This is a genomic window from Gammaproteobacteria bacterium, from assembly GCA_036381015.1.
In the GTDB taxonomy this organism is placed as follows: Bacteria; Pseudomonadota; Gammaproteobacteria; order Steroidobacterales; family Rariloculaceae; genus ZC4RG20.
Map to the genome: position 1 here is coordinate 115,344 of DASVDR010000015.1, position 57,325 is coordinate 172,668.

A 57,325-nucleotide genomic window follows, 5' to 3' on the forward strand; every position below is an offset into this window, starting at 1 on the left:
GCGACGAAGGCGTTTCTGCGCCCGGTCCTGCATCGGCCGAATCTGCACGTCCTGACGCACACGCTCGTCGAGCGGGTGAACGTCGAGACGGTCGACGGGGCGCGGCGCGCCGTCGGCGTCTCCGTGATCGCGCACCGCGCGGCCCGCGCGCGCCGAGGCCGCGACGGCACGGCCGCGGGCGGAACGGGGCAGGGCGAGCGGCGCACGATCCGCGCGCGCCGCGAAGTGATCCTCGCCGCGGGCGCGATCGGCTCGCCGCAGATCCTTCAGCTCTCCGGCATCGGGCCCGGCGAGCAGCTGGCGCGGCACGGCATCGAGGTGGTGCACGATCTGCCCGGCGTCGGCGAGAACCTGCACGACCACCTGCAGATCCGGATGATCTACAAGGTGCACGGCGCGGTCACGCTGAACCGGCGCGCGCGCTCCTGGGCGGGCAAGGCCGCGATGGCGCTCGAGTACGCGCTCTTCAAGACCGGTCCGCTGACGATGCCTCCTTCGCAGCTCGGCGCGTTCGCGAAGAGCGACGCGAGCCGTCCGGCGCCGAATCTCGAGTGGCACGTTCAGCCGTTGTCGCTCGACAAGTTCGGCGATCCGCTGCACCCGTTCGACGCGATCACCCCCGCGGTCTGCAATCTCCAGCCGACGAGCCGCGGCCACGTGCGGATCCGCAGCCCCGATCCGGAGGCCGCGCCTTCGATCACGCTGAACTACCTCTCGACCGACGACGACCGCGCCGTCGCCGCGGCCGGCATGCGCTTCACGCGCCGGATCATGGCGGCGAACGCGCTCGCGGCCTTCCGTCCGGAGGAGTGGGTCCCCGGCCCCGGGGTGGAGAGCGACGAGGCGCTGATTCGCGCGGCCGGGGATCTCGGCACGACGATCTTTCACCCCGTCGGCACCTGCAAGATGGGGCACGACGCGCTCGCGGTCGTGGACGATCGGCTCGCGGTGCATGGCGTCGCGGGCCTGCGCGTGATCGATGCGTCGATCATGCCGCGGATCACGTCCGGGAATACGAACGCACCGACGGTGATGATCGCGGAAAAAGGCGCCGAGCACGTGCTCGCCGCGTGGCGCTGAGCGCCTTCGGGGGCGGCCGTATTGGCGCGGGCCCCGGCAGGTCTATACTCCGCCTATGCGCTTCGGAGCTCTGCCTGTCGTTGCCGCCGCGCTCCTCTGCGCTGCGGGCTGCGCGTCGTTCTATCCGGTGGAGACGACGCCCGAGGCCATTACCGGCACGATTCAGCCCGGCGACACCGTGCGGGTGCGCACGCGCGATCGCGAAGAGCTGGTGTTGCTCGTCACCGCGATCAACGACTATCGGCTCCGGGGGCGGGTCGACGGCAATCCGCAGGACGTGCGGTCGCTCGGCTTCGACGGCATCGAGCGCCTCGAGATCGAGCGGCTGAACATGCGCCGTGCGCTGCTCACGGTCGTGCTGCCGGTCGTCGCCGGCGCGATCATCGCCTGCAACAACGGCGATTGCCGCACGGACAGCGTTCTCGACGCGCGCTTCTGATTGTTCCGGGTTACTCCGCTCGGCTTCGCAGCCAGTCGAGCGTCTGCCGAATTCCGTCCTCGTACGGCGTCACGGGCTGAGGGCCGAGAAGGTTCGTGATCTTGAGCGTCTCGTAGCGGATCGGCTTCACGTACTCCGGAATGATCTGCATCATGCCGCGGAGCGGCGCGTTGAACCAGCCGAGCACGCGCAGAGACGTTTTCCCAAGGCCGCGCACCTTGATCTTCGAGACCAGAATCTCGTTCACGATCTCCGCCGCGCGCCGGCCGTTCAACGGCCCGGCCGTCGGGATCAGCCAATGCTCGCCGTAGGCTTCGTCTCTTTCGGCGAGGCTCACGATCGTCCGCGCGGCATCGGGCACGAACGCGTATTCCCGCTCGACGTCCAGCGCGCCGATCCAATGCATCGTCTTCCCTTGCGCGGCTTCCGCGAGCGGCTGCTGGAGCGTGCTCGTGTGCACGTGCGGCCCGTAGAAGTCCGGCAGATTCACGATCGCGGCGCCGGCTTCCCGCAGAATGTCCTCGGCGGCACGGCGATGGCGGACCCACGGCGGGCCGCCTTGCCGAGGGTGGTCCTCGTTCAGCGGATTGCCGACCAGCGGCAGAAACGCCCAGTAGCTCGAGACGTGCACGCAGCGCGGCGGCCGGTTTCCGGCGAGCGCCGCGGCGAGGTTCTCGGCCGCCGTTCGATGATGCTGCATCGCGTCGCCGCCGAAGCCGACGCAATGGAACACGACGTCGCAGCCGTCGACGGCGCGCTTCGTGTCGTCGGGCTTCAAAAGATCCGCGGCGACCCGCTCGGCCGAGAGGCCCGGGAAGAGCGCTTCGAGGTGACCCATGTTGCGCGAGACCGCTCGCACCGCCACGCCGCGCTTGCGTAGCTCGTCGGCGATGTCGATCCCGACGGGGCCGGTGGCCCCGAGAATGACCGCTTTGGCGAATGGCATGGTCGTTCTCCGATGCGCCGGGGAGACACGCCGAGCCGCGTGAGGCGCCTCGCGCGGCAGTCGAGATCGCGAGCGGGGCAGCCTGCCGGGCTATTCCTTCCAGCCTTCCGGCGGCTCGGTGCCGCCCTGGATGCTCCGGGTCTTGTAGCGCCACTGTCCGTCCACCTTGACGAACGTGGCGTATTCCCGGCCTTGCGCGATGACGCGCGGCGCGTCGCCCTGCTTCTCGATCAGGTACTCGGTGAATATGAGCTTCGCGCTCGCCGTATCGCCGTGCACGACGATGAGCGGGTTGCCTATCGTCACGTTGAAGGAATAGGCGTTTTGGATCGGGCTGTCCTCGCCGGCACTTCGGTACGCCTGTGCGATGCCGTCCCTACCCTTGTAGTGCGTGGTGCCCAGGATCAGCTCCGCGTCATCGGCATAGAAATCCGGAAAGCTTTCCGGATTCTCGTTGCCGAAGTTGTAGTAGTAGCGCGTGATCAGGTCCTGAATCTGCGCGCGGTCGACGAGAGTCTGTGCAGTGACGTCTTGCGCCCGGGCGGCCGGGCCGAATGCCAGCGCGAGGCAAAAGGTGACGCCCAATGCGCGGAGCCACGGCGTGATCGGATTATTCGTTCGAGTTTTCATGCTTATCTCCCCACGTCCGGTTCTCGAGGCAGCCTAGGGTAATCCAGGACGCGCGGCAACATGGGTGGCAGTGCGGCACGTGAAGCGAGCCGGCGCCGAAGGGCCCGGGGGGCTGGAGACGGAGTCGGAGCGCTCGCCCGTGCAGCGGCCGTTTCCCTTTGCAGAGCGCGCGGTACTTGGGATCGTCAGGCTCGTTCCGGCAGAACGCGGCGGCCGGGACGTCGCTTCCTGCCGCGAGAATGCTCGCCGACCAGGAGAATGACGACTCCGCCCAAGATCGCCATGTCGGCCACGTTGAAAATGCCCGTTCGGATCGGACCGATGCCGACGTTCAGAAAGTCGACCACTCGGCCGTCCGAAAGGCGATCCACCCAATTCGAAGCGCCGCCCGCGGCGACCATGGCGAGACCCAGAAGGCTCGCATCGGACCAACGAGTGCGAAGCGCATACACGATGAGGAGGGCGAGCAACACGCCCGGGCCGAAGCCGAACAGCACGAACCGAACGGGCTCGGGCAGCTCCGCGCCCAAGCTCAAGAAGGAGCCCGGATGCCTCGATCGCTTACTCGACCTTCGAAGGAACCGAACAGAGTCAGATACTGCTTGCGATACTTCTCGAGATGCGCCTTATCCCTAGAAGCAATTTCCAGTTCATTTGCCAGTGTCAGCTCGCATAGCGATGACAGCAAGGAGTGATCGAGTGCGAACGTTCGACCAGTAAATCTATCCCGGTACTGCGGCCCGGACTCGCGAATGATCTGACGATAGGTAAAGGAGCGGTCACAGGCGCCGTAGATGTAGACAAGCCTCTCTGCCATCTCACCGATGAGCTCGCGGACTTGCTCGCGGCTCTCGAGGCCAATCAGCATATGCGGGAAGTCGTCCGTTCCATAGACGGCATGATACAACCCGGCAAGACATATCGGTTCAGAGTTTCCCCACAATCGCAGCAGCTGATACGTACCTTCTAAGTGGGCCGCAAGATCGCCCACTATATGGTCGACCTTGGCCGCACCAAGCTCACTCAGTTTCGAGATCCCCTGCTCGAGGCTTCTCGTGCTCACGTGCGGTTTTCCCGAGCTGCCTCCGAGTGTATCTCAAGGATTACCGCCTCCTTCGCGCGGTTGTATATCTCGGCATTCTCAGGGGCGACCTGGTGCGCCCGATCTTTTTCGCGTGCTCGTACTTTCGCCTGCGGTCAGGACGCCGACTGAGGATTTCGATGAAAGCGAGCGAACCCACGTGCACAGGATCGCCGTGGTGGCAGATGTGAATATTGACGTTGTAGGTTACGTCGTCGCGGCGGACGGAACCGCAAACGTAAGGCTTGTCATCGCGGTCAACCCACACGTCTCGCCTGTGGAAACCGAGCGTTTCGAACGCTTTCTGCTCTTCCCTCAGATCGTCCAGCTTCGAGACTGCCAGCATGTCGAGCATGGGTTTCCCGGATAGGTCCGGGATAGCCGTGCTGCCGATGTGGATCAACGCAGCAGCTGAAATATTCGCCTCCACGTAGTTGCGAGTCTGGAAAAACAGATGCCTGTAGACCGGGCTATGCGGCAGTATCCTCCGGTGAGAAAGGTCTTCGTCAAAAGGATCAATCTCTTATGACCATCGGCTTAGCGTCGAAAGCGGGCGAGCACCCCATCTTCACCCAGGTCCCTATCAGAGCGTCATAGACCTTAATCTTGTTGTCAATTGTTCGTTGCTTAAAGCTGACCTTCATGCTCACCGCATGAACGGCGAATCCACCGAGAGCCCCGAGAAGCACCAACAAGATCTGGTTCATCGTCTATGCCGAACAGTTGAATGGCCGCTCGCGCGATAGGCGGAGAAGCTTTTTTGCGTTCTTCTGACGATTCCCGCTATTTCGATAACTTGTGCAGGCGCCAGTCTGCTGGCATTCATAATGCATAACGGGAATTTCTGGCGTTAGGGAACAGATTTCGCCATGAGGCTAATGCGCGGGAAACAAAAGCTGCCTCGGATATCGTCAAGGCGTTGAATTCGTGCGCCTGTGCCCGAGAATTAAGGTGGCGCTTCCGGCCCTAGAGATTCGCGCCGCATGCCCACGCAGGCCGAATATTCAGACACTCCCCTATCGCCGCGAATCTGGACTACCGCCGCGCAACGTCCCCGGCTCGAGCACCACCACACCGCAGCCGGTCACCGCCGGCAATGTGTAGAAGCTGTACACGTGCCTCGCGCGCTCTCCGAGCGCGGCCCGCATCGCGTACCACATCGTGAGCTCGGCGGCCTCCGAGCCGGCCACGCGCATGATCTTCTCCGGCGGGATCGCGACGAGCGCGTCCAAGTCGTTCACGATCGCCTCAAGGAAATAGCGGTCCCAGCGCTCGTTCGCGAGGCCAAAGCGCGTGCCGTGAATCTGGTGCGACATTCCGCCGGTCGCGAGCACGACGACGCGCTCGTCGCGGCCGTCCTCCAGGATCGCGCGCCGCAGCGCTTCGCCAAGCTGCCGCAACCGCCGCGGCGTCGGCACGGGCTGCATCAGCATGTTGACCGCAATGGGCAGCATTTCAGCGGCCACGGCGCGTCGAACAGGTAGGGCAGCCAGGAGTAGATGCCGTGGTCGAGCTCGAGCTCCTGGCAGAACGTGAGATCGAAGCCGATCTCGATCAGCTTGCGCGCGACCGGCCAGGCGAAGTCTGGATCTCCGTCGACTCCGGGGAACGGGCGCTTCCCGTACCCTTCGTCGGCTTGAGGGAAGTGCGCGGACATGCCGATCGCGAAGGTCGGATAGGTCGAGAGATCGAAGTAATTCATGTGGTCGTTGTAGACGACCACTAAATGCGTCGCGGCGGCCTCTTCGAGCCACGCCTTGACGGGCCGCGTGCCGTCGTACCAGGGACGCCACTTCGGATCGAAGGCGCGAGCCATGCCCGCGTCGTACTCGCGGCCCATCGACGGCGTGTGCGCGATCCCGATTCCGCCGACGATCGTGGACATCAGCGCGCTTCCGGCGCCTCGCTCAGGCGAGATCCTCGGGCATCAGATCGATCCGCCGCGGCAGCGTCTCCTTCATGACCTCCCAGTCCGTGCCGCGCATGTGCGCGCCGACGTGCAAATGGGTCTCCCCGACGGCGGCCGCGATCTTGATGACGTTGAAGTGGTGACCGCCGTGGGCGACGAGGCCGGTCCAGTCGCGCGCGCGGACGAGCGCCTTCTCCGCCTCGGTCAGCCCGTACTCGCTCATCAGCGCGTCGGGCTCGCGAGCAAAGCGCTCCCTGACGACGGGATCCTTGAAATCGAACGCGAAGCGATTGAGCCGGTACGAGCGCGTGCAGACCTCTCCGGTGAACAGGAACGTGCTCGGCGGCTCGAGGCTCAAGTCGACGCCCGCGATGCGGCGGTCGACTCGTGCGCTCCGGCGGTCGGCGCCTGCCGGCGTGGACTCGCGCGCTCCCGGATCCTCGGCCGCCATGCTTTCGCGCGCCGCGCGATCCTCCGCCGCCATGCCGACGGGCCCGCCTGCCGAGGGATCCTCGAAGATGCGCTCGATCCTGCGGGACTCGAAGAGCCAGCGGCCGTCGTCGCCGCGGACGTAGACGTCGTGAAAGTCGGCGACGAGGATCGGCACGGCGGGCGAAAGCGGCGGAAGCCCCGCCTGCGCGAAGGTCATGCAGACGCTCGTGCCGGCGGCGCGCGTGCGGCTCTCGATCTCGAGCGTCAGGCCCGAGTAGAGATGTCGCGACGTGCGCGGCCCGGCGGCGGTGCGCGCGCGGAACAGCGCCTCGATGGCCTTGCGGCCTTTCGAGCGACGCGCGCCGTGCGTGTAGAGCGCGTCCTCGGTGAAAAGACCGACCAGCGCGTCGATGTCGCCGTGATCGAGGCAGCGGGTGAAGGCGGAGTTCAGGTCCTCGAGAGCGAGCCGGATCTCGATCTTCTCCAGCGCGCCGAGCGGCGGGTCAGCGGCCATGCCGGTCGAGCCGCCAGTTGCCGAGCGGCCGCTCCTCGACGACGACGGGGTTCGACAACCGGCCGAGCCCTTCGATGCTGATCTCGATCGGGCCCGAGACGCGCTGCAAATTCGCGTGATGGATCGATTTGCGCTGCGCACCGGGCTTGAACGCGGTGCCCATCGAGATCACGTCGCCCGGCTCGAGCGTCAGGTATTGGCTGATGAAGCTCACGACCTCCGCGACCTTGTAGTTGTAATACCGCGTGCTGTCCTCGGCGACGGTCTCGCCCCCGACCTTGCATTCGACGGCGAGCTCGTCGGGATCGGGAATCTCGTCGCGGGTCACGAGCCACGGGCCCATCGCGCCGAAGGTGTCGCTGCCCTTGTAGCGCCCCGCGTACGAGAGATGCTGCTCGACGCGCTCGGTCCGCTCCGGGTCCTGTTCGCTCGCGTAGACGGCATAGTAGTGGAAGCGGTCCTCGGCGCGCATGCCGTTGCTCGTGATATCGTCGAAGATCGTGTAGCCGAACACGGCGTCGAGCGCCTGGGCCGCGTCCAGGTCGCGGGCGCGAGCGCCGATCACGACGGCGAGCTCGGGCTCCGGATGGACGCTCCCGTAATAGCGGCGGATGCGAATCGGCGCGAAGTGCCCGACGAGACACGACGACGGCTTCAGAAAGAACGCGGGATGGTCCGGCGCGCTGATCTTGCGCTCGTTGCTCGCGGAGTTGTTCATCGCGACGGCGCAGATCTTGCCCGGCCGCGGCACCGGGGGCCGCCATTCGACGTCGCCGGCCGGGATGCGGGGCGCTGCGCCGCCGTCGGCGCGGGCCCGCTCGAGCGCGGCGCCGAGCGCCGCGAGCCGCGCGGGCGGCAGCGCGACGACGTCGAGGATGTCGCGAAGCGGCTCGTCCGCGGCGAAGGCGCCGGGCGGCTCCGTGAGCGCCCGCAGCGCATCGAGATCGACCAAGGTCGTCGCGTCGAGCTCCGCGGCGACGAGCTCACGCCCTTCGTGGCGGATGCTCGCGAGCTTCATCGCGGCGTCTCTCGAGGAGCGGGCATGGACGTGCGGGTCACTTCGGCGTCGGCATCGTGAGCTCGGGCCCCTTCGCCGACGCCTCGGGCCACCGCTGCATCACGGACTTGTAGCGCGTATAGAAGCGCACGCCTTCCTCGCCGTAGATGTGGTGATCGCCGAAAAGGCTGCGCTTCCAGCCGCCGAACGAGTGAAACGCCATTGGCACCGGGATCGGCACGTTGATGCCTACCATTCCCGCCTGCACGCGCCGCGCGAAGTCGCGGGCCGTGCGGCCGTCCGCGGTGAAGCACGCGACGCCGTTGCCGAGCTCGTGACGGCTCGCGAGCTCGACGGCCGCGGCGAAATCCGGCACGCGGACCACGCACAGGACCGGGCCGAACACCTCTTCGCGATAGATGCGCATCTCGGGCCGTACGCGGTCGAAGAGGGTCGGACCGAGGAAGAAGCCGCGCTCGCGTCCGGTCACGCGGAGCGCGCGGCCGTCGACGACGAGCTCGGCGCCTTCGCGGACGCCTTCCTCGATGTAGCCGATCACGCGGCGGCGATGCGCGTGGCTGATCAGCGGGCCCATGTCGGGCGACCCGACCATGCCGTCGCCGATCTCGAGGCGCCCGATGCGCTCGCGAAGCTTCGGCACGAGCACGTCGGCCGTCGGCCCGACGGCGACCGCGACGGATATGGCCATGCAGCGCTGGCCGGCGGAGCCGTAGCCCGCCCCGACGAGCGCGTCCGCCGCCTGATCCAGATCCGCGTCCGGCATGACGACGAGATGATTCTTCGCGCCGCCGAGCGCCTGCACGCGCTTGCCGCGTGCGGCGGCTTGCGCGTAGACGTAGGCCGCGATCGGCGTGGAGCCGACGAAGCTCACGGCGTCGACGCCGTCGTGCGCGAGCAGCGCGTCCACGGCCTCCTTGTCGCCTTGCACGACGTTCAGGACGCCGGGCGGGAGTCCCGCTTCGTCGAGCAGCTCGGCGAGCCGGAGCGACGCGCTCGGCACGCGCTCGCTCGGCTTCAGCACGAACGTGTTCCCGCAGGCGATTGCGACGGGGAACATCCAGAGCGGCACCATCGCCGGGAAGTTGAACGGCGTGATGCCGGCACACACGCCGAGCGGCTGGCGGAGCGAGAAGTTGTCGATGCCGCCGCCGACGTTCTCGTTGTACTCGCCCTTCAGCAGCTGCGGAATCCCGCAGGCGAACTCCACGACCTCGACGCCGCGCGCGATCTCGCCCTTCGCGTCGGCGAAGACCTTGCCGTTCTCCCGTGTGACGATCGCCGCGAGCTCGTCCCGATGCTGCTCGAGGAGCGCCTTGAAGCGGAAGAGCACGCGCGCCCGCCGCGGCGCCGGCGTCTCGCTCCACGCGGGAAACGCGGCGCGCGCCGCGCGCACGGCCGCATCCACCTCTTCGGCGCCGGCGAGCGCCACCTCGGCGACCGGGTCCCCGGTGGCCGGATTGAACACCGTTCCCCGCCGCATGCCGCCGGCCAACGCCTGGCCCGCGACGACGTGCCCGACCTGCGGGAGCGGCTCCGCGTCTTGCACGACCCTGCTCATCGTCCGTCGATCATATCCGTTCGAAGAAATGGTGTCAGAGGAAATGGTGTCAGACACCATTTTGTCGGAAAAAGGTGTCTGACACCTTTTTTGCTCCGGAAAAGGTGTCTGACACCTTTTTTCAGAAGCGGAAGGTGTAGTTGAACTTCACGGCGGCCTCGGAGAACGAGGAATGGAAGCGGTCGTCGCGGTCGAGGTCCTCGGCGCTGTGGTTCAGCACGAGGTAGGCCTCGCGGCCCGCCTCGGGAATCCAGTGCAGGCGGCTGTTGATGCCGATGACCTCGCTCACGTTGTCGTACTGAATCAAGTTCACCCAGCTCAGGCGCGCGGAGAAGACGATGTCCGCGCGCACGGAGAGCAGCCGCGTCGTGAACGTGCCCTCCGGCAAGTCGATCTCGTTCACGCCGTACTCGAGGCGCCCGGTGAAATGCCCGGACGGCCGCCACCGGATCGCGCCGAATATCTCGTCGCGGTCGCCGCTGAAGAACCCGCCGGTCTGATAGCCGATCTCGCCGGAAAGCTTGCGTTGATCCGCGAACTCGAAGTTCACCCGCGTGGAGGCGAACGAGTATTCGCCGGCCGGGATCACGACCCCGGGGTGGATGTCGAACGGCTCGAGCAGGACTTCCTTGTTGAACGAGCGCTCGACTCGCACGTTGTCGCCTCTCCGGCCTTCCGCCTCGAGCAGCTCGAGCTCGATCTCCTGCGACTCGAGGCCGCCCGCAAGCCGCTCGATGCGCTCCGCCTCGAAGCCGCCGCCGACGGCCCGAAGGAAGCCGGAGCGGGGACGATGCGTATACCCGAGATCCCCGTCGAGCCGGCGAATGCCGACGCGATTCGCGAAGCCGAGGGCCGGGTTGAAGTTCTCGTCGAGCTCGGTAAAGCCGACGCCGCCGCGGAAGCCCGTCTCGTTCGGCGACCGCACGCGCAAGCCGTAAGCGCGATCGTCGCCGTCGATTCCTTCCGTGCGGCTCTGCTGCACCCACGCCTCGCCTTCGAGCACGCGGCCGCCGGGAAGGCGCGTGTTCCGGTACATGAAATCCGCGCCGACGAGGGAGTTGTCGAGCGGCGACTGCGGGCTGCCGTGCGTCGCGATCAGCCCGACGGTCGACTCCGAAAGCACGTTCGCGGACACGCGCGCCACGGTCGACGTTTCCGCCGGCGCGTCGGTCGAGGCTTCCTGGCGAATCGACAGCATCCCGAGATTGAAGCGGCCCACGCGGCCGCTGATCTTCGCGCCCGCGTCGATGTCGACGATTTCTCCGTCGGCGGCGAGGCCGATGCGCCGCGAGAAGAACGGGCGTCCGTTCTCGCCGATGCCTCCGAACTCGAAGATGTCCGCATCCTGCAGGAAGAAGTCCCGCTTCTCCGGGAAGAACAGCGCGAAGCGCGTGAGGTTCACCTGCCGATCGTCGACCTCGGTGGCCGAGAAGTCGGTGTTCAGCGTCAGCGATCCGGTCAGGCTCGGCGTGATCTTGTAGAACAGGTCGAGCGACGGAGCGGACTCGGAGTCGTCCACGTCCGAGAGCCGGTCGCGGCTGTCGCGCAGGGCGATGGCGGGAACGACGTCGAGGCCGAGGCCCTGATCGAGGCCCTCGAAGCCGATCGCGATGCCGGAGACGCTCGGGTTGGTCGCGCGATTGCGGGACACCCATCCGATCCTCTCGTCGCGACGGGCGATCGAGCGGCGAAAGTTGATGCCCCAGGTATCGTTCAGCGGATCGAACGACAGCGTCTTGAACGGGATCGCCATCTCGGCGATCCACCCTTCGCCGTCGATGCCCGCGGCCGCGTACCAGATGCCCTGCCAGTCCCACTGCTCCTCGCTGACGTTCTGGTACAGCGCTTCCTGCCGCAGACCGTTCGGGTTCGTCTGGAAGAGATAGCCGCTGCGCCGGTCGTGGAACGGATCGAGCGTCACCGCGAACCAATCGTCGGCAAAGACCTCCGCGCCTTGGCGCAGGATGCGCGCGGTGATCTGCTCCGGCTCGCTGTCGTAGAGGCGTGCGCCGATGTAGAGCGCGTCGTCGTCGTACATCAGACGGATCAGCGTGGGCTCGGAGGCCTCGGCGTATTCGACGGGCTGGATCTGGTGCAGATCCTCGATCGTCGCGGCGCTCGACCAGGCCGCCTCGTCGAGCACGCCGTCGATGACGGGCGGCGTCTCGGTGCGAACGATGCGCACGGACTTCTCACTGCTTCCGGAAACTTCGAGATCCTGCGCAAGGGCATCGCCGCCGAGCGCGAAGAGGAGGGTGGCGCACGCGGCGCGCGGCGGCAACCTCGGCTCGATCACCCCGCGAGCCCTCGCCGCGCCGCGCTCGCGCCGCGCCGTTTCGCGCCTCCGTGCATGGTGCCGCCGATATGCATGCCTCGACCTTCCCGGGTGCGAAGAACGTTCCGCCCGTCGCGCCGCCCGATCCGCGGGCTTGCACCGCGCCGTCGCGCGGGCACGGCCGCGCGGGAGCGGCCGGTGCTCGGAACCTCCGGATGATAACGGCGCCCTACGTACGGACGCGAGCGCGGCGGCCGGGCACCGGCGCGATGGTGCTCAGCCCCGCGTTTCGCCGCGATGCGCGCTCGGCTCCGCGCATCGGCACGATGCGGGCTCAGCCCCGCGCTTCGGCGTAGTGCGCGCTCAGCCCCGCGCTTCGCGCCGCCGCTCGTGCTCCCGCAGGAGCTTTTTGCGGAGACGGATGCTCGACGGGGTGATCTCGACCAGCTCGTCGTCGTCGATGAACTCGAGCGCCTGCTCGAGGGAGAACCGGATCGGCGGCGTCAAGAGCAGATTCTCGTCGGAGCCCGCCGCGCGGATGTTCGTCAGGTGCTTGCCCTTCGTGGGGTTCACCGGCAGATCGTTGCCGCGGCTGTGGATGCCGACGATCATGCCTTCGTAGACCTCGTCGCCGTGGCCGATGAAGAGCGCACCTCGCTCTTGCAGATTGAAGAGCGCGTAGGCGGTGGCTTTGCCGGCGATGTTCGAGACCAGCACGCCGTTCGTGCGTTGGCCGATCTCGCCCCGAACGCGCGGCGCGTAGCGCTCGAAGACGTGATACAGGAGTCCCGTGCCGGCCGTCGCCGTGAGGTACTCGGTGCGGAATCCGATCAGGCCGCGCGCCGGGATCCGATACTCGAGACGCACGCGCCCGCGGCCGTCCGGCACCATGTTCAGCAGCTCGCCGCGGCGCTCGGCGAGGCGGCTCATCACCGCGCCCTGATGCTCCTCCGCGAAGTCGACGGTGACGAGCTCCCACGGCTCGTGGATCTCGCCGTCGACGCGCCGCTCGATCACGGCGGGGCGCGACACCGCGAGCTCGTAGCCTTCGCGGCGCATCGTCTCGATCAGGACCGAGAGGTGCAGCTCGCCGCGGCCCGAAACGCGGAATTTGTCCGGGTCGTCGGTCTCCTCCACGCGCAGCGCGACGTTGTGCGAGAGCTCGCGGTCGAGCCGCGCGCGAATCTGCCGGCTCGTCAGAAATCGACCCTCCCGCCCCGCGAACGGTGACTTGTTCACCTGGAAGGTCATCGTGATCGTCGGCTCGTCGATCTCGAGCTTCGGCAGCGCCTCGGGATGATTGCGCGCGCAGACCGTGTCCGAGATGCCGACGTCCTCGATACCGCTGAAAACGACGATGTCGCCCGCGCCGGCCTCGTCCACGGGCTTGCGCTCGAGACCTTCGAAGCCGTAGAGCTCGCCGAGCTGGGCGTTGTCGACGCGGCCGTCGCGACGCACGAGCGAGATCGGCATGCCGGGCCGAGCGACGCCGCGGTTGATCCGGCCGATGCCGAGCACGCCGACGTACGAGTTGTAGTCGAGGCTCGAGACCTGGAGCTGGAGCGGCCCTTCGGGGGCGACGTCCGGCGGCGGCACGTGGCGCACGAGCGCCTCGAGGAGCGGGATCATGTCGCCCGAGCGGACTGCGGGGTCGAGGCCTGCGTAGCCCTTGAGGGCCGAGGCGTACACCACCGGAAAGTCGAGCTGCGCGTCGGTTGCGCCGAGCTTGTCGAAGAGATCGAAGGTCTGGTCGAGAACCCAGCCGGGCCGCGCACCGTCGCGATCGATCTTGTTGATCACGACGAGCGGTACGAAGCCTCGCTTGAACGCCTTCTGCGTGACGAAGCGGGTTTGCGGCATCGGCCCGTCGACGGCGTCGACGAGCAGCAGCACGCCGTCGACCATCGACAGCACGCGCTCGACTTCGCCGCCGAAGTCCGCATGCCCGGGCGTATCCACGATGTTGATACGCCATTCGCCCCAGCGGATCGCCGTGCTCTTCGCGAGGATCGTGATGCCCCGTTCGCGCTCGAGGTCGTTCGTGTCGAGCGCTCGTTCCGGAAGCTGCGTGCGTGCGTCGAGCGTACCGGACTGCTGAAGCAGCCGGTCGACGAGCGTGGTCTTGCCGTGATCGACATGCGCGACGATCGCGACGTTGCGGAGGCGGTGGGTCGGAATCATCGAGGCGAAAGCCGGCAGGGCGTGGCGCGGTGGGCGCGCATTATAGAGCGGCCCCCGGTTCTCCGCGAGACGCCGCGCCGGGCAGCGGCGGGCGGGCAAAAAAAACCCCGCCGAAGCGGGGAAAATCAGGTCGATGCTTAGGTTCTAGGCGGCTGGCCGCAAACTCAAACGTCGACCCTTTCTTGTTGTCTCGCGACGATCGTGAGATTGACCGGAGGAGTAAACATCACATCACGTCGTCGGTCTCTTCGTTGTTATCCGATGCGGCCGGTCGTCCCGGCGCGCGTTCCCTCCCTCGTCCTGCCGCGCACGCGCCTTCGCGGACCGTCACGGCTTGTGCGCAGGCGCTCGGTGGGCAACACTCCCGTGACGGCCCGCTCGGAAGCGGCGACGGGTTGCCCTTATAGTGCCAACACGGACGAGCCGCCGGCGGGTTCCCTCCGCCCCGGGCCGCAGCCTGGGCCGGGGCGGCGGGCAACCGCCGGGTCGGGTGGAACGCGGCAGCCGCTCGCACGTGTCTTCTTGAGCGTGCGCAAGTTTTTCCCATGGCTCGACTGACAGTTATTCACGGCGGCAGGTCGGCGGTCGAACGGTTCGAGGCGCTGATCGGCAAGCATTATTCCCTGCTCTACCGGGCGGCCTACCGGTTTACCCGCTCCGTCCACGACGCCGAGGATCTCGTGCAGGAAGTCTGCGCGCGGGCGTACCCCCGGCTCGACGAGCTCGAGAGGCTGGATCAGCCGCAGAGCTGGATGCTCTGCGTGATGCGGCGCATCTTCATCGACCAGCTGCGCCGGTTCGAACGATCGCATGTCGATTCGATCGAAGTGCACGACGCGGCGAGCTTCGCCGCGGAGGAGCCCGGCCCGGCGGACGAGACCGAATCCGCGCTGTGGACGCAACGCCTCGCCCGGGCCTGGCGGCGCCTCGACGAAGACCAGCGCACGCTGCTGGCCCTGCACGACATCGAAGGCTATACCTTGGCCGAGCTGATGGAGATCACCGGCCTCAAGGAAGGCACCCTGAAATCGCGGCTGCACCGCGCCCGCGCACGGCTGGGCAAGCTGCTCAAACGCGAAGAATCGGCTCCGAGCGCCGCGAGCGGCGCGGGAGGAAACGGATGAAATGTGACGACGTTCAGGCCTTGCTGATCGACGCGCCGGAGGCGGGCGACCCGTCGGCGAGGCGGGCCGCGATCGAGCATCTCGCCTATTGCACGAGCTGCCGAGACGCACAGGTCGCGGCCGGCGTGCTGCGCGTCGAGCGGGCACGGCCGGTGCCCGGTCCGACTCCGGGGGCGTTCGAGCGCGCGATCGCGCACGCGACCCGGGGGCGGGGCGACGCCGGCGCGTTGCGAACGCCGTCGCGCGCCGCGGGCCGGGGGGCGCACCGCGGCTTTTGGGCCGGCATGGCGGTCGGCGCCGTCTCGGCCGCCGCGGCCGCGGCCGCCTGGGTCGTGCTGCTCGTGCCGGCGCGGGAGCCTCAGTCCGCCTCCACGACCCCGCTGGTCACGATGGCGCTCAACGAGAAGCGGGACGTGAGCATCGCCGTCGATACGCCGGCGCCGTTGCGCAACGCCGAAATCCGGGTGGTCCTGACCGGCGCGATCAGCTTGGACGGCTTTGCCGACCGCCGGGAGCTGCGCTGGCACGCGGACCTCGAGGCGGGCAGCAACCAGCTCACGCTGCCGGTCGTCGCCACCGGCGCGGCCGGTCAGCTGATGGTGGAGGTGCAGCACGGGCAGAAGCGCAGGACCTTCATCGTCGATATCCGCGGAGTCGAAGCCTGAGCACGGATTGCAGAATCGGGAACGAAGGCGGCTCGGAAGCCGTGAGCTCGCGGTATCGGGCGCGTCCGGGTGACGGCGCCCACCGGGCGCGGGCGTATGCGGACGCCGAGCGCCCCGGAAGGGCCCTCGGCGCTCGCCGGTTGCCGCTCGCGGGGCTCGTCGCGATCGGCTTGGCCGGCGGAATGCCGGCGTGGGCCCAGGACGGCGGCGCGAACGCCGCCACGGAGAACCTGGACGTGACGATGACGCTGCTGCCGGAGGACGCCACGCGCCCGGAGGCCGTCACGCGGATCATCGAGCTCCCGGAGGGGTTGCTCGAGGTCAAGGGCCGGGGCTCGGCGCCGGGTGACGCGGCTGCGGACCGGCGCGGAGGGCAGGACGCCGCGGGCGACGGGAGCGGCGCCGCGGAGCAGCGCGGGAACGCGCATCGCGGCGGTGCGCGCGATCCCGATGATCGGCCGGAGGCCGCCCGGCAGGTCGCGGACGGCCGCGAGCGGCAGGCTGCGGACGGCCGCGGGCGGCAGGCTGCGGACGGCGGCGGGCGGCGAGATGCGGGCGGCGCGGTGCGCGACGGACAGGGCGCCGTGCAAACGGCCGCCCGCGCCGCGCGGGAAGCCGGCGACCGCGGGCGGGATGCGGCCCGCGATAGCGGGTCCGGGAGCCGCGGTGCCGACCGGGATGCGCGCCGCGATGCCGAGGGCGCCGCGCGTCGGGATGCCGAGGGGGCCGCGCGCCGCGATGCCGACGGGGCCGCGCGCCGCGATGCCGCGGCCGCTGCTCGTGAAGCACGCGAAGCCGGCCGCAACCTCGCGGATCGCGCCCGCGCCGCCGGGCGGGACGCCGCCGACGACGCCCGCGAAGTCCGCGAAAACGCAAGACGCGGGCGCTCCGGAGGCGGCGACGGCGGCGAGCGCCCGGACCGGCCCGCCCGTCCGGAAATTCCAGGCCGCGGGGATTCCCCGGGGCGGTCCGGGCAGTAGCGGCGTCGCATCGGTCCTCCCGAGCGAACCGTCCCGAACACGAGACGGGCCCGGGATCGTCGCCGAACGGCAACGATGGCGCTGGTCTTGCATGCCTGGGTTAGACTCGCCGGCAGCCGCCTTCGAAACGGCGCGACGACACGAACTGAACTCGGAGTAGCTCGTACGATGCCGCGCTACGTCAAACTCGCAAGCCTCGCATGGCTCGCCTGCACTGCGGCGGCAGGGACCGCCTCCGCTGCCCCGATCGAGGGCGACGCGAGCGATCGTTTCACCGCCGGCAGCGACGCGTTCGCCGAAGGCGACTACGCGACGGCCGCCGAAGCGTTTCAGGCGGCTCGCGCGGCCGGCATGACCGGCCCCGCGGTCGAATACAACATCGGCGTCAGCTATTACCGCTTGGGCGATTTCGAGCGGGCCGAGGAGGCGTTCCGAACGTTGGCCGCGGAGTATCCGGACATGCGGGCGCTCGCGCAGTACAACCTCGGATTGTCGCTGACGCGCCAGAACCGCATCGCGGAGGCCCGCGCCGCGTTCGAGCAAGCCCGCACGAGCGATGATCCGACGCTCGCCGCGCTCGCCGAGGCCATGCTTCGGCGCTCGGCGACGGCGGGCGAGCCGCTCCCGGAGCCCGAGCGGTGGGTCAGGCTGCTCGATTTCGCCCTCGGCTACGACGACAACGTGGCGCTCGTCGAGGAGTCGAGCCTGCCGGCCGGCCTCTCGACGAGCAGCCCGCTGCTCGAGGGGTTCGGGCTGTTGAGCGGAAGGCTCGGCGACGAGGTGCCGGTGCGGTTGGACGCGAGCGCGTACCTCGTGCGGTATAGCGATGCGCCGGAGTTCGACCAGGATGGGCTGCGCGTCGGCGTCGCCTATCTTTGGGACTGGGCCGACTGGCGCATGGACGCCGGGCCCTATTACAACTACAGCGGGCTCGACGGGCAGGGGTTCGAGCAGCGGATCGGTGCTTCGTTGAACGCCCGATATCCGATCAACGATCTCGCGTCGTTGTCGATCCGCTTCATTCACGACGACGTGGGCGAGCTGTCGTCGGCCTACGACTTCGTGAACGGCACGCGCGACCGCATCAGCATCGGCTTCGAGCGGCTCCAAGACCGCGGACGCGTGGAGCTCGGCTACGTGCACGAGCGCAACGACCGCGACGGCCCCGGAGTTTCCCCCACGCGCCACGAGGTCTTCGCGGGTTACGAGCACGCGCTGAATGCGGATTGGTCCGTCGAGGTCGAGGGGTTGCTGAGGATGAGCACGTACGACGAGCTCGCCGAGCCGCGCGACGAGGACTTCTCGCAGCTCAGCCTCACGGCAACCAGAGATTTTCAGTCCGGCTGGCAGCTTCTCGGTCAGTACCGCGTGGCGGACAACGCGTCGAACGTGGACACCTTTTCCTACGACCGCAACCGCGTGATCTTCAGCCTGAACCGGCTGTTCTGACGCCAAAAAAGGTGTCCGCCAAAAAAGGTGTCAGACACCTTTTTCCGGAAAATGGTGTCAGACACTTTTTTCGGTCAAATGGTGTCTGACACCTTCAGCGAAAGGGCCGGCCGTCGATGTCGATCGCGCGCGGCAGCGCGCGAATTCGGTCGAGCCAGCCGGTGACGGCGGGCCAGCGGCCCGTGTCATAGCCCGACACGTCGAGCATCGAAATCGGCCCGAAGCACGAGATATCGGCGATCGTCGCGTGCTCGCGCGCAAGCCATTCCCGAGCCGCAAGGTGCCGATCCATGATCGCGAGGATGTGGTCGCAGCGCGCGTCGATCTCCGCGTCCGACAGCTTGATCGCTTCGGGCCGCCGGATCTTCGCCCGCTTCATCCACGGGCCTTGATGCACCTCGTTCGCGGACTTCGAAAGCCACTCCGCGACCTTTGCTTCCCCTTCGGCGTCGCTCGGCAGCCACCGCCCCGAGCCGTCGTACTTGCGGGCGAGATACACCAGACACGCATGCGAGTCGGCGATCGTGAACGCGCCGTCCTGCATGGCGGGCATCTGGCCGAACGGGTTCAGCGACAGGAACGGCTCGCGCTTGTGCTCGCCGCCGTACATGTCGATGTCGACGAGCTCGTACTCGAGGTCGAGCATCGAAAGGAGAAGGCGCACCTTGTACCCGTTGATCGACGCCATCGTCGAGTGCAGTCGTATCATCGTCGTTCTCGCGAAGCCGGTTGGAGCCATCCAATGATAGACGTCCGGGGCGACGGCGCAAAAAGGGTGTCGAAAAGGTGTCCAAAAAAAGGTGTCAGACACCTTTTTCCGGGAAATGGTGTCTGACACGTTTTCTCGTTCTGAAAAAGGTGTCTGACACCTTTTTTTGGACACCTCCGTCAGAAGGAGCGCTTGGTCTCGATGGTGAGCTGGACGTCGTCGATCGTCTCGTCGCCGCCGATCGGAAAGGCGAGGTCGATGTGCACGACCTGGCGGCTGCTCGAGCGCGGCGACGTGAGGCGCAGGCCGACACCGAAGTCGTAGAGGTCGCCGAGGCTCGGCGTGGCGCGCGGATCTTCTCCCCACACGCGGCCGGCGTCGAAGAACACGGCGTAGCCGACTCGGAACAGCCGCAGAGGATACCAATCCGTGAAGAAGCGCTGCTCGAGCGTCAGCGCGGCGCTTTGCTCGCCGGCCTGGTACCGGAGCGGGTAGCCGCGCAGACCGTTATCGCCGCCGAGCAGAACCTGCAGCTCCGGGTCGAGCCGGTTGGTCGCGGTCGCATAGAGGCTCGCGAGAAACAGGTGGCCGCCGAGGTTGCGGTGGTAGTAGCGCCCGCCGGCCGAGATCACCGTGTTGCGGTACTCGCCGTCCTCGCGGCGCGTGGATCCGCTGGCGTCGACGAGGAGCAGCCGGCCCGGTCCGACCTCCCACCCCTTGTGCACGCCGACGTTCAATAGCGTCGCGTCGCGGTCGGCACCGAGGCTCTCGGACGAAAAGCCGACGCTCGCCGTGAGGTTCAAGCCGAGCGGAACGTCCTCGGTGCGCCCGATGTCGTTCAGCTCGGTCATCACCCGGAAGTCGTCCTCGATCAGCTGAAAGCCGACCCACGGGTAGACCAGCTTGCGGTCGGGCGGCAAGAGCAGCGTGTCCGGCGCCTCGGGCGTCGGCGCGAACTCGTCGTGCGCATAAGTGAAGCCGGCGAGCCAGCGCAGGGCACGCCGGCCTTCGAGCCCCCGCGACCAGCCTCCTTCGACCGAGAAGCCGCGCCGCCGGTGGCGGAACTCGTCGATTTCCTCGCCGAGGTCGTAGATCGTCTCCACCCGCTCGTCATCGACGACGGCGCCGGAGACCGACCACCGCGTGTCGAGCGCGAAGAACGGCCGGCCGGCCGCGATCGAGAATCGCTCGCCGTCGCTCAAGTTCGCGAGCACGACGTCGAGCCGCGCGCGGCTGCCGCGCACGTTCGGATCGGTATAGCCGAAATAGGCCTCGTCGCGATCCACGTCGCTCGTGTAGGAGACGGTGAGCCCCTTGCCGGTACCGAGCAGGTTGCTTTCCTCGACGCCGAGGCCGACCTCGTTCTCGCCGCCGTTGCGCCCGAGCTCGAGCTCCGGCGACAGCGACCAGCCGTCGCGGACGTTCACGAGGATGTCGACCGTGTTCGACTCGGCGTGATAGGCGCTCGGCGTGGCGGTGGCTTCCACGAGAAAATCCCGAGAACGCAATAAGCGCGCCGACTCCTCGAGCAGCCGCGGGTCGAACCGGTCCCCCGGTGCGAAAAGCAGCACGTCCTCGATGACGTCCTCCCGGGTCTTCACATGGACGCGGTTCGCCCAGCGGTACAGGCGTTTGCTCTCGTCGGGATTGCTCGTGTCGAAAACGTTGTCGACGGCGATCTCGATCTTGCCGATGCGTGCGCCGCGCCGCGCGAGCTCCTCGAGCAGCAGCGCCTCGCCGCTCGTCTGCGTTTCGCCGCCGGCCGGAGCTTGCGGGTACGAGACGTCCGACGCGCAGGCGAGACACCACGCGATCGCGAGGGCACGCATGCGGCGGACGCCGCAGCGCGCCGACGATCGGCGGGGCGGTGAGGAGCGAAAAACGCGCATCCTGGCGGTACGTCAGAGGGAGGCTTTCTCGGATGCCCCGACCTTACCATTTTCGGTGCCGTCGGCGCGCTCGAGCCCGTGCGGACGGAAAACACGCTGGCCGTTCAAAGGGTTGCGTGTACGCGCGTCGGTCGTCGTCGTCAACGTGCCTTGCCGCGGAGGATCAACTGCGCGAGCGCGACGCGGCGGCCGTCCGGGTCCGTCACGATGCCCTCGCGGTAGAGCTCGACGATCGCCTGCCCGGGGGGCGCGGAGAGCGCGGCGCGCAGCAGCTCGTTGCGGCGCATCCGAAACGCCGCGCTCCTCGGGCCGGCGACGTCCTCGTCCGCGTCCACGTGCTGCTCGCAGAGCAGCACGCCGCCCGCGGCGAACCGCTCGATCAGCTGCGGAAAGAGCGCGCGGTTGACGTAGCGGACGAGGACGATCAGATCGTACGGCCCGGCGGGCAGGGCCGCGGATTCGAGGTCCGCCTCGATGAATCGCACGTCGAGCCCTCGGTCGGCCGCGGCTTGCCGAGCGCGGTCGAGCGCAACGCCGGAGATATCAACGGCGTCGACTTGACGTCCAGTCGACGCGAGAAACAGGCTGTTGCGTCCCGCGCCGCACGCGACGTCGAGCGCGCGGCCGCGAGGGAGCCGCGCGGACCACTCCTCGAGCAGTGCGGTCGGATGCTCGCGCTCGGCGTACGCGCCTTCGCGGTAGCGCTCGTTCCACTTGCGGCGATCGGCTTCGCTCATCCTTGCGACGCGGCTCGGCTGCCTGCAAGCAAAAAGCAGCCGCCCGCGGTCCCCGTCAGAGGCGGATCACGATCTTGCCCATGTAGCTGCCGTTCTGCATGAGGTCGAACGCCGCCGGCGCGTCCTCGAGCTCGAACACGCGGTCGACGACCGGCCGCAGCCGATGCCCGCTGATGAACCGGTTCATCGCCTCGAAGTCCTCCCGCGAGCCGACGTAGATGCCGGTGACCCGCGCGCCGAGGCCCATCAGCTGCCCGACCGGGATGCTGCTCGCGAACCCGGAGAGGCCGCCGATCAGCGCGACGTGCCCATCGTAGGCGAGCGCCTCGAGCGCTTTCGGCAGCGTGTCCTCGCCGCCGACCTCGAGCACGTGGTCGACGCCTCGGCCGCCCGTCAGCGCGCGAACCTCGCGCTGCCAGTCCGCATTCGTGCGGTAGTTCGCCGTGCCCACGGCGCCGAGCGCCTTCGCGCGCTCGAGCTTCTCGTCGCTCGAGCTCGTGATGATCGGTCGCGCGCCGGCCGCAGCGGCGAACTGCAAACCGAACAGCGACACGCCGCCCGTGCCCTCGAGCAGCACGTAGTCGCCGGGCTCGAGCCCGCCGTACTTGAAGAGGCCGACATACGCGGTGACCCCGGCGCAGGGCAGCGTCGCGGCTTCCTCGAACGACAGATGCTCCGGAATCGCGACGAGCGCGTCCTCGCTCGACACGATGACCTCGGAAAGCATGCCGCCCGCGTTGCCGCCGCGTGCCGACGCAATCGACTCGGCCGACCGGTCGCCGCGGATCCACCGCTCGAAGAAAATGCCCGCGACGCGATCACCGACCTCGAAGCGCGTGACGCCGGGGCCGACCGCGATGACCTCGCCGGCCCCGTCCGAGAGCGGAATCCCGCCGGCCGCGTTCGCGCCGCCCGGCCCGTAACGCGCGTTCAGCATCAGCACGTCGCGCCGGTTGAGCGACGCCGCGCGCACGCGCACGAGCACCTCCCCCGGCCCCGCTTCGGGCTGCGGCACCTCCTTCAGCACGAGCTCGTAGCCGCCGCCGTCGCGCGGCGCGAACTGGTACTGGCGGATCGTCTCCGCGGCCGAGAGCGGCGCGGCGCCGAGCGCGAGCGTCGCCGCCGCCGCGAGCGCGGCGCCGACGCGGCGCTCGAGGCGCGGTCGCCGCAAGCGGAAAGACGAGGCCGATGCAGGCTCATCGAGTCGCATTCGCATTCCTCCTCGATCGGGAACGGGTGCTTTCCGGAAGCTGGGACCAGTGCCACGGCTCGTAGACGAAGCCGTAGCGGTTGTTCCGGCCGTACGGCATGCGGAAACCGAAGCGCTCGGCGTTATGCTGCAGCCAAAAGAACGCCTCCGAACGCTCGAACTCCTCGGTCAGCGGCCGCGAGCCGGGCGTCGCGATGTCGACGGCCTTGCCGGTATGGTGCTGGCTGAATCCGGGCGCCGCGTTCGCTTTCAGGATGACGGCGATGTCCTGGCCGCGCGCGAGCTTGGCGCGGATCAGCCGGACCTGATGGCTCACGCTGCGAAAGCCCGAGACGAGCAGCAGCCGCACGCCGTCCTCGGCTGCGGCGGTCTTCATCGCGCGCCAATCGCGGGCCGTCTTCGGCCAGAGACGCTGCATTCGGCCGATGATGTTCGGTTCCACCTCTTCGAGCTTCTCGGCGTCGGCATAGGCGGGCAGCGGCGGATCCACGCCGTAATTCGGAGGAATACCGAGATCGGCGAACCAGCGCGGTCGCTGCACGTCCGTGGATCCTCTGCGGTGCGGAATGCGCCCGTCTTGCCGGATTGTACAGCCGGGGCCGGACTTGTATTAGGGTAAACCGACGCGGCTCGGGCGCCGCAGCGACGAAGGCCGCCGACAAGGGGAGACGGCGAGCGCTGCGGCCCGCACCGGAGCCGCAACCGCGGGAGGACGATTACTTGTGGGACGCCGTTCCGGACGCAAACGCTCGTTCCGCCCCGGCCGTTTCATCGTCAGGGCCGTGGCGGCGCTTCTGCTTTTCGGGCTGATCGGCAGCGCCGCGCTCGTCGGCCTGCTGCGCGTCGCGAACCCGCCGTTCACGGCGATGATGCTCGAGCAGCCGATGCCGCTCGCCGACCAGCGGCACGATTGGAGGGACCGCGAGCACATCGCCGCGTCGGCCGCTTACGCGGTGATCGCGGCGGAGGATCAACGCTTTCTCATGCACAACGGCTTCGACTTCGCATCCATCGAGAAGGCGCTCGAGGACTATCGCGCGGGCGAGGGGCTGCGCGGCGCGTCGACGATCACGCAGCAGGTCGCGAAGAACCTGTTTCTCTGGCCGGGCCGCAGCTTCTTTCGCAAGGGAATCGAGGCTTACTTCACGCTGCTGATCGAGGCGTTCTGGCCGAAGGAGCGGATCCTCGAGGTGTACTTGAACGTCGCGGAATTCGGGACCGGCGTGTTCGGCGTGGAGGCCGCCTCGCAGGAGTTTTTCGCCACGTCGGCGGCGGAGCTCCGTCCCGAGCAGGCGGCGCTGCTCGCCGCCGTGCTGCCGAACCCGAAGGAGCTGCGCGCGGACCGGCCGAGCGAATACGTCCGCAGCCGCCAGGCCCACATCCTCGGGCAAATGCGTACGCTTCGCGCGCACGGCCACTACGGAGCGCTCGCATGGTGAGCGAAGCGCGCCGCGGCACACGCGGCGTCGGCACGCTGCACGGCGAAGGGCGACGATCCGGCGCCGCCGGCGGCAAAACGCGCACGGCCTCGTCGCGACGCGCGAAGATCGCGGACGCCGCCCCTTACGCGCGCGGCTTTCCGCCGGTCGCGGCGCCGACCGCCGAGGTGCTGATCCTCGGCAGCCTGCCGGGCGAGATGTCGATCGCGATGCAGCAGTACTACGCGCAGCCGCGGAACGCGTTCTGGCGGATCATGGGCGAGGTGTGCGGCGCGGAGCCCGCGCTGCCGTATGCAAAGCGCCTCGAGCGGCTGAAGGCGGCGCGCATCGCGTTGTGGGACGTGCTCGCGGCCGGCGAGCGCCGCGGCAGCCTCGACTCGGCGATCGTCCCCGCGACGATGGTCGTGAACGACTTCGCGTCGTTCTTCGCGGCCCACCCCGGCATCCGCTTCGTCTCGTTCAACGGCACGAAGGCGGCCGAGCTCTACCGCCGCCACGTGCTGCCGACGCTGCCTCCCGATGTCGCGGCGCTCGAGTCCCGGCGGCTGCCGTCGACGAGCCCCGCGAACGCGTCGTACTCGTTCGAGCGGAAGCTCGAGCTGTGGACGGCCGCGCTCCGCGATCGTTTGTGCTGACGATTCGCGTCCGGCCGGAACGGGTCAGTCGAGGTCCGGCGGGTCCGTGGGCCAATCCATGTCGATCGGAAACGGCCGCTCGTCGCTATTGAACGTGAGATAGAGGATGATCTGGTAGGTGTAGATCGCGAGCGATTGCCCGAGCTCGCGCAGCCGCTCGTTCGGTGCGCCGTTCAACAGCACCCAGAAGAACTGCACGGCGACGACCACGGTCGCGACCAGCTCCGCGACCGCGTAGGCGACGACGAAGCAGAGCATGAAGAAGAGCCGAAGCCACGTGGCCTTCGACTTCACGTTCTCTTGAATCGGCCGGCGCGTGTCGAAGCTCTCTGCCGCGCCCGGCGGGGGAGCGTCGTGTTCCATGGCGGCCCAATCATACCTCAGACGCCCGCCTGCGCCTCACCGGGCGTTGCGCCGGCGGCCGCCGGAAGGTCGAGCTCCACGACGAGCCCCGGCGCGTTGTCGCCGAGCGCCAGGCGGCCTTCGTGCTGCTCGGCGACCGCCTTCACGAGCGCGAGCCCGAGGCCGTTGCCGGGCAGCGAGCGGGACTGATCGAGGCGGGTGAAGCGCTCGAGGACGCGCTCGCGCTCCTCGGGCGGGATCCCCGGGCCGTCGTCGGCGACGCGCACGGCATAGGCGGCCCGGGGGCGAAGCCTGCGCGTCACGTCCACGGTGATCCGGCCGCCCTCCGGCGCGTGCTTCACCGCGTTGTCGAGGAGATTCGTGAGGGCCTGCGCGAGGAGCTCGCGGTCGCCGAACACGAACGCGTCCGGCGGGTACGCGCAGCGGAGGTCGATTTGCCGCTCCTCGGCCGCGGCCTGATAGAGCTCGCAGACGTCGCGCACGATCGCACCGAGATCGATCCGGGCGAAGGCGCTCCGGTACGCGCCGGACTCGATCCGAGCGATCCGGAGCAGCGCGTTGAACGTGGCGAGCAGCGCGTCGGCCTGCTCGACGCATTCGGCGAGGCCCTCCCGGCTCGGCGCGGGCTCGTTCGCGAGCGTTTCGAGCCGGGTGCGCAGCCGCGTCAGCGGCCCGCGCAGATCGTGCGCGACGCTGTCGCCGACGTGCCGCAAGCCCGCCATCAGCTTCTCGATCTGATCGAGCATCGCATTGACGTTCTCCGCGAGCTCGTCGTGCTCGTCGCCGATCCCGCGGACCGGCACGCGCTGGCTCATGTTGCCGGCCATGATCTGCCGCGTCGTGCGGTTGATCTGTGCGACGCGCCGCTGCGCGCTCCAGCTCACGAGGAGTCCGCCGGCGAGCGCGAGCCCCATCGTCAGGCTCAACCCCCAGATCGATGCGCGCCGGAAGACCTCGTTGATCCGCTCGAGCTCGCGGATGTCGCGCCCGACCATCAGGCGAAAGCCCGGGCCGACGCCGAGCGCGAGCGCGCGCACGGGCGTGTATCCGCCGTCCGGCTCGGGCTTCAGAAAATCGGCCCACTCGCCGCGGCGGTCGAGCTCCACCGGCCACCGGGCGACGTTGCCCGCAATCGGGCGCAGCCCCGCGTCGACGAGGAGGTAGACGGAGCGGTGCTCGGTGTCGCGCCGCACGCGGTCCCCGATCACGTCGATGAGGCCGACGAGGCCGCGCCGCTCCGCCTGCTCGGCAAGGCCCCGGGTCTCCGCCTCGATGATCTCCTCCGTCTGCCGCTCGAGATAGCCGAGCGTGGACCAGTAGATGAAGGTGAAGAGCGCGAGCACGGAGACGCCGAAGAGCGCCATGTAGACGAGCGTCATCTGGAAGACCGACGTGCGGAAGAGAGCGGGCGTCCGCATGACGCGTCGCGCGTCTCAGCCCGCCGCGTCGAGCCGGTAGCCCGCGCCGCGCACCGTGTGCAGCAGCGGCGTGGGAAAGTCGCGGTCGATCTTCGAGCGCAGCCGGCTCACGTGCACGTCGATCACGTTGGTTTGGGGGTCGAAATGATAGTCCCAGACGCCCTCGAGCAGCATCGTCCGGGTCACGACCTGGCCGGCGTGCCGCATCAGGAACTCGAGGAGCTGGAACTCGCGCGGCTGAAGCTCGATCTTCCTGCCGGCGCGGTGCACCTCGCGGCGCAGCAGGTCCATCTTCAGGTCGCCGACCTCGAGCACGGTCGGCGGCGCCGTTCCCGACGACGCGGAGCGCCGCAGCAAGGCCTCGAGACGTGCCATCAGCTCGGTGAACGCGAAGGGCTTCACGAGGTAGTCGTCGCCGCCGGCGCGCAGGCCTTCGACGCGGTCGTCGACTTCACCGAGCGCGCTCAGAACGAGCGCGGGCGTCGTGTTGTTCGACGCCCGCAGCGTTCGAATGACGGTGAGCCCGTCGACGCCGGGCAGCATCCGGTCGACGATCAGCGCGTCATAGCGCTCCGTGGCGGCGAGGAACAGGCCGTCCTTGCCGTTCGCGGCATGATCGACGTTCCAGCCCGCCTCCGACAGCCCCTTCCGGACGAAAGAGGCGACGTCCTTGTCGTCCTCTATGATCAGAATGCGCACGCTCGGGCGGCGTCACGAGCGTTCGGTGAACGCCTCGGCTTGCTCACGGCTCAGCTCGTAAATCTCGCGGATCGGGTAATTGAATCCGTCGATCCGCACCGAGTCGAACCGCGCATGGATGCGGCTGCCGAACGACGTCACGCCGATGGCCCATGCGAATCGCAGGTCCGGGCTCGGGAAGGAGAGCTCCACGAGATACGGCTTGAACGGCGTGGCCCACAGAATCAACGTGTCGTCGTCGACCACGTTCCAGCTGTGCAAGCGTGTCAAGGCCGGAATGCTGTCCACGGGCTCGAGGCTCGTGACGAGCGGGAAGTCGTGCTGCTCGATCTCCACGGGCGCCTTGGCGCCGTACGCAGTCGCCGCCACGGCCATCAGTGCCGTCGCGATCAACGTCTTCATCTCTCTTCACCTCCTGGCACGGTCAAATAGACCCTCCAATGGCTGGAATGTTCCTCCAACCCTACTTGGGCGGAGCTGAACGGCGCATTAACGATCGTTCATGGTCGACCCCGCGGATGACAAATTCGTAGGGTTCCGGTGAGCCCGCGTTAAGGCGCCGGGGCTTAACGTTCCCGCATCGAGCGCTGCGCTCGCAGTCGTATATGGAGGATACGTCATGACCGAACCGAGCATTCGCACCAGGCGCTGGGCCTGGCCGCTCGCCGGCGTCGTCGCCGGCGCGCTCGCGGGCGGCGCTGCGGTCGACTTCGGGCCCGTGCCGTTCTCGGCCGCCGTGGCGCAGGAGCGTCCGGCCACCGCCGATCTCAACGCGCCGTCGTTCGCGGACGTCGTCGAGCGGGCGAGCCCGGCCGTCGTCAACATCTCGGTGACGAAGACGGCGCGCTGGATGCCCGCCGTCAACCGCTTCCGCGCGCGGCCGCCGGAGGAGGCGCCGTTCCGGGGCACCCCGTTCGAGGACTTCTTCGAGCGCTTCTTCGAGCCGCCGAACGCGCCGGGATTGCCGCCCGCCCCGCGCGTGCAGGGCGCGGGCTCGGGCTTCGTGATCGACGCGGACGGATACATCGTGACGAATCACCACGTGATCAGCGACGCGGACGAGATCACGGTCACGTTCCACGACGGCCGGCAGCTCGAGGCGACGGTCGTCGGCGACGATCCGTTGACCGATCTCGCGCTGCTCCGCGTCGAGACGGACGAACCGCTGCCGTTCGTCACCTTCGCGGATTCCGACGCGGTGCGGGTCGGCGAATGGGTGCTCGCGATCGGCAATCCGTTCGGCCTCGGCGGGACGGCGACGGCCGGCATCGTCTCCGCCCGCGGCCGTGACATCGAATCGGGCCCGTACGACGACTACTTGCAGATCGATGCACCGATCAACCGCGGCAATTCCGGCGGGCCCGTGTTCAATGCGGCCGGCGAGGTGATCGGCGTCAGCACCGCGATCTTCTCGCCGAACGGCGGCAACGTCGGCATCGGTTTCGCGATCCCGTCGAACCAGGCGGCGTCGGTCGTCGCGCAGCTTCGGGCCGACGGCACGGTCGAGCGGGGCTGGCTCGGCGTGCAGCTCCAGACGCTCGATCCCGATCTCGCGGAGTCGCTCGGGCTGGAAGAGGCGAAAGGGGCGCTCATTGCCGAGGTGCTCGACGACACGCCGGCCGCGCGGGCGGGCCTCGAGGCCGGCGACGTCGTCACGCGCTTCGGCGACCGCGACATCGCTTCGCCGCGAGACTTGAGCCTCGCGGTCGCCGCCGCGGATCCCGGCGAGACGGTCTCCGTCGAGATCGTGCGCGACGGCGCGACGCGCACGATCGAGGTCGAGCTCGGGGAACGCGCCGATACGGTCGCGTCCGCGCCCGGCGCCGGTCCCGGCGGCCAGGGCAGCCTCGGGCTCCAGCTCGCCCCGCTGACCGATGACGAGCGGGCACGGCTCGGCATCTCCGAGGACGTCGAGGGTGCGCTCATCGTCGGCGTGGTGCCCGGCAGCCCGGCGGCGGAGGAGGGGCTTCGCGCCGGCGACGTGATCGTCGAGGTCAATGGCCGCGCCGTCACGTCGGCCGCCGACGCCGCCGACGCGCTGCGCAACGCCCGCGACGACGGCTCGGACATCCTGATGTTGGTGCGCCGCGGCGACGGGCAGCGATTCGTCGCGCTCGACCGGTCCTGACGCGACCGGCGTCGCGGCCTTTACGGGCGGCGCTCCGGCTCACCCTCCCCGCCGGAGCGCCGCCCGGCCTTGTCCGCCGCTTCCGCGGCGGCCGATAATGCCCCGCCGGGCGCGGGTGCGGCGTCCCCCGCAGAGGTGAGTCGTGCCGACCGCCGGGGAGGGCGCGGAACGCCGCGAGCGAAACCGACGAAGAACTCCCGCCGCGGCGCGCATCGTGGACGTTCTCGCCGTCACACGACGATCGCGTGTATCGCCGCGCCGCCTGAATCATGCTGAAGCTGCTGAAGGATCCGCTGCTGCATTTCCTCGCGATCGGGGCCGCCCTCTTCGCGATCTCGGCCCTTCGGGGCGGCGACGGCGAGGCGCCCGAGCGCATCGTCGTGAGCGCCGCGGAGGTCGAGCGCCTGCGGGCCGCGGCCGAGGTCATGCAAAGGCGTCCGCCGACGCGCGACGAGCTGCTCGAGATGCTGGAGCCGACGATCCGCGACGAGGTCTTCTATCGCGAGGCCCTCGCGCTCGGGCTCGACGAGAACGACGACGAGGTGAGACGCCGTCTGATCGAGAAGATGCAGTACCTCACGCAGAATCTCGCGGACCCGGAGCCTCCGTCGGACGAAGCGCTGCGCGAGTTCTACGCCTCGTCGCCGGCGCGCTTCACGATCCCCGAGCGCGTGACCTTCGATCAGGTGTTCTTCAGCCCGAGTCAGCGCGGAGACGCGCTGGAGCGCGACGTCGCCGAGGCGCTCGACGCGCTGCGCGGCGGCGCGGATCCCGCCGGCGTCGGCGATCGCACGCCGCTCGAGCTGCGCTTCGAGCAGGCCGGCCGCGACCGCGTGTCGGTGCTGTTCGGCGAGGAGATGACTAACGCGCTTTTCACGATGACGCCCGGCGGCTGGACCGGCCCGTACCGGTCGGACTTCGGCCTGCATCTCGTACGCCTCGTCGAGCGGCTTCCCGCCCGGTTGCCGCCGTTCGAGGAGGCGCGCGAGCAGGTGCGCGAGATCTACGCGGCCGAGAAGCGCGCGGCGCGCAACGAGCAGGAGTACGCGCGCATGAGGGCGCGCTACGACGTCGTGATCGAGTGGCCGGAGGGGATCGAGTGACGCGGGGAGCGCGGCTCGCCTGCCTCGTCCTCGCGCTGCCCGCGCTTCTCGCGACCCCCGCGTCCGCGCACCGGCTGAGCCCCGCCTATCTCGGGCTCACGGAGTCGCAGCCGGGCGTCTTCGACGTCGAGTGGAAGGTTTCCGTGCCGGGCGGCCTCGCCGACGTGCTCGTGCCGCAGATTCCGGCCGGCTGCTCGCTGCGAGACGCGGTCCGCACCTACCTCGTCGACGACGCGCGTCTCCAGCACGGCGCGATCGAGTGCGCGGACGGGCTCACCGGGCGTACGCTCGCGGTGGAGGGCTTGCCGGCCACGCAGACCGACGTGCTCGTGCGCGTCGCGTTCGCCGACGGCACGTCGTTCACGCATCGCCTCGTGCCCGAAGCGCCGAGCATCGTGGTGCCGGAGCGGCCGGGGCCGATGACCGTGATCTCGACCTATCTCGCGCTCGGCGTCGAGCACATTCTGCTCGGAATCGACCATCTGCTCTTCGTGCTCGCGCTGCTTCTGATCGTGCGCGGCGTGAAGCGGCTCGTGGCGACGGTGACCGCGTTCACGATCGCGCACAGCATCACGCTCGGCGCGGCGTCTCTCGGGCTCGCGAACGTCCCGTCCGCGCCCGTCGAGGCGACGATCGCGCTCAGCATCCTGTTTCTCGCCACCGAGCTCGCGCGCCGGTCCGGGTCACGCACGGGCGACGAGGATCTGACTTTCCGCTTCCCCTGGATCGTCGCGTTCTGCTTCGGCCTGCTGCACGGCTTCGGCTTCGCCGGCGCCCTCGCGGAGATCGGGCTGCCGCAGCACGCGGTGCCGCTCGCGCTCTTGTTCTTCAACGTCGGCGTCGAGATCGGGCAGCTCCTGTTCATCGCCGCCGTGCTGGGCCTCGCGTGCGTCTGGCGGCGCGGCCCGTGGCCGGCGCCGGAGTGGTGGCCGCGCGCGGCGGCTTACGGAATCGGCTCGGTCTCCGCGTTCTGGGTCCTGGAGCGCGGGGCGGCCGTGGTTTCGTGACTGTCGCGACTGCGCTGCAGCGGAGGAGGTCCCCGGGGCCGGCCGGGCCTGCCGGCGCCCCGCGCGATTCCGGTCGGCGCCGCGGTCGACTTTTCTTAAGGCCGCGCTGAGTTGCACGGCGTTTATTAACGGTTAAAGATTGGCTAGTGTCGTATTCAGACCTCGGTAAGTCCACCGGTGCATTGCCGGCATCGAGCGCAAAAATGGCGGTTTCGACACAGGAGCACGAGCTGATCCGCGAGCAGGCGGCGAAGATCGCGGCGAGCGGCGCGCTCGGCCGGTCCCGCTCCTATGCACGGCTCCTCGAGTTTCTCGTGGCCTGCTCGCTCGAAGGCCGCACGCCGAAGGAGCACGAAATCGCCACCACGGTCTTCAACCGCGGCGCCGACTTCGATCCGGGCCAGGATTCGATGGTGCGCGTGTACGCGCATCATCTGCGCCAGAAGCTCGAGAACTACTACGCCACGGCCGGTCGCGAGGAGCCCGCGAGAATCGTCATCCCGAAAGGGGAGTACCGGGTGGTCGTCGCACCCATCGAGCCCGAGGAAGCGCAGCCCGCCGGGGAGCAGGCAGGGCGCGAAGTCCCGCGCGAGCGGGGCCGCCGCCGCACGGTCGCGTGGGCTGCGGCCGCGGCGGTCGTTGCTCTCGGCGTCGGCGCGCTGATCGGCTGGTCCGCGGCGGAGCGCGAAGTCGTCACGCCGATCGACGGCGTCGCCGACACCGATCTCTGGCGGGCCGTGCTCGACGATTCCACGCCCGCGCTGATCGTCGTCGGCGACTACTACATCTTCGGCGAGATGGACGAGACCGGGAACGTCGACCGCCTGATCCGCAACTTCTCGATCAATTCGAGCCGCGATCTCGACGAGTTCATCATGTTCGAGCCCGATATCGCGAGCCGCTACATCGACCTCGATCTCACTTATCTGCCGCGCGGCGCCGCGTTCGCGCTGCGCGACGTGCTGCGCGTGCTGTTCACCGCCGGGAAGGCGGTGAGCGTCGCGTCGATGTCGGAGCTCGACGCCGCCGATTTGCGCTCGAATCACGTGATCTACATCGGCTACGTGAGCGCGCTCGACAAGCTTTACGACTTCGTCTTCGGGGCCTCCGGCCTCGCCGTCGGCGAGACCTACGACGAGCTGATCGAGCGCGACACGGGCAAGCTCTACCTGAGCGAGGGCGGCATGCCGTCGATCCATCGGAACTACCGGGACTACGGCCTGTTCTCCACGTTCCCCGGGCCGGGCGGTATGCAGTTCATGATCGTCGCCGGAACGCGCGACGCGGGGCTCATGCAGACGGCCTACGCCATCACCGATGCAGAGCATCTCGCGGCGCTCGAGAAGACCGTGGGCAAGCCGGCGATCGGTCCCGCGCCGTCGTTCGAGGTTCTCTACGAGGTTTCGGGGCTCGACCGCACGAACCTCGACGCCGTCATCGTCTACTCGAGCGCGAGGGAGCGGGCGCCGGACTGACGCCGGGCAAGTGCACCTCGGCCAACATGCAGCGCACGCTGCCGCCGCCGTAGGTTTCGATCGTCGCGATCCCGGCCGGGACGAGCTCGCCGTGCGCGCCGAGCGCGCGCCGCCCGGCATCGCCGAGCGCTTCGCAAGCGCGAGCGGAAAGCGCGATCACGGGGCCGCGCGTGCCGCGAAGCTCGAGCAGATTGCCGGCGAACGCGTGCAGCTGATCGAAGCCGATCTCGATCACGGCTCTGCCGCTCGAACGCAGGCCGTCGAGCACGGCGCGCCGCTCGCCGGGATTACGTATCGCCTCGGCGCAGACGATCGCGAACGAGGTGCCGACGGACATCAGCACGTTCGTGTGATAGATCGGGCGGCCCGCGCGGTCGCGCGCGTCGAACACCCGCGTTTCGTATCCGAGCCGGTCGGCGAAGAGATCGACGGCTTCGCGCGACGTGCGCGGCGAGAGGCACGCATAGGCGACGCGGCCCGGGCGGTCGAGGACGAGACTGCCGGTGCCTTCGAGGAAGAGGCCGCGCGACTCGAGCTCGGTGAGATCGACGACTCGGTGCACGGCGTAGCCGAGCGCGCCGAGCGTCTGCACGACGTCGGCCCGGCGCTCGAGCCGGCGGCTCGGCGCCATCATCGGATACAGCACGAGCGTGCCGTCGTGATGCGTGCTGAGCCAGTTGTTCGGGAACACCTCGTCGGGGCAGCGCGGCGTCTCGCGCCCGTCGAGCACGTGCACCGCGACGCCGGCGCGGTCGAGCGCGGCCGCGAGCGCGTCGAGCTCGGCGCGTGCGCGCTTCGCGATCTCCGGGCGGTCCGCGGGCGGCGCCTGGAAGCGGTTCGAGTCGAACGTCTCGGCGTTGCCGGCGAAATGCCTCGGCCGAATCATCAGCACGGCGCTTGCACTCTGGGGCTCCATGCTCCACTCCGCTCGGCGCGTTCGCCGGCGCCAGGGGCCGGCGCGGCGGCCGTCAACCGACGAAAGCGGCGCGCACTTCCCTCACGAGGACTCGGATGCCGCGCGCGACGACCTCGTCGTCCTGGGCGAACGAGATGCGCACGCACTCGTCGCGATGCCGCCACGGCTCCGCGAGGCCGGGAAAGAAGTAGTGGCCGGACAGCACGAGCACCCCGGCCGCCTTCAGCCGCCTGTAGAGCTCCGCGCTCGTGATCGGCAGCCCGGGCAGCCAGAGCCACAGGAAAAAGCCGCCCTCCGGCACGTGGATCCTGAACGGCACACCGGCGAGCTCGCGCTCGAGCCGCTCTCGTGTGCGCAGCGCCTTCTCCCGATAGTACGGCATTACCGAGCGTCGCGAGATTGCGGTGATCTCGCCGCTCTCGATCCAGGGTTGAACGATCACCGGACCCACGCTGCCGACCGCGAGATTCAGCACGGCCGTGGCGTTCGTGAGCGCGTCGATCACCTCCTCGCGCGCGACGACGATTCCGGTTCTGACGCCGGGCAGGCCGAGCTTCGACAGGCTCAAACAGAGCACGATGTTCTCGTCCCAGATCGGCGCGGCGTCCGTGAACACGATGCCGGGAAACGGCAGGCCGTACGCGTTATCGAGGATCAGCGGCACGCCGGCGTCGGCGCAAAGACGCGACAGCCGCGCGAGCTCGTCGCCGGTGAGCACGTTGCCGGTGGGATTCGACGGCCGGGAAACACAGACGGCCGCGACGTCGTCGTCGACGGTCAGGCTATCGAAGTCGACCCGATACTTGAACGTGTTGCCGGGCAGCTCGTCGATCGCGGGCCTGCGGGCCGTGACGAGATCGGGGTCGAGGCCGACGTCGGCGTAGCCCACGTACTCCGGCGTCATCGGAAGAAGCAGCTTGCGCACACGGCCGTCGGCGCGGCGCCCGGCGAAGAGGTTGAACAGGAGGAAGAAGGCGGCCTGACTTCCGGCCGTGACCGCGATGTTGGCTTCGGTCAGCGGCCAGCCGTGCTCGCGCCGCAGCAGCCGGGCGAGCGCGCGGCGAAACTCGATGTCGCCGGCCGGGTGCGCGTAGTTCGCGACCATGCGCTCGAGCGAGCGCGGATCGGCAGCGATCTCCGCGAGGCGCCGCCCGAGCAGCTGCAGCATCTCGGGAATCTTCGCCGGGTTCCCGCCGCCGAGCAGGGAGACGTCCTCCCCGCCGGCCATCGCCCGGCCGAGGTCGTCCATGAGCTCGAGCGCGCCGGTGCGGCGGCTGAAGCGCGCGCCGAAGTCCGAGAATTCGAGCGGCATGCCGAGCGGGCCTCCGTCAGCGCGAGTACGTGAGCGGCAATGCGGTCGTGTCGATCGGCTTGCGCAGCACGAAGGACGAGTGCACGCCGATCACGCCGTCGATCCGCGTGATCTTGTTCAGCAGAAAGTCCTGATACTCCTCCATCGTCGGCACGACGATCTTCAGCTGATAGTCGGCTTCCTGCCCGGTGATCAGATAGCACTCCTGCACCTCAGGATACTGCCGCACCACGGCCTCGAACTGCTCGAAGCGCTCGGGCGTGTGTCGGTCCATCCGAATGTGCAGCAGTACCGTGAGATCGAGCCCGAGCGCCTTCTGCGAGAGCCGCACGACACGCCGGCTGATGACCCCCGCGTCCTCGAGCTGCTTGATCCGGCGCGAGCACGGCGACGGCGACAGGCCGACGCGCTCGGCAATCTCCTGATTCGTGAGCCCGCCGTCGGTCTGAAGCTGCTCGAGAATCTTCAGGTCGTAGGCGTCGAGCTTGATCGGCATGAAAGAATCTCTCGGAGTGGGCAGGGAGATTAGCACGAAATTGCGCCGTTCCACGAAATTGCGGCCGATAAAAGGCGAAAATGCCCGGAAGAATGGCATAGAATGTTTCGCATGCCCGCCGGCCCGTTTTGCTGCGGTCGGGCGGGCCGCGGGGCGGGCGGCCGTGCCGCGACCGTAGGCAGGGAGAGAACGATGACGTACGAGCACGAGCGAAAGGGCAACGAGGCGCCGGGTGGCCGCATCGAGGGCGCGGCCGAGCGGGCGAAGGACGACTGGCCCCTCGCCGAGCGCTCGTACGATGCGCGCAAGTATCGGCCGTATCGGCCGATCGTGCTCACCGACCGCACGTGGCCGGACAAGACGATCACGGCCGCGCCGGACTGGTGCAGCGTCGACCTGCGCGACGGCAACCAGGCGCTCGTCGCGCCGATGTCCGTCGAGCAGAAGCTCGAGCTCTTCGACCGCCTGGTCGCGATCGGCTTCAAGGAGATCGAGATCGGCTTCCCGTCCGCTTCGCAGACGGAGCTCGAGTTCACGCGGCGTCTGATCGACGAGCGGCGGATACCGCCGCACGTGACGGTGCAGGTGCTGACTCAGGCGCGGCAAAACCTGATCCAGCGCACGTTCGAGGCGCTCGAAGGCGTCGAGCGCGCGATCGTGCACGTCTACAACTCGACGTCGCCGGTGCAGCGCGAGCAGGTGTTCGGCGCGAGCCGCGAGGAGATCATCGGCATCGCCGTGAACGGCGCACGCTGGGTCAAGGAGGAGGCCGAGCGTCGCCCCGGCACGCATTGGACTTTCCAGTACTCGCCCGAGAGCTTCTCCGGCACCGAGCCCGACTATGCGGTCGAGGTCTGCAACGCGGTGCTCGATGTTTGGCGGCCGGATCGCGGCCAGGCCGTGATCTTGAATCTGCCCGCCACGGTCGAGATGACGACGCCGAACGTGTTCGCCGATCAGATCGAGTACTTCTGCCGGCACGTGAAGTACCGCGACCGCATCCGCATCAGCCTGCACACGCACAACGATCGCGGCTGCGCCGTGGCGGCCGGCGAGCTCGGGCTCATGGCGGGCGCCGATCGCGTCGAGGGAACGCTGTTCGGCAACGGCGAGCGTACCGGGAACATGGACATCGTGACGATGGCGATGAACCTGTACGCGCAAGGCGTCGACCCGCGGCTCGACCTGTCGGACATGGCGGGCATCGTCGAGACCTACAAGCGCTGCACGTCCATGCCGGTGCACCCGCGGCATCCGTGGGCCGGGCAGCTCGTCTACGCGGCGTTCTCCGGCAGCCACCAGGACGCGATCCGCAAGTCTCTCGCGTTCCATCGCGAGCACAAGCGGACGTACTGGGAGGTCGCGTATCTGCCGATCGACCCGCGCGACCTCGGGCGCCGCTACGAGGAGGTCGTGCGCATCAACAGCCAGTCGGGCAAGGGCGGCGTCGCGCACGTGCTCGAGCGCGATCACGGCATCGCGCTGCCGAAATGGATGCACCCGTTCTTGAGCGCGATCGTGCAGCGCGAGGCCGATCGGACCGGGCAGGAGGTGCCGTCGGATCGCGTGCGCGCGCTGTTCGAATCGGAGCTCGCGGCCGTGCCGGAGGGCTGGCGCCTTCATGGTTACGATTCGCGATCGGAGAAGCAGCGCACGATCGGACACTTCCGCATCGCGGCGCCCGGCGGCGACGTCGAGCTCACGGGCGAAGGTCAGGGCCTCGTCGAGGCGTTGATGGACGGGCTCGCGCGGAGGCTCGACGAGCGCGTCGCGGTCGTCGCGTTCGAGGAGCATGCCCTTCAGGCCGGCACGGACGCGCAGGCGCTCGCATCGGTGGTCGTGACGGTCGGCGTGGGGCAGAGCGCCGCCTGCTGCATCGACGAGGACAGCGCGGTCGCAACGCTTCAGGCGGTGCTGTCCGCCGTCGGCCGCTCCGGCGTCGTGCTGGGTCAGGACTACCGGGCGGCCGCCGCCGGCTGATCGGGCCGGGCGATCCCGGCGCCTTCGTCGCCGTTCCAGCGCGCAACGCGGCGCGCCGCCGGCGTCATTCCCCGCCGGCCCGCGGCGCGCCGTCGGCGTTATTCCCCGCGGTGATTCCATTTATGCCCGGGCGATGATGGATCGCGAGCGGATCGCCGTATACCCTACGCGGGTATCGCGCCCCGCAAATACCTACAACTGAGGCTCGGGCGCCATTCACCGGGTCCGGCAAGCCTCGTTTGGGGGGCACACTGGTTGAGGGAGGATGCATGACTATCAGATCTGTGGTGGGGACCGGGGCCGGCGTGGCGGTGCTCCTTTTCGCCGGCGGCGCATCGGCGCATCACTCCTTCGCGATCTTCGATCACACGCGCACCTATACGCTCGAAGGCGACGTCACCTCGTTCCAGTGGACGAATCCGCACGGCTATCTCGAGATCGACGTCACGAAGGGCGCTCCGGAGGGCATGAAGCACTTCACGATCGAGCTGACGAGCATCAACATGCTTCGGCGCGCGGGCTGGCGCTCGTCCGACGTGAAGTCGGGCGACCACGTTACCGCGATCGTCGCGCCTCTTTTGACCGGCGAGCCGGGCGGCCTGCTGCTCGAGCTCAAGGTGCCGGACGGGCGCACGCTCGTGCCGCCCGTTCCCGCAATCGACACGTACGAACGCACGCCGTGAATCGAAGGCCGGAGCCGCGCCTCCGGCGCGGTCGCCGCCGCTCCATTCGAGCCCAACGGGGGAACACCGCAGCATGATCTCGCATCGGAACCGCTTTTCTCGCTCGCCGCTTCGCGCTCGCCGCCTTGCGCGCGCTTCGTTGGCCTGTGCCGGCGCCGTGCTCGCCGCAGGCGCCGTCCTCGCCGGTGCCGGCGTCGCGAGCGCGCAGACGATTCCCGAGCTCGCGCCGGGCGTGCCGAACATCAGCGGCGCATGGGAGCGTTATCGCGGCCGCGCGGGCGAGCCGGGCACGCCGCCGCGCGAGGCCGCGCCGCCGCTGAAGCCCGAGCACCTGGAGGCGTGGCAGAAGCGGCAGGCGGAAGCCCGGGCGGCATCCGCGCGCGGGCAGCCTCTCGCCACCGGCTATACGTACTGTCTGCCGGACGGCATGCCGTCGATGATGTCGGGGCCGTTTCCGTTCGAGTTCCTGCAAAGCCCGGGGCAGGTCACGATCGTGCAGGAAGCCTACAACCAGATCCGCCGCATCTATCTCGACAAGGGGCAGGCCGACCTGACTGATATCGAGCTCGGGTTTTTTGGCCACTCCGTCGGCCGGTGGGAGTCGGGCACGCTCTTCGTCGACACGATCGGCATCAAGGACTACGTCCGCTTTCGGGACGTTCCGCACAGTCCGGAGATGCGGATCTCGGAAGAGATCCATCTCGTCACGCCGGAGATACTCTGGGACGAGATCACGATCGAGGATCCGGAGTACCTCACGGAGCCCTGGACGTTCACGTTCGCGTACAAACGGATGCCGGGCTACGAGATCCTCGAATACGTCTGCGAGGACAACCGCGAGTTTGCCGGCCAGGGCGGCGTCACGCGCCTGCGGCTGGGCGGCGGCACGCCGTAGCCGAGGAGCCGGTCGGCGCACGCGGGCGGCAGGGCAGCGGTCAGCGCTCGCCAGGCCCAGCCTGGCCGGCGCACCTAGGCGCCGGGCCGCGCGTCAGTGCACGCACGCGCCGGGTGCCTCGCCCGCTCCGCTCGCGGCCGCGGCCGTCAACGTGTTTACCGTGTCCTCGACGGCAGCCCGAAGGGGGCCGTCGGGCTTCGTGAGCGCGAGCGCCGCCCGCGCCTCGCGCAGCGCGGCGGCGCGGCAGCCGCGCTCGGCGAGGACGTTCGCGAGGTTGTTGCGCGCGGCGACGTGATCGGGAGCGAGCGCGATCAGCGCCTCGTAGCCGCTCGCCGCCTCGTCGAGTCGGCCGGCCGCCGCATCCCGCTCGGCCGCGGCGAACAAGACGACCTCGTTCCCCGGCCAGCGGTCGACGGCGGCCTCGAACGCGGCATCGACGGCGGCGGGCTCGAGCAGCGGCGCCGCCCCGGAGAGCGCGCGAATCCAGCTCACGGGCTCGGCCGTCGACGGCGGCTCGCGGGGATCGGCGGCCACGAAGCCCCACCGGTCCGCCTTCATCCAGCTGCGCAGAAAGCGCCGGAGAGGCTCGCCGCGCCGCCGCTCCGTGCCGGAGCGAAGCAGCACGCGTTCGCGCTCCGCGTCGTAGCCGATCACGACGGCATAGTGCCAGACGGGGAAGCGGTCGAAACCGAGATTCTGCAGCACGAGCACGGGCCGGCCGGACTCCAGCTCGGCAAAGAGGGCCGTCGGGTCGGGCTCGATCGCGTAAGGCACGAGACCGTATCGGCGCGTCGCCGCGAGGAGCTCCGGCTGCAGGCTCCCGCGGAGTCCCTCGACGTAGACGGCCGGCACGAGATCCTCGGCGTCGACGGCAAGCCCCTGGTCCGCGAGGATCGTGGCGAGCGCGGCCGGCCCGCACTGATAGTCCGTCTGCGGGAAGAACGGCACGTCGGTGAGCTCGACCGCGGGAACCGCGCTCGCGTCGAAGCGCGGGGCGGCCGCGCATCCGGCGAGCAGCGTTGCCGCGAGCGCGGCCGCCGCGCTTCGTCGAGCGCTTGCGGCGGCCGCGCGCGACGGTGATCGGGCAGCCCCGCGGACGGTGAGCCGGCCGCCGCGCGCCATCGTAGGCCGTCGAACGGCTAGATCTTGTTGAAGACGTTCGTGACGCCGACGAGCTCGAGAATCAGCAGGACGATGAAGACGACGCCGATGACGCCGAGCAGGTCACCGCCGGCGGGCAAACTTTCCATATTGTCGGCGAGCAGCGCGAGCTCGGAGTCCGTGAGCGCCGCGACGCGCTTGGCCGCCTCGGCCGGGTCCACTCCGAGCCGCTTCAGCTCGTGCTGTACCTCCTCCCGCGCGAGCACGGCGTCGATCCGATCGAGCGCCTGTTGGCGGTCGACGACGTCGAGGTACTGCTCCGTGGTGATGACGCCGGCGTATGCCGCATTATGAACGGGCGCGATAGCCATCGCGCACATCGAGAGGACGACGACAGGACCGAAACGACGGCCGCGCATATTCTCCCTCCAATACCCACAACAAGAGGCGTGAACCATAGCTCAGCCTCGCGCCCGAAGCCACCGGCTGCGTCGCGTGCAGACATGCATGGGGCCGGGCACCGCGCCGTGTTCGGTGCCGGACATGCGCCGTCGCGGGCCGATCCAACGCCCCGGCGCGTCAGACGCCCTTGCGCGCCCCGCCGGCCCCCTCGTTCCCGGGCGCGCCGAAAAAGGTGTCTGACACCTTTTTCGAGTCGGAAAAGGTGTCTGACACCTTTTTCGGGGGCACCTTTTTCGGGTCGGCGGCGGACGGAGCCCGGCCGATGAACTCGTAGATCAGCCCGAGCATTGCGTTGAAGCCGGTGACGCGCAGCACCAGCGCGGGCGCGGAGATCGCGCGTCGCGGTTTGCGCAGCTCGCGGATGTCGCGCACGAAGGCGAGCGCGAGCACGGCGCGCACGATGCCCGACAACGCGAAGAGATACAGCAGATTGCTCGGATTCGCGACGCCGCCGAGCAACGGCTCGCGCGGAGCGAGCGCCGGCGCGAGCGCGGCGCCGAGCATCGCGCCGAGAAACACGCACCCGGCATTGCCGACGTTGTGGAACGCGACGTACGCCGCACGGCGGCTGCGCGGCACGAGGTCGTAGAGAAGGTTCCCCGCGCTCAGCGTGAAGCCTGCCCAGGTGAGCCCGGAGACGCACTGCACCGCGAGCAGATAGAAGAAGTCGCCGGACACGAGCCACAGCAACGGCACTACCGGCAGGGCCATGCTCGTGATGATCATGATCGCTCGGTTGCCGTAGACGTCGGCGATGCGCCCCCAGCGATTGAGCGTCAGAAACTGCACGAACACGCTCGCGCCGGTCGTCGCCATGAACTCGAGGTACGAGAACTCGAGATCGCGCAGCATGTAGACCGCGAAGAACGGCGCCGAGATGCCGACCGCGAAGTTCATCAGGATGAAGTACGCGGTGAAGCCGATCGCGCCGCTCTCCCGCACGGTCTGCCACCAATGCGTGATGTGCACGTCGAGGGTCGTCGCCGGCGGCGCCGGCTCGTGCAGATACGTCAGGTGGTAAACGGAAACGACCCGCGCGGCGAACGCGATCGTGAACACGACGGCGAAGCCCGCGTAGGTCGCGCCGGCCGCGTCGAACGCGTGCAGGATCATGCCGCAGACGACGAGCGAGACGAACGAAGTGATCGTCGTGCGGCGTGTGCGATAACCGAAATAGCGGCCGCGGCGGCGGTCGGAGACGAGATCGCGCATGATGCTCGTCCATTGCGGCGCGGCGAAGTTGCCGCCGCCCTGATAGATCACGAAGAGCGCGAGCAGCACGACGACCGCGTGCTCGGGCAGCGCGTACGGCAACGCGAGAATCGGCAGCCATGTGAGGGCTTGCACGGCCGCGCCGGTCAGCACGAGGCGCTTGCGGCTCACGAACTGCCCCGCCCACGCGGAGAAGATCTGCGCCAGAGAGCCGACGAGCGGCGGCAGCGTCGTCAGCAGCGCGACCTCGGGGGCCGTGGCGCGCAGGAACAGCGCGAAAGCCGAGAAATAAGTCTCGCCTCCGCCCGCCGCCACCGAGAAGGCCATGCCGTCGCGGACCGAGTGCCGCAACGCGCGGTCGATGACGGGATCCTTCGCGAAGCGTGCGCGGCGCATGCTCAGCAGCGGGCCGGGCGCGAACGCGAAAGCCCCGCCGTCGGCGAGCGTGACCTCCGATACCGGCTGCGCACGGCCGTTCGCTTGCGAAGCGGTCCCGCCGGGACGCGCTTTGCCCGAGCGCCGGGCGTCAGCAGCCCGCCGAGCCGCAGCGCGCCGCGCGGTCGATCAGCCGCTCGGCGCGCGCGGCGATCTCGGCATCGCGTCCCGCGAGCGTCAACGCCTTGCGCGCCATCATCTGCGCCTGCTGTGGGTCGCCGTCGGCAAGCTTCACCTCGCCGAGCTCGAGCCAGAGCAGTGCGTTGCCCGGATCGATTCGCAGCGCCCGCTCGATCGACGACGCCGCCGCCGTGTAGCTTCCCGCCGCGCGCTCGCTGCGGCTTTGCTCGAGCAGCGCCATGCTCGCGGACGTCGCCGCCGGTGGCGCGTCCGCGGACCCCCGCCCGGAACCCGTCTCGACGCCTGCGTCCGCCGAGCCCCGGTCGTCGCGGCCCGGAAACCCGGTCGCGGAATCTCGATCGCGGGCGGAGGACGAGCCTTGCGCGGGCTGCGGCGACCGAGCCGCCGGGTCCGGCAGCGTGTACGGCGCGGCGCATCCGCCGAGCGCGAGCGCGAGGGAGAGCAACAGCGCCGGCGGCATCCGTGCGGGGGCGCCCGTGTCGATCGATCGAAGCTTGATCATTCTGGAACCTCGTCGCGTGCCGGAATGCGGCACGTTTGGATGTCAGTTCAACGTCCGCCGCAGAAAGCGCCGGATCCCGGAGCCGATCCTCGGCTTCCGGCTGCCGCAGTCTCGCGCTTCCGGCGGCTGCATCTCGAGCGGCACCGCGAGCCGCACGGCGCCGGGACAGCGGGGATCGGTCGCGAAGCCCGTGTAGTAGTCGATCCAAACGAGCTCGGCGTCGGGCGGCGGAGGCGGCTCGTAGGACACGGTGTCGATGCCGTTCAGCACGCTCGTCCACACACGGGCCGCGCCGGCCGCGCCGGTCAGGCCGGTCGGAAGATTCGCGTCGTTGCCGACCCACGTAACGACGAGCCGGTCGCTCGTGAACCCCGCGAACCAGCTGTCGCGCAGATCGTCCGACGTGCCGGTCTTGCCGGCAACGGTCACGTCCGCGATCAGCCGCTCGCGCGCGCCGGCTCCGGTGCCGCGCTCCATCACCGCCACGAGCGCCTGGTTCAGCGCGTAGACCTGCGCCGCATCGGCGCTCTCGGTGATCTCGAGCGGATAGCGCTGCACCCGCTCTCCGTCTTCGCTGACGACCGCGCGCACGGCGCGCAGCGGCACGCGAAACCCGCCGTTCGCGAAGCTGTTGTAGATCTGCGCGACCTCGAGCGGCGTCAAATCGAGCGCACCGAGCAGCAGCGAAGGGTACGGCCGCGGGGCCTCGGGGAGGCCGAGCCGCACGAGGAGCTCCGCTACCGCCTCGACTCCTATGTCCACGCCGAGGCGCACGGTCGCCATGTTGAAGGACTCGGCGAGCGCACGCACGAGCGGCACTTCGCCGTGCGCCTGCTCCTCGAAGTTGTGCGGCGACCAGCGCCTTCCGTCCTCGAGCTCGATCTCGATCGGCGCATCGTCGACGAGCGACGCGAGCGAGTAGCGGCCGCTCTCGAGCGCGGCGAGATAGACCGCCGGCTTGATCAGCGAGCCGATCTGACGGCGCGCGTCGAGCGCCCGGTTGAAGCCGTCGAAGCCGGACTTGCGGCTGCCGACGACCGCCAGGACCTCGGCATTGTGCGGATTCGTGACGACGACCGCGCCTTCCAGCGGGACCGCGTCTTCTCCGCGCCCGGCGTCGAGCGCGTCGAGCTCGCGGATGAGCGCGCTCTCGGCCGCGGCCTGGACGGCCGGGTCGAGCGTCGTCAACACCTGGAGCCCGCGTCGCTCGAGCTCTTCGCGCGGATAATCCGCCGAGAGCTCGCGGCGGACGAGATCGAGAAACGCGGCGTAGTAGCTCGCGCTCCGCCCCGCATCGGGCAGCACGTCGAGCTCACGCGCCTCGGCGCGCTGCGCCTCCTCCGCGGTGATCAGCTGCTGCTCGGCCATGATGTCGAGGACGAGATTACGCCGCGCGAGCGCTCGCTCGGGATAGCGCCGCGGGTTGTAGTAGGTCGGCCCGCGCACCTGCGCGACGAGCAGCGCGAGCTCGTGGAGCTCGAGCTCCGCGAGCGGCTTGCCGAAATAGAACTGGCTGCCGAGGCCGAACCCGTGTATCGCCCGGCTGCCGTCCTGCGCGAGATACACCTCGTTGATGTAGGCCTGCATCAGCTCGGCTTTGTCGTAGTGCAGCTCGAGCGCGACCGCCATGATCGCCTCGCGCAGCTTGCGCTCCCAGGTGCGCGCGTTGCCGAGAAAGTAGCTGCGGACGAGCTGCTGAGTGAGCGTGCTCGCGCCCTGACGGATCTCGCCGGCCTGGAGATTGACGAGGATGGCGCGCAGCACCGCGCGGAAGTCGATGCCGTGGTGCTCCTCGAAACGGCGGTCCTCGACCGCCTTCAGCGCCTCGATCAGCAACGGAGGCACCTCCTCGGGCGCGAGGATCAGCCGGTCCTCGCCGTGCGCGGGGAAGACGCTGCCGATCAAAAGGGGCTCGAGCCGCACGAGCGGCAGCGCGCCGCCGGCCGCACTCTCGAGCGCCGCCACGCGGCCGCCCGCAAACGCGATCGAGACGGACTGCGAAGGCTGCGTCTCGCCGGCGTAGCGGTACGCCCGCGTCGTCATCTCGACCGTGCCGCCGCGCAGCCGATAGCGGCCCGGTCCGTCGCTCGGGTCGTCCTCGCGGTACCCGAGACGCCGCAGCTCGACGACGAACGCGTCCCGCGAGAGGCGCCTTCCGGGATAGATCTCGAGCGGCGTCGCGTAGACTTGCGCGGGCACGTCCCACCGGCGCGCTTCGAACTCGCGGCTCACGTCGTAGCCGACGTACACGGCGTACGCCCCGAAGCCGACGACCGCGAGCGCGAAGATTGCCGCGAGCGCGCCGATCCATCTGAAGCCGCGGCGCCGGCGCGCGCGCGAGCGGCGCCGCGGCTTGCGCGACGTGCGCCTCGTGCGTGAGGGACGTTTCCGCGACGAGCTCACTCTTTGCTCATTTCCCGCCGGGGACCGCGGGCGTCATGATCTCCCGCCGGCCCGCGCGCTCAAACGTGTAGCCCGACGGCAACGGCCGTCGGGACCTCCAGCCGGTGCGGCCGCGATCGCGCTTCGGCGGCGCGGCACCGGTACTCGACAGGCAGCGGCAGCGAGCCGCCGGCCGCGCGCCATTGTAGCCATTCCGGTGCGCGGAAATACGCCGCGCGGACGTCCACGGCACGCCGAGCTGACCGCCCGAACGCCGTCGGCATGGCGAGCGTCAGTTCAGCAGGTCCCGAAGCCGATCCTCGAGACGGTCGCGCACCGCGTCGCGAAGGCGCCGCTGAATGATCTCGCTGAAGTCGGGAAGGATTTGCGGCGCCGTGACGGTGCCGCGCAACGTCAGCGGCAGCGATTCGCCGATCAGCTCGTCCATCGGCTCGCAGCCGCGGATGCCCGTGGACCCGGTCAGCTTCGCCTCGAGCTCGTAGTCGAGGCGCTGCTCGGCGAGAACGAGCGAGCCGGACCCTGTCAGATCCATGAACGATGCGCGCGCGAGCAGGTCCGGGCTCGACGCGACGCCGTCGCGCACCGTCGCCGTGCCGCTGATCAGCTCGAACGCCGTGCGTGCCGGCCGGTCCTCGGGCGCCGGCAGCTTCTGAGTGCGGTTGTAGACCGCGCAGAGCGCGTGACCGAGGTTGAAGCCTTCGATCGTGCCGTCGCGCATCGAGAACCGGACGTCGCCGTTCGCGGTGCGTACGTTCTCGATGACGGTGGCGCCGCGGCCGGCGAGGTTCAGCTCGAAATCGCCCGTGCCGCTGAAATTAGAGTCGCCGGTGAGCGCGACGATCAGCGGCTCGAGCGCGAGCGACGTGGCTCGGCCCCGAAGCGTCAGCCCCGGCTCGGCCGCCGTGTCGACGCCGAAGCTGCCCGAGAACTCGCCGCCGTAAAGCTTCGCGTACGCCGAGTCGAGGCGCGCGCGGCCTTCGCCGACGGCGACGTCGGTCGCGACGTCGGCAAACTCGAGTCCCGCGAGGCGCAGATCGCCGACCTCGACGTGGCCGTCGATCGTGAGGTTCTCGAGCGCGTCGGCCGGAAGCTCGATGTCGCCGGCCGTGCGCGCGTCGTCGTCCGGAGCCTCGTCCGCGGGCGGAGGCAGGTAGCGGTCCGCGTCGACCGCGTCGATCGCGAGCTCGAACGAGTAGGCCGGGCTCGAGAAGCCGTCGACGGCGAAGTCGCCGGTGATGCGGCTGTCGTCGAGCATCATGTCGATGGCCGTGAATCGCGCCTGCTCGGCGTCGGCGGCGAAGCGCGCCACGATGCTCGCGCGCCCGAGCGCGGACGGATCGGACGTCGCGGGCACCGCCTGGCCGAAGCGGCGCATCAGCTCGCGCGGGGAGAACGTTGCGACCGTCGCCTGCCCGGTCACGCTCGGGGAGCCCGTGACGCCCGCGACGGTCGCGCGGCCGGTCGCGGCCAGGCCGAACGCTTCGAGCGACAAGCGCTCGAGCGCCGCGCGGTCGGCGGCCGCGTCGTATTCGAACGCCGCGTCGAGCGCGAGCGTGCCGAGCTCGGCCGGGGCGATCGCTTCCGGCAGCGCGTCGCCGAGAAGACGCGCGAGCGGCTCGGCCGCGAAGCGCGAGGTCTTGACGGTGCCGCGATAGAGCGGACCTTCCGCGCGCGGGCTCACCGCGAGCGTGCCGGTGATCTCGGCGCCGAGCAGCGCGGCCCGCACGTCGCCGAGGGACCAGGCCCCGCTCGCGAGATCGGCTTCGACGCGGCCCGCGAAGGCGGCGCGGTCCACGGCCTCGACGTGGAGCGTGTCGGGTGTGTTCGCCGCGGCGATCGCGAGGAGCCCTTCGTCGGGCGTGAACGCCGGGACATCCACGGTCGCGCGAAGCGCGCTGCCCGCAAGCTCGGCGTCCGCGTGTGCCTGGATGCCGAGCGCCGCGATCTCGAGCCCGGAGAGACGCAGCGTTTCGAGGCGGTACGGCCCGAGCACGATGCCGGCGGGCGCCGCGGCGCCGGCGGCCTCGTCCGATGGCTCCGCGGGCGCGAGCGAGAACGCCGCGTGGAACGCCGCGGACGCGTCGAGCGTGCCGAGCGCGCCGGGCTCCGCGCCGGCGGGCAGCGCGACGCCGAAAGTTTGCAGCGCGTCGGCGAGCGGCGCGTCCGTGATCGTGATGCGGCCTTCCGTCTCCGGCGCGTCGACCAGATTCCGCGCCGCGAGATCCCACGATGCGGCGACGCCGGCCACGTTCGTGACGAGACCGTCGAACGCGAGCGAGCCGGCGGCGGGGTCGAGCACCGCGCTCGTCCATTGCGCGCCGAAGTCGAGGCCGTTGGGCACGGCCGGGACGGCGCCGACGCGGCCGGCGACACGCACCGCGTCGGTCTCGATGCGGCCGTCGCTCGCCGCGCGCACGCGCGCGGCGTCGAGATCGCCCGATGCGAGCAGCTGCTGCTCCGCGTCGAGAACGGTCAATGCGAAATCGACGCCGCTCACCTCGATCGCGGTGAACGGCGCGGCGGCCTCCGCGCCGCCGTCGAGGCCCTCGACGAGAACGCGCGCGCTCGTCTCGACCCCGTACGTGCGCTCGGACTCGGCGTCGAGAACCGACACTGCGAGCGAGAGGTCCACGGGCTCACCGGGCCGGATGCGGCCGGTTTCGAGCTCGATGCCGCTCCCGACGTAGCGCACCCCGCCGACGTCGTGCCACTGCACGACGCCGTCGTGGATCGCGACGCTCTCGATGTCGAGGCCCGCGAGCGGCGAGCGCCCGGCGTCGGCGTCGGCTCCCGGGCCCCCGCCGGGTGCGCTGAAGCTCTCCCAGTTGCCGCGCCCGGCCGCGTCGCGCACGAGATCGAGGCGCAGGCCGTCGATCTCCACGCCGCCGATCTCGACTCGACCTTCGAGCAGCGGCAGAAGCCTGACGCCGGCGGCGATGCGCTCGGCGGTGGCGAACGGCGCGCTTTGGTCGAAGCCCGGCGGGTTGCCGAGCTCGACGTCGGCTGTCTCGACCGCGAGCCATGGATAGAACGCGAGCTCGAGGTCGCCGGCGATCGCGAGCGTGCGGCCGGTGCGTTCCTCCACCCAGCTCGTCACGTAGCCCTTGTAGTCGTTCGGATCGAACGCCCACGCGAGATAAGCCGCGGCCGCCGCGACGAGCACGACGAGCGTCGCCGCGACGGCCCCGAGGATTTTCAGCGCTTTCATCGCTTCAGGCCCCGCAGTTCCGAATGCATCTCGAATGCATGTCCGCCACCGCACACACTAAACGCATGTACGAATGCCGGTGTTCCGTGTCCCGCACCCAATGCACGTCCTACAGCATCGCGGCGAGGAGGGTCGCGATGCCGAGGAAGGAGAAGAAGCCGGTGATGTCGGTGACGGTGGTCAGCAGGATCGAGCTCGATTGAGCCGGATCCTGGCCGAGGCGTGTAAGGCTGATCGGGATCAGCGAGCCGGCGACGCCGGCCGCCACCATCGCGAGCACCATCGACAGCATGATGACGAGCGCGAGCCCCACGCTGCGGCTCCAGACGTAAACTGCAATGCCGGTCGTGACGGCGACGGCCACGCCGTTGACCACGCCGACCTGCACCTCCTTGATCATGACGCGCAGCCAGTGGCGCGTCGAGATCTCGCGGAGCGCGAGGCCGCGAATCGTGACGGCGAGCGCCTGCGCACCGGCGTTGCCCGCTTGTCCGGCGACGACGGGCAGCAGCACGGCGAGCGCGGTGAACTGCGCGATCGTGCTCTCGAACACGCCGACGACGGCCGCCGCGAGGAAAGCCGTGAGCAGATTCGTCTGCAGCCACAGGAGCCGCTGGCGAACGGCGAGCCCCGGGCGCGACAGCGCCCGCTCCTCGCGCCCGGCGCCGACCATCATCTGGATGTCGGCCGACGTCGTCTCCTGCAGCGTCTTCAGCAGCGCGCCGTGGTGGATCACGCCGATCAATCGATCGTGCGGGTCGACGACCGGCAGCGCGTCGAGCTGATACTGCTTCAGCCGCTCCGCGACCTCCTCGCGGTCGTCGAACGGCGAGACGGCGGCCGCGGGGTGCGCGATGTCGCCGAGTTGCTCGTCGGGGTCCGCGATCGCGAGCTGCTGGATGTCGACCGCGGAGACGAGCGTCTGCTCGGGGCCGACGAGAAACAGCAGCCGCGCGTCGCGGGGCTTCAGCCGGCGGAGCGTCTCGAGCGCCGCGCCGACCGTCTGCTCGGGCCGGAACGTCAGCGCGCGGGTATCCATCACGCGGCCGGCGGAGCCGGGCGGATAGTCCATGAAGCGGCGCACCTCGGCCGCCTCGGCGCTCGGCAGCAGCGCAAGGCAATGCTCGCGGCTCTCCTCGGACATCCGCAGCATCGACGCGGCGCCGACGGCGGGATCGAGCGTGCGCAGCACCTCGGTCAGGAGCGCGTCCGGCAGCTCAGGAACGATCTCGTCGATCCGCGCCGGCGAGAGGTGCGGCCAGACCGAAGCGACGGCGGCGGCCGGCTGCGCCGCGAGCACCTCGACCGCCTCGCTGCGCGAGAAGCTCTCGATCGCGTCGGCGGCCCGCGCCGGATGACCGATCAGGAACTGCCGATTGACGAGATCGAGGGCGTCTTCCTGCGCCGGGGATTCCTGCATGGCACTCACCGCGAACGAGGTTGAACCAGCTCGCCGAAGCTTTCCCAGAGGCCGCCGGCACCGGTCGCGAGGAGCTCGGCCAGCTCCGTCAGCCCCTGCCGCGGGCCGGCGCTCGGCTCCGCCCGCGATTGGCGGCGAAGCGCACGGCGGAGATCCGCGTACGAGACGGCGCCGAGGAACTCGTGGTCGCGCGTGACGACCGGCGCTTCCGGATCGCGCTCCCAGAGCTCGCGCTCGAGCGCGTCGGCGACGGTCTCGCGGGCCCAGAGCGGCGACGCCGGCTCGAGCACGGCCGAAAGCCGCACGCTGCCCGCGTGCCGGAGCAGCGCGAGGCCGCGCACGGCGCCGCGGACTCGGCGCGCGCGATCGAGCACGTAGATACGGGCTCGCGCCGTCCGCTCGTTGCGCTCGATGCGCTCGCGCGCCTCCGCGATCGTGCAATCGGCGGGCAGCGTCAGCGCGAACGGCTCGGCCCACGCGCCGACGGCGCTCGGCGGATACCGCAGCAGCAGCTCGAACGCCGCCGACCATTGCGGGCGCAGCGCGGCGAGCAGCCGGGCGCGTGCCGCGGGGGCGAGCTGTCGGAGCACCGCGATCGCGTCCTGGCTGTCCATGCGCTCGACGATCTCGGCCACCTGCGCGGGCTCGAGCCGCTCGATGCAGCGCGCCGTGTAGCCGGGCAGCATCCGCGCGAAGAGCCGCGCCGCGGCGTGCGGCTCGCAGGGGGCGACGAGCGTCGCCGCGTCGTCCGACGGGAGGGTCTCGAGCAGCCGCGCGGCGCCGTCCGGATCGGCGGCGAGAAACGCGGCCGCAAGCTTGTCTCGGCCGGTCACGGCGCCTCCGCGCTCGCAGCGCGCAGCATCTCGCGGCGCTCGAGCTTCACGATCGGCTCGCGCGTCAGGCAGTGTGCCGGGATCGAGACGTCGCCTTCGGCCGTGTCCATCACGATGCAGCCGTCCGCGATCTCGAGGATGCGTCCTTCGAACGCGCCGACGCGGATGTAATCGCCGGCGCTGAGGCGCTTGCGCGCGTAGTGCGCCGCGACGAGGTTCGTCATGTGCTCGCGCGTGCCGAGCGCGAACACGAGCGCGAGGCCGCCGAACACGGCTCCGGCGGCGACCGTGCCGATCTGGATCAGCAGTGTGACGTCGACGCCGAGCTGGTCGGTGCCGATCACGATGCCGCTCAGCATGACGGCGACCTGCGCGGTGCGGGCGAGGAGCGCGCCGTTCGCGATGCCGAGGCCGGACGCGGCCTGCTCGATCAGGTGGCGCACGAACGTGCCGCCGAGGAGCCCGACGATGATGATGCCGACGCCGGCGACGGCCGCCGGCACGTAGGCGATCAGCTCCTCGGTCCAGCGCTCGACGAGCGTGCCACCGAGGATGCGCAGCGCCGCGACCGCGAAGATCAGCAGGATCACCCAGTAGACGACGCTCGTGACCGCTCGCCGCGTGGCCCGGCTCAGCGCGCGCGAGCGCGCGCCGGCGGTGCGCATCGCGATGCGGCCGAAGAGCCAGTCCATGCTCGCGAGCGCGCGGTTCGCGAGCGCGCTGACGAGCCACGCGAGGAGCCACCCGACGAGCAGAACGGCCGCCGCCGTCAGCGCGGCCGGCAAGTAGGTGAGGAGCGCCGTGACGGTCTCCCGAAGCACGGCGAGCAGTTGCGTTCCCCAGGTCTGCACTTGATCCATGCGGCGGCCCCCCGGCGCGCGGATTCATGAAGTGGTGCCGCGCGGAATGCGGCGCCGCCATCGTAGCGCGCTCGCGGCGGCGGCGGGAGCGGCATGCGTCGATTTTTCGCGAGCGAGCACCGGTTCGGCCGCGCGGCGCACGCTGCGGTTCGTGCGAGCGGGGAGGGCTGAGTAGAATGAGTCGACGAACGGAGCGAAAAGGAACGGACGCGATGGAATACCGCAATCTCGGACGCACCGGCGTCAAGGTCAGCCCGCTTTGCCTCGGCACGATGATGTTCGGGCGACGCACCGGCGAAGCCGAATCGATCGACATCATCGAGCACGCGCTCGGCGAAGGCATCAACTTCATCGACACGGCGAATGCGTACGCGAACGGCGAGAGCGAGCGGATCGTCGGCAAGGCGCTTGCGAAGGACGGCCGGCGCGAGCGCGTCGTGCTCGCGACGAAGGCGTTCCTGCCGCAGGATCCGAACGACCCGAACGCGCGGGGCTTGAGCCGCCGGCATCTCGTGATGGCGTGCGAAGCGTCGCTGAGGCGTCTGCAGACGGACTGGATCGATCTCTACCAGCTGCATCGCGCGCAGTCCGACATTCCGATCGACGAGACGTTGCGCGCGCTCGACGACCTGATCCGCGCGGGTAAAGTGCGCTACATCGGCACGAGCATGTTTCCGGCGTGGAAGATCGTCGAGGCGCTGTGGGCGTCGAAGGAGCTCGGGCTGAACCGCTTCGTCTGCGAGCAGCCGACGTACCACCTGCTCGATCGCACGGCCGAGCGCGAGCTGCTGCCGGCCGCGCAAAGCTTCGGGATCGCGGTCATTCCGTGGGGGCCGCTCTGCGGCGGGCTCCTCACCGGCAAGTACCGCCGCGACGACCTGAGCGCGGAGGGCCGCTGGCAGGGCGGCAAGGACAACTTCGGCCGGCCGGTAACGCCGCAGGCCCTGGACGTCATCGAGGCCGTCGTCGCGCTAGCGGCCGAGAAGGGCTGCACGGCGTCGCAGCTCGCGCTCGCGTGGAACGCCGCGCAGCCCGGCGTCACGGCGCCGATCATCGGGCCGCGCACGAAGGCGCAGCTGATCGACAACCTGATGGCGACGAGCGTGGTGCTGGGCGCGGAGGATTTCGAGCGGCTCGACGCCGTCGCGCCGCCGAAGACCGCGAGCCTGCGCTACTACGACGCCGCGATGAGCATCGACTTCAAGCCGAATTTCGGGCGGTGGTAGCCACGGCGAAAAATGGTGTCCGAAAAATGGTGTCGAAAAATGGTGTCAGACACCTTTTTCGGGGGGAAAAGGTGTCTGACACGATTTTCTTGGAAAAAGGTGTCTGACACCATTTTTCGCCTCAGTGCGTCATCGCGTAGATGATGTAGTTCAGGCCGAAGCGATAGGCGAGGGCGGTCATCGGCTCGGGATAGTAGGCGTCGTCGGCGTGCTCCCACGCGTCGCCGACGTCCTGGTTGTAGTTCGCGGCGACCATCAGGCGGCCGTCGTCGTCGTAGATGCCGTGCCACTCGGGCGGCGGCAGTCGCTGCACGGAGACCGACCCGCCGAAGCGCCGCAGGTGGCGTAGCCCCGGGATCTGCGTGAACTTGTCGATGTCGTAGAGGACGTGCAGCACCTCGTCGTCGCCCGCGATCTCCACCATCGGACGGTCGGGAAAGAGCCGGGTCATCGCCTCGCGAAAAACGCTCCACTCCGCCGGCCCGAAGAAGTCGTCGGCGATCAAAAACCCGCCGCGATCGAGGTACTCGCGCAGCAGCGCGATCTCCTCGTCGCTGAGATCCCAGTACCCGGCCTGCGTCACGTAGAGCCAGGGATAGTCGAAGAGATTGTCGTCCGTCAGGCCCACGGAGACGGGAGAGCCCGCGTCGATCCGGCTCAAGCGGCTGACGCCCTGCGTGAAGTGCTCCTCCGAATCCGGCCAGTCCTGCATCCACCAGCCGCCGCCGAAGCGCCTGTAACGCGGCAAATCTTTGTAGATCATGCGCGCGAAATGGAACTCGCCGGGGCGCTCCGGCGCGTCGAGATCGCGCTGCGCGAGCGATGGCGTGAGCACGCCGAGCGCGAGGACGGCGGCGGCGATCGCGCGTGCGGCGGCGTGGGTCATGAATCGGAAGCTACCACAAACGCGCAGGCCGGCCAGGCATCGCGCGATTGCCGATCGAGGCGATCGGCGGCTCTTCCCGGCCGCGGCATCACCGCCCGTGCTAAGCTGCCGGCGCTGCCGCGGACCGAAAGGGGAGGCGTTTGGCGGAATCCGCGCAAGAACGAAGCACCGCACGCAAGCCGTCGTTGTGGAAAATGCTCGGACCGGGCCTGCTGCTCGCGGCCACCGGCGTCGGCGCGGGCGACCTCGCGACGGGCGGCATCGTCGGCAGCCTGCTCGGCCCGGCCGTGCTCTGGGCCGCGCTCGTCGGCGCGCTGCTGAAGTTCGTCGTGACCGAAGGGCTCGCGCGCTGGCAGCTCGCGACCGGCGAGACGCTGCTCGAGGGCGTGGTGCGGCGGGTCGGTCCGATCGTCGTGTGGCTGTTCCTGCCGTATCTCCTGCTCTGGTCGTTCTTCGTCGGATCCGCGCAGCTCAGCGCGAGCGGCATCACGTTGCACGCGATGCTGCCGATCTTCGACGACGCGAACCACGGCAAGATCGTGTTCGGCATCGCGGCCGGGCTCGCGGGGCTCGCGCTCGTCTGGTTCGGCGGCTATCGGCTCTTCGAGCGCGCGATGCAGGTCTGCATCGCCGTGATGTTCGTCACCGTCGTCGTCACGGCGGCGATGGTCTGGCCGGGGACCGCCGCGGTCATCGAGGGCTTGTTCGTCCCGCGCATCCCGGACGCCGGCGGCGAGGGCGTCGGATGGACCCTCGCGCTGATCGGCGGCATCGGCGGCACGCTGACGGTGCTCTGCTACGGCTACTGGCTCCGCGAGGAAGGGCGCACGCGGCCGGAGGATCTGCCCGTCTGCCGGATCGATCTCGGATGCGGTTACCTGATGACCGCGCTCTTCGGCGTCGCGATGGTGATCGTCGGCAGCAGCATCGAGGTCGAAGGCGAGGGCACGCTGCTGCTCGTGCGGCTTTCCGAGCGGCTCGTCGACGTGATGGGCCCGGCCGGCAAATGGCTCTTCCTCGCCGGCACTGCGGGCGCGGTCTTCAGCAGCCTGCTCGGCGTGTGGCAGGCCGTGCCGTATCTCTTCGCCGACTGCTGGGCGCTCGTCCGCCGCGCGCCGGACGCCGGACGCGTCGCGGTCGACACGCAAGGCGCCCCATACCGGGTGTACCTCGTGCTGCTTGCGATCGTGCCGATGCTCGGGCTTTTCGCGAGCTTCCGCGAGGTGCAGCGTATCTACGCCGTGATCGGTGCGCTCTTCTTCCCGCTGCTCGCGTTCGCGCTCCTGATCTTCAACGGCAGGACCGCCTGGGTCGGGCGGTTCAGGAATGGGCCCCTCGCGATGCTCGCGCTCGCGGCCGTGGTAGCCTTCTTCTCCGCCCTTGCCTTCATCCCCGACGGGAGCGATTGACCGAACGATGACGAAGCCGTCCCACATCACCGCGAAGATCGGGTTTCCCGCGGATCTGCCGCGTCACGAAAGCCTCGTGCACATGTTCAAGGCCGCGGTCGACGGCGCGCCGGACGTCGACGCCGTGATCTGCGAGGAACGGCGCATCACGTACGCCGAGTTCGGCCGGGCGGTCGCGGGTCTCGCGCGCCGGCTCGGGCCGATTCGCGGCGAGCGCGTGATCGTAATGATGGCGAACTCGATCGAGATGGACGTCGCGATCATGGCCGTGATGACGGCCGGCGGCCAGGCGGCTCCCGTCAACCCGTTCTTCAAGGAGCGGGAGCTCGAGAAGGTGATTCCGGTCGTCGAGGCGAGGATGCTGATCTGCGATCCGGCCGTGCGCGAGAAGGCGGAGGCCGTCGCCGAGCGTTTCGGCATCGAGAACGTGCTCGTGCTCGGGCCGGGCGGCGTCGCGATCGACGAGTGGGTCCACGATTCGTCCCTCGCGCTCGACGCCTTCCCGCCGCCGGCCGCGGACGATCTCGCGATCCTGCTCTTCACCGGCGGCTCCACGGGCATCCCGAAAGGAGTCGATCACACGCACCGCGGGCTCATGGCCGGCGTGCTCCAGCACGTCGCCGTGTGGCCCCTCGAGCACCGTGCGGAGCGCTTCTTGACCGTCGCGCCGATGTTCCACATCTGGGGGCTCGCGTACACGGCTTGGGTGCCGATCTACGCGCAAAGCACCCTCGTGATCGTGCCTCGGTACGATCCCGAGAAGGTCGTGCGCGCGCTCGGCGAGCACCGGATCACGGTGTTCGGCGGCGGTCCGGCGCCGATCTACATGGGGCTGCTCGCGAGCCCCGCGTTCGACGCCACGGACTATTCGTCGCTCAAGTATTGCCTCTCCGGCGGCGCACCGTGCCCCGAGGATCTGCACCGCGAGTGGGAGCGGCGGACGGGCTGCGAGCTCTCGGAGGGCTGGGGCATGACGGAGGGCGCGCCGTTCTGCCTGAACCATGCGGCGTTGCCGCACCGGCTGCTCTCCGTCGGCAATCCGGTTCCGGGGACGGAGGTCGAGGTCGTCGATGTCGATACCGGCGAGCGCGTGCTGCCGATCGGCGAGCCCGGCGAGGTGCGGGTGAAGGGCCCGCAGCTGATGCGCGGCTACCGGAACAATCCGGAGGAGACCGCGCGCACGCTTCGCGACGGCTGGATCTATACCGGCGACATCGGCTACGCGGACGACGACGGTTACCTCTTTCTCGTCGACCGCAAGAAGGACATGGTCATCGTCGGCGGCTACAACGTGTATCCGCGCGAGGTCGACGAGGTGCTGTTCAACCATCCGGCGATCCGCGAGGCGGCGACCATCGGCAAGCCGGATCCGCGCCTCGGCGAGGTGCTCGTCGCGTTCGTCGTCCTCGATCGAGGGAAGACGCTGACCGAGCAGGAATTCTTCGCGTACTGCGAATCGCAGATGGTGAAGTACAAGCGCCCGGTCGAGGTCTACTTCGTCGATGCGCTGCCGAAGACCGGCACGGCGAAGATCAGCCGGCCGGCGCTGCGCGAGCTTCTGCGGAACATCCAGCTGTCCGGTACCAAGGTGTGAATCGGCGTATCGGCGTATGGCAGGCAGCCGTTCGCCGGTCTGACCGGCGATCCTGCCGATCGCGGCTGTGGAGTCCCTGCTCGGCGCTTTTCCGAATGCGACGTTCCGGCTGTTCGAACGAAGCGGACATCAGCCGTTCTTCGAGGAGCCTGCGGAGTTCATGCGAGCGATCGAGGCATGGATCGCAGCGCCGACCGAAAACTCGCGCTTGAACCGACCCGAGGACGGAAGACGAGCGGGACCCGAAGGTGGCGGCGC

At 69.3% G+C, this 57,325-nt stretch carries 52 protein-coding genes (1 of these 52 running past the window's edge); 19 read left to right on the forward strand and 33 right to left on the reverse strand.

Going from position 1 to position 57,325, the window contains the following annotated elements:
• Both VF329_06490 and VF329_06495 read left to right on the forward strand, forming a co-directional pair.
• Positions 1-1,080, forward strand: the 3' portion of a protein-coding gene (locus tag VF329_06490; GenBank protein ID HEX7080643.1) for a GMC family oxidoreductase N-terminal domain-containing protein. It extends 585 nt beyond the left edge of the window; 1,080 of the gene's 1,665 nt are visible here — the last part of the coding sequence; its start codon lies off the left edge, out of view; its stop codon occupies positions 1,078-1,080.
• 55 nt (positions 1,081-1,135) lie between these two features.
• Entirely contained in the window at positions 1,136-1,519 is a 384-nt protein-coding gene (locus VF329_06495) for a hypothetical protein (protein HEX7080644.1), read from the forward strand.
• A gap of 10 nt (positions 1,520-1,529) precedes the next feature.
• Here the strand turns inward: VF329_06495 and VF329_06500 are convergent, their stop codons facing one another.
• The 4 genes from VF329_06500 to VF329_06515 form a co-directional block, all read right to left on the reverse strand.
• Positions 1,530-2,465, reverse strand: coding sequence for an NAD(P)H-binding protein (locus tag VF329_06500; GenBank protein HEX7080645.1), 936 nt, complete (start codon positions 2,463-2,465; stop codon positions 1,530-1,532).
• Between the two features lie 90 nt (positions 2,466-2,555).
• A complete protein-coding gene (locus VF329_06505; protein ID HEX7080646.1) occupies positions 2,556-3,095 on the reverse strand; it encodes a nuclear transport factor 2 family protein in 540 nt (179 codons plus the stop codon).
• 185 nt (positions 3,096-3,280) lie between these two features.
• Entirely contained in the window at positions 3,281-3,631 is a 351-nt protein-coding gene (locus VF329_06510) for a signal peptidase II (protein HEX7080647.1), read from the reverse strand.
• Positions 3,628-4,158 (reverse strand): hypothetical protein, encoded by a 531-nt coding sequence (locus VF329_06515; GenBank protein ID HEX7080648.1) that lies wholly within the window; start codon positions 4,156-4,158, stop codon positions 3,628-3,630. Before VF329_06515 ends, VF329_06510 begins: the two co-directional genes overlap by 4 nt.
• Positions 4,159-4,270: 112 nt before the next feature.
• Between VF329_06515 and VF329_06520 the strand changes: the two genes are divergently transcribed.
• Positions 4,271-4,546 carry a hypothetical protein gene (locus VF329_06520; GenBank protein ID HEX7080649.1) on the forward strand — a complete coding sequence of 92 codons (276 nt, stop codon included), beginning with the start codon at positions 4,271-4,273 and terminating at the stop codon, positions 4,544-4,546.
• A 646-nt stretch (positions 4,547-5,192) separates the two neighbouring features.
• Here VF329_06520 and VF329_06525 read toward each other — a convergent pair.
• The 7 genes from VF329_06525 to typA form a co-directional block, all read right to left on the reverse strand.
• Positions 5,193-5,630: a hypothetical protein gene (locus VF329_06525; protein ID HEX7080650.1), complete on the reverse strand. Its 438-nt coding sequence runs from the start codon at positions 5,628-5,630 to the stop codon at positions 5,193-5,195.
• Positions 5,603-6,061: a hypothetical protein gene (locus VF329_06530; GenBank protein HEX7080651.1), complete on the reverse strand. Its 459-nt coding sequence runs from the start codon at positions 6,059-6,061 to the stop codon at positions 5,603-5,605. Before VF329_06530 ends, VF329_06525 begins: the two co-directional genes overlap by 28 nt.
• Before the next feature lie 22 nt (positions 6,062-6,083).
• Positions 6,084-7,031: a nuclear transport factor 2 family protein gene (locus VF329_06535; GenBank protein ID HEX7080652.1), complete on the reverse strand. Its 948-nt coding sequence runs from the start codon at positions 7,029-7,031 to the stop codon at positions 6,084-6,086.
• Positions 7,021-8,049, reverse strand: a complete 1,029-nt coding sequence (locus tag VF329_06540; GenBank protein HEX7080653.1) for a fumarylacetoacetate hydrolase family protein — start codon at positions 8,047-8,049, stop codon at positions 7,021-7,023. Before VF329_06540 ends, VF329_06535 begins: the two co-directional genes overlap by 11 nt.
• 37 nt (positions 8,050-8,086) lie before the next feature.
• Positions 8,087-9,607, reverse strand: coding sequence for a CoA-acylating methylmalonate-semialdehyde dehydrogenase (locus VF329_06545; protein ID HEX7080654.1), 1,521 nt, complete (start codon positions 9,605-9,607; stop codon positions 8,087-8,089).
• A 121-nt stretch (positions 9,608-9,728) separates the two neighbouring features.
• Positions 9,729-11,903, reverse strand: a complete 2,175-nt coding sequence (locus VF329_06550; protein HEX7080655.1) for a DUF5916 domain-containing protein — start codon at positions 11,901-11,903, stop codon at positions 9,729-9,731.
• A gap of 342 nt (positions 11,904-12,245) precedes the next feature.
• Positions 12,246-14,063, reverse strand: coding sequence for a translational GTPase TypA (gene typA / locus VF329_06555; protein ID HEX7080656.1), 1,818 nt, complete (start codon positions 14,061-14,063; stop codon positions 12,246-12,248).
• 545 nt (positions 14,064-14,608) lie between these two features.
• Between typA and VF329_06560 the strand changes: the two genes are divergently transcribed.
• From VF329_06560 to VF329_06575, 4 genes are all read left to right on the forward strand, one after another.
• Positions 14,609-15,187, forward strand: coding sequence for an RNA polymerase sigma factor (locus VF329_06560; GenBank protein HEX7080657.1), 579 nt, complete (start codon positions 14,609-14,611; stop codon positions 15,185-15,187).
• On the forward strand, positions 15,184-15,852 hold the full coding sequence (locus tag VF329_06565; protein HEX7080658.1) for a hypothetical protein: 669 nt from the start codon (positions 15,184-15,186) through the stop codon (positions 15,850-15,852). Before VF329_06560 ends, VF329_06565 begins: the two co-directional genes overlap by 4 nt.
• Before the next feature lie 41 nt (positions 15,853-15,893).
• Positions 15,894-16,832 (forward strand): hypothetical protein, encoded by a 939-nt coding sequence (locus VF329_06570; protein HEX7080659.1) that lies wholly within the window; start codon positions 15,894-15,896, stop codon positions 16,830-16,832.
• Between the two features lie 168 nt (positions 16,833-17,000).
• On the forward strand, positions 17,001-18,281 hold the full coding sequence (locus tag VF329_06575) for a tetratricopeptide repeat protein (GenBank protein HEX7080660.1): 1,281 nt from the start codon (positions 17,001-17,003) through the stop codon (positions 18,279-18,281).
• Between the two features lie 94 nt (positions 18,282-18,375).
• Here VF329_06575 and VF329_06580 read toward each other — a convergent pair whose 3' ends face one another.
• The 5 genes from VF329_06580 to VF329_06600 all read right to left on the reverse strand — a co-directional run bounded on the left by VF329_06580 (position 18,376) and on the right by VF329_06600 (position 23,367).
• The gene (locus VF329_06580; GenBank protein HEX7080661.1) at positions 18,376-18,990 is read right to left on the reverse strand and encodes a glutathione S-transferase family protein; all 615 of its coding nucleotides are present in this window, start codon (positions 18,988-18,990) and stop codon (positions 18,376-18,378) included.
• A 179-nt stretch (positions 18,991-19,169) separates the two neighbouring features.
• Entirely contained in the window at positions 19,170-20,819 is a 1,650-nt protein-coding gene (locus VF329_06585; protein HEX7080662.1) for a BamA/TamA family outer membrane protein, read from the reverse strand.
• 200 nt (positions 20,820-21,019) lie between these two features.
• A complete protein-coding gene (locus tag VF329_06590; protein ID HEX7080663.1) occupies positions 21,020-21,616 on the reverse strand; it encodes a class I SAM-dependent methyltransferase in 597 nt (198 codons plus the stop codon).
• 55 nt (positions 21,617-21,671) lie between these two features.
• Entirely contained in the window at positions 21,672-22,826 is a 1,155-nt protein-coding gene (locus VF329_06595; GenBank protein HEX7080664.1) for an NAD(P)-dependent alcohol dehydrogenase, read from the reverse strand.
• Positions 22,813-23,367 (reverse strand): M15 family metallopeptidase, encoded by a 555-nt coding sequence (locus tag VF329_06600; GenBank protein ID HEX7080665.1) that lies wholly within the window; start codon positions 23,365-23,367, stop codon positions 22,813-22,815. Before VF329_06600 ends, VF329_06595 begins: the two co-directional genes overlap by 14 nt.
• Positions 23,368-23,548: 181 nt before the next feature.
• Here VF329_06600 and mtgA point away from each other — a divergent pair, with 181 nt between their 5' ends.
• The gene (mtgA, locus tag VF329_06605; protein HEX7080666.1) at positions 23,549-24,265 is read left to right on the forward strand and encodes a monofunctional biosynthetic peptidoglycan transglycosylase; all 717 of its coding nucleotides are present in this window, start codon (positions 23,549-23,551) and stop codon (positions 24,263-24,265) included.
• Positions 24,259-24,900, forward strand: coding sequence for a DNA-deoxyinosine glycosylase (locus VF329_06610; GenBank protein HEX7080667.1), 642 nt, complete (start codon positions 24,259-24,261; stop codon positions 24,898-24,900). Before mtgA ends, VF329_06610 begins: the two co-directional genes overlap by 7 nt.
• Before the next feature lie 24 nt (positions 24,901-24,924).
• On the opposite strand, the gene VF329_06615 is transcribed toward VF329_06610, so the two are convergent.
• From VF329_06615 to VF329_06630, 4 genes are read right to left on the reverse strand one after another with little or no spacing between them, the layout of a single operon-like run.
• Complete coding sequence (locus tag VF329_06615) at positions 24,925-25,263, reverse strand: DUF4389 domain-containing protein (protein ID HEX7080668.1); 339 nt, start codon at positions 25,261-25,263, stop codon at positions 24,925-24,927.
• A 17-nt stretch (positions 25,264-25,280) separates the two neighbouring features.
• Positions 25,281-26,681 carry a HAMP domain-containing sensor histidine kinase gene (locus VF329_06620; protein ID HEX7080669.1) on the reverse strand — a complete coding sequence of 467 codons (1,401 nt, stop codon included), beginning with the start codon at positions 26,679-26,681 and terminating at the stop codon, positions 25,281-25,283.
• A gap of 15 nt (positions 26,682-26,696) precedes the next feature.
• Positions 26,697-27,380 (reverse strand): response regulator transcription factor, encoded by a 684-nt coding sequence (locus tag VF329_06625; protein ID HEX7080670.1) that lies wholly within the window; start codon positions 27,378-27,380, stop codon positions 26,697-26,699.
• Between the two features lie 12 nt (positions 27,381-27,392).
• On the reverse strand, positions 27,393-27,782 hold the full coding sequence (locus VF329_06630) for a DUF6491 family protein (GenBank protein HEX7080671.1): 390 nt from the start codon (positions 27,780-27,782) through the stop codon (positions 27,393-27,395).
• 217 nt (positions 27,783-27,999) lie between these two features.
• Between VF329_06630 and VF329_06635 the strand changes: the two genes are divergently transcribed.
• From VF329_06635 to VF329_06650, 4 genes are all read left to right on the forward strand, one after another.
• Positions 28,000-29,508, forward strand: coding sequence for a DegQ family serine endoprotease (locus tag VF329_06635; GenBank protein ID HEX7080672.1), 1,509 nt, complete (start codon positions 28,000-28,002; stop codon positions 29,506-29,508).
• A 269-nt stretch (positions 29,509-29,777) separates the two neighbouring features.
• On the forward strand, positions 29,778-30,611 hold the full coding sequence (locus VF329_06640) for a peptidylprolyl isomerase (GenBank protein HEX7080673.1): 834 nt from the start codon (positions 29,778-29,780) through the stop codon (positions 30,609-30,611).
• Entirely contained in the window at positions 30,608-31,618 is a 1,011-nt protein-coding gene (locus VF329_06645) for a HupE/UreJ family protein (GenBank protein ID HEX7080674.1), read from the forward strand. Before VF329_06640 ends, VF329_06645 begins: the two co-directional genes overlap by 4 nt.
• A gap of 203 nt (positions 31,619-31,821) precedes the next feature.
• Complete coding sequence (locus tag VF329_06650; GenBank protein HEX7080675.1) at positions 31,822-33,093, forward strand: hypothetical protein; 1,272 nt, start codon at positions 31,822-31,824, stop codon at positions 33,091-33,093.
• Here VF329_06650 and VF329_06655 read toward each other — a convergent pair.
• Genes VF329_06655 through VF329_06665 form a run of 3 tightly spaced genes read right to left on the reverse strand, consistent with a single transcriptional unit; the run spans position 33,053 to position 35,817 of the window.
• The gene (locus VF329_06655) at positions 33,053-34,009 is read right to left on the reverse strand and encodes an arginine deiminase-related protein (protein ID HEX7080676.1); all 957 of its coding nucleotides are present in this window, start codon (positions 34,007-34,009) and stop codon (positions 33,053-33,055) included. The genes VF329_06650 and VF329_06655 overlap by 41 nt on opposite strands.
• A gap of 52 nt (positions 34,010-34,061) precedes the next feature.
• Positions 34,062-35,321, reverse strand: coding sequence for a valine--pyruvate transaminase (locus tag VF329_06660; GenBank protein HEX7080677.1), 1,260 nt, complete (start codon positions 35,319-35,321; stop codon positions 34,062-34,064).
• A 16-nt stretch (positions 35,322-35,337) separates the two neighbouring features.
• Positions 35,338-35,817, reverse strand: coding sequence for an Lrp/AsnC family transcriptional regulator (locus tag VF329_06665; protein HEX7080678.1), 480 nt, complete (start codon positions 35,815-35,817; stop codon positions 35,338-35,340).
• Between the two features lie 192 nt (positions 35,818-36,009).
• Between VF329_06665 and VF329_06670 the strand changes: the two genes are divergently transcribed.
• From VF329_06670 to VF329_06680, 3 genes are all read left to right on the forward strand, one after another.
• Entirely contained in the window at positions 36,010-37,797 is a 1,788-nt protein-coding gene (locus VF329_06670) for a 2-isopropylmalate synthase (protein HEX7080679.1), read from the forward strand.
• Between the two features lie 269 nt (positions 37,798-38,066).
• On the forward strand, positions 38,067-38,480 hold the full coding sequence (locus VF329_06675) for a DUF6152 family protein (GenBank protein ID HEX7080680.1): 414 nt from the start codon (positions 38,067-38,069) through the stop codon (positions 38,478-38,480).
• Between the two features lie 73 nt (positions 38,481-38,553).
• Positions 38,554-39,375 carry a hypothetical protein gene (locus VF329_06680; protein HEX7080681.1) on the forward strand — a complete coding sequence of 274 codons (822 nt, stop codon included), beginning with the start codon at positions 38,554-38,556 and terminating at the stop codon, positions 39,373-39,375.
• Positions 39,376-39,468: 93 nt separating this feature from the next.
• On the opposite strand, the gene VF329_06685 is transcribed toward VF329_06680, so the two are convergent.
• The 9 genes from VF329_06685 to VF329_06725 form a co-directional block, all read right to left on the reverse strand.
• Complete coding sequence (locus VF329_06685; GenBank protein HEX7080682.1) at positions 39,469-40,497, reverse strand: PA2778 family cysteine peptidase; 1,029 nt, start codon at positions 40,495-40,497, stop codon at positions 39,469-39,471.
• A gap of 17 nt (positions 40,498-40,514) precedes the next feature.
• A complete protein-coding gene (locus VF329_06690) occupies positions 40,515-40,934 on the reverse strand; it encodes a PA2779 family protein (protein ID HEX7080683.1) in 420 nt (139 codons plus the stop codon).
• 121 nt (positions 40,935-41,055) lie between these two features.
• Complete coding sequence (locus VF329_06695) at positions 41,056-42,546, reverse strand: MFS transporter (GenBank protein HEX7080684.1); 1,491 nt, start codon at positions 42,544-42,546, stop codon at positions 41,056-41,058.
• 130 nt (positions 42,547-42,676) lie between these two features.
• Positions 42,677-43,228: a tetratricopeptide repeat protein gene (locus tag VF329_06700; GenBank protein HEX7080685.1), complete on the reverse strand. Its 552-nt coding sequence runs from the start codon at positions 43,226-43,228 to the stop codon at positions 42,677-42,679.
• A gap of 42 nt (positions 43,229-43,270) precedes the next feature.
• Positions 43,271-45,631 carry a penicillin-binding protein 1B gene (gene mrcB, locus VF329_06705; GenBank protein HEX7080686.1) on the reverse strand — a complete coding sequence of 787 codons (2,361 nt, stop codon included), beginning with the start codon at positions 45,629-45,631 and terminating at the stop codon, positions 43,271-43,273.
• Positions 45,632-45,902: 271 nt separating this feature from the next.
• Entirely contained in the window at positions 45,903-48,839 is a 2,937-nt protein-coding gene (locus VF329_06710; protein HEX7080687.1) for an AsmA family protein, read from the reverse strand.
• Between the two features lie 109 nt (positions 48,840-48,948).
• Entirely contained in the window at positions 48,949-50,259 is a 1,311-nt protein-coding gene (locus VF329_06715) for a magnesium transporter (protein ID HEX7080688.1), read from the reverse strand.
• A 5-nt stretch (positions 50,260-50,264) separates the two neighbouring features.
• Complete coding sequence (locus tag VF329_06720) at positions 50,265-51,092, reverse strand: hypothetical protein (GenBank protein HEX7080689.1); 828 nt, start codon at positions 51,090-51,092, stop codon at positions 50,265-50,267.
• On the reverse strand, positions 51,089-51,952 hold the full coding sequence (locus VF329_06725) for a hypothetical protein (GenBank protein ID HEX7080690.1): 864 nt from the start codon (positions 51,950-51,952) through the stop codon (positions 51,089-51,091). Before VF329_06725 ends, VF329_06720 begins: the two co-directional genes overlap by 4 nt.
• A gap of 176 nt (positions 51,953-52,128) precedes the next feature.
• On the opposite strand from VF329_06725, the gene VF329_06730 reads away from it, so the two are divergent.
• Complete coding sequence (locus VF329_06730; protein ID HEX7080691.1) at positions 52,129-53,178, forward strand: aldo/keto reductase; 1,050 nt, start codon at positions 52,129-52,131, stop codon at positions 53,176-53,178.
• 121 nt (positions 53,179-53,299) lie between these two features.
• On the opposite strand, the gene VF329_06735 is transcribed toward VF329_06730, so the two are convergent.
• Positions 53,300-54,064, reverse strand: coding sequence for a DUF4159 domain-containing protein (locus VF329_06735; protein HEX7080692.1), 765 nt, complete (start codon positions 54,062-54,064; stop codon positions 53,300-53,302).
• Positions 54,065-54,258: 194 nt separating this feature from the next.
• On the opposite strand from VF329_06735, the gene VF329_06740 reads away from it, so the two are divergent.
• Both VF329_06740 and VF329_06745 read left to right on the forward strand, forming a co-directional pair.
• Positions 54,259-55,473 (forward strand): Nramp family divalent metal transporter, encoded by a 1,215-nt coding sequence (locus VF329_06740; protein HEX7080693.1) that lies wholly within the window; start codon positions 54,259-54,261, stop codon positions 55,471-55,473.
• Between the two features lie 7 nt (positions 55,474-55,480).
• Complete coding sequence (locus tag VF329_06745; GenBank protein HEX7080694.1) at positions 55,481-57,067, forward strand: AMP-binding protein; 1,587 nt, start codon at positions 55,481-55,483, stop codon at positions 57,065-57,067.
• Positions 57,068-57,325: the final 258 nt, after the last annotated feature.

Coding starts and splice junctions, on each gene's coding strand:
- VF329_06495 (HEX7080644.1), top strand. CDS start 1,136: ATGCGCTTCGGAGCTCTGCCTGTCGTTGCCGCCGCGCTCCTCTGCGCT.
- VF329_06500 (HEX7080645.1), bottom strand. CDS start 2,465: ATGCCATTCGCCAAAGCGGTCATTCTCGGGGCCACCGGCCCCGTCGGG.
- VF329_06505 (HEX7080646.1), bottom strand. CDS start 3,095: ATGAAAACTCGAACGAATAATCCGATCACGCCGTGGCTCCGCGCATTG.
- VF329_06525 (HEX7080650.1), bottom strand. CDS start 5,630: ATGCTGCCCATTGCGGTCAACATGCTGATGCAGCCCGTGCCGACGCCG.
- VF329_06530 (HEX7080651.1), bottom strand. CDS start 6,061: ATGTCCACGATCGTCGGCGGAATCGGGATCGCGCACACGCCGTCGATG.
- VF329_06535 (HEX7080652.1), bottom strand. CDS start 7,031: ATGGCCGCTGACCCGCCGCTCGGCGCGCTGGAGAAGATCGAGATCCGG.
- VF329_06540 (HEX7080653.1), bottom strand. CDS start 8,049: ATGAAGCTCGCGAGCATCCGCCACGAAGGGCGTGAGCTCGTCGCCGCG.
- VF329_06545 (HEX7080654.1), bottom strand. CDS start 9,607: ATGAGCAGGGTCGTGCAAGACGCGGAGCCGCTCCCGCAGGTCGGGCAC.
- typA (HEX7080656.1), bottom strand. CDS start 14,063: ATGATTCCGACCCACCGCCTCCGCAACGTCGCGATCGTCGCGCATGTC.
- VF329_06560 (HEX7080657.1), top strand. CDS start 14,609: ATGGCTCGACTGACAGTTATTCACGGCGGCAGGTCGGCGGTCGAACGG.
- VF329_06565 (HEX7080658.1), top strand. CDS start 15,184: ATGAAATGTGACGACGTTCAGGCCTTGCTGATCGACGCGCCGGAGGCG.
- VF329_06575 (HEX7080660.1), top strand. CDS start 17,001: ATGCCGCGCTACGTCAAACTCGCAAGCCTCGCATGGCTCGCCTGCACT.
- VF329_06580 (HEX7080661.1), bottom strand. CDS start 18,990: ATGATACGACTGCACTCGACGATGGCGTCGATCAACGGGTACAAGGTG.
- VF329_06585 (HEX7080662.1), bottom strand. CDS start 20,819: ATGCGTGCCCTCGCGATCGCGTGGTGTCTCGCCTGCGCGTCGGACGTC.
- VF329_06590 (HEX7080663.1), bottom strand. CDS start 21,616: ATGAGCGAAGCCGATCGCCGCAAGTGGAACGAGCGCTACCGCGAAGGC.
- VF329_06595 (HEX7080664.1), bottom strand. CDS start 22,826: ATGCGACTCGATGAGCCTGCATCGGCCTCGTCTTTCCGCTTGCGGCGA.
- VF329_06610 (HEX7080667.1), top strand. CDS start 24,259: ATGGTGAGCGAAGCGCGCCGCGGCACACGCGGCGTCGGCACGCTGCAC.
- VF329_06615 (HEX7080668.1), bottom strand. CDS start 25,263: ATGGAACACGACGCTCCCCCGCCGGGCGCGGCAGAGAGCTTCGACACG.
- VF329_06620 (HEX7080669.1), bottom strand. CDS start 26,681: ATGCGGACGCCCGCTCTCTTCCGCACGTCGGTCTTCCAGATGACGCTC.
- VF329_06630 (HEX7080671.1), bottom strand. CDS start 27,782: ATGAAGACGTTGATCGCGACGGCACTGATGGCCGTGGCGGCGACTGCG.
- VF329_06635 (HEX7080672.1), top strand. CDS start 28,000: ATGACCGAACCGAGCATTCGCACCAGGCGCTGGGCCTGGCCGCTCGCC.
- VF329_06640 (HEX7080673.1), top strand. CDS start 29,778: ATGCTGAAGCTGCTGAAGGATCCGCTGCTGCATTTCCTCGCGATCGGG.
- VF329_06650 (HEX7080675.1), top strand. CDS start 31,822: ATGGCGGTTTCGACACAGGAGCACGAGCTGATCCGCGAGCAGGCGGCG.
- VF329_06655 (HEX7080676.1), bottom strand. CDS start 34,009: ATGGAGCCCCAGAGTGCAAGCGCCGTGCTGATGATTCGGCCGAGGCAT.
- VF329_06660 (HEX7080677.1), bottom strand. CDS start 35,321: ATGCCGCTCGAATTCTCGGACTTCGGCGCGCGCTTCAGCCGCCGCACC.
- VF329_06665 (HEX7080678.1), bottom strand. CDS start 35,817: ATGCCGATCAAGCTCGACGCCTACGACCTGAAGATTCTCGAGCAGCTT.
- VF329_06670 (HEX7080679.1), top strand. CDS start 36,010: ATGACGTACGAGCACGAGCGAAAGGGCAACGAGGCGCCGGGTGGCCGC.
- VF329_06675 (HEX7080680.1), top strand. CDS start 38,067: ATGACTATCAGATCTGTGGTGGGGACCGGGGCCGGCGTGGCGGTGCTC.
- VF329_06680 (HEX7080681.1), top strand. CDS start 38,554: ATGATCTCGCATCGGAACCGCTTTTCTCGCTCGCCGCTTCGCGCTCGC.
- VF329_06685 (HEX7080682.1), bottom strand. CDS start 40,497: ATGGCGCGCGGCGGCCGGCTCACCGTCCGCGGGGCTGCCCGATCACCG.
- VF329_06690 (HEX7080683.1), bottom strand. CDS start 40,934: ATGGTTCACGCCTCTTGTTGTGGGTATTGGAGGGAGAATATGCGCGGC.
- VF329_06695 (HEX7080684.1), bottom strand. CDS start 42,546: ATGCGCCGCGCACGCTTCGCGAAGGATCCCGTCATCGACCGCGCGTTG.
- VF329_06700 (HEX7080685.1), bottom strand. CDS start 43,228: ATGATCAAGCTTCGATCGATCGACACGGGCGCCCCCGCACGGATGCCG.
- VF329_06710 (HEX7080687.1), bottom strand. CDS start 48,839: ATGAAAGCGCTGAAAATCCTCGGGGCCGTCGCGGCGACGCTCGTCGTG.
- VF329_06715 (HEX7080688.1), bottom strand. CDS start 50,259: ATGCAGGAATCCCCGGCGCAGGAAGACGCCCTCGATCTCGTCAATCGG.
- VF329_06725 (HEX7080690.1), bottom strand. CDS start 51,952: ATGGATCAAGTGCAGACCTGGGGAACGCAACTGCTCGCCGTGCTTCGG.
- VF329_06730 (HEX7080691.1), top strand. CDS start 52,129: ATGAGTCGACGAACGGAGCGAAAAGGAACGGACGCGATGGAATACCGC.
- VF329_06735 (HEX7080692.1), bottom strand. CDS start 54,064: ATGACCCACGCCGCCGCACGCGCGATCGCCGCCGCCGTCCTCGCGCTC.
- VF329_06740 (HEX7080693.1), top strand. CDS start 54,259: ATGCTCGGACCGGGCCTGCTGCTCGCGGCCACCGGCGTCGGCGCGGGC.
- VF329_06745 (HEX7080694.1), top strand. CDS start 55,481: ATGACGAAGCCGTCCCACATCACCGCGAAGATCGGGTTTCCCGCGGAT.